Source organism: Providencia sp. PROV150, assembly GCF_028481025.1.
Lineage (GTDB): Bacteria > Pseudomonadota > Gammaproteobacteria > Enterobacterales > Enterobacteriaceae > Providencia > Providencia hangzhouensis.
Genome location: NZ_JAMPPJ010000014.1, coordinates 57,672 through 109,529, shown reverse-complemented (window position 1 = coordinate 109,529; position 51,858 = coordinate 57,672). Strand labels below are relative to the sequence as shown.

Genomic DNA, 51,858 nt, shown 5'->3' with positions numbered 1-51,858 from the left:
CGTACCACCTATCGTGTAACCGCCACCGACGCTGACCTCTTGCTGTTTAGCATCATAGTGGTCGCTGTCTTGCTCACTTTGCAAAGTGAGGTCACGACCGACATTGACAGTGACTTGTTCACCACTGACTTGCGCCCCTTTGAGGGTGGTATCTTGCCCACTGTTTAAGGTGAGTTTATTGCCTGCATCCAATGTGGTTTCGGTGTGAGTGAGGCCATTGCCTTTTTCATGGCCTTTGCCTTGGTTGACGGAGGCTGAAACATTGACCCCGTAGCCGCCTGTACCCACGCCTACGCCAACCCCGACACTGCTGCCTTTGCTGCTGTTTTTACTGGTGGTCTGCTCCGTGTTTTGAGCAGAAACAAGGTTGATATCTTGTGTGGCAGACAGTGACAAGTCTTTGCCGGCTTTGAGTTCACTGCCGACGACCGTGATATTACCGCTGTCAGGGTTGGTATCTTTGTTTTTACCCGTTGTGGTAATCGAGAGGTTTTGGCCTGCGTTTAAGGTGCTGCCTTGGGATTGGCGGCTGTCGGTGTGGGTTTCACTTTTCGACGATTGGCTGCCGTAGGATACGTTGACACCAACTGTATTGGTTGCGCCTTTTTGGTAGTCTTTATCACCCGGCTTGAGGTTGTTTGCCGCATTGTAGTTATTGGCGGCCTCAGTTTTAAGGCCATCTAATTCAACGGCTTGCTGGGCTTGGACCCCTGATAACACTGCCTTAGTGTTTTGCAGGGCATTTAAACGACCGTCACTTTCTTTACGAGCTTGTTGTGCGGTGCTGACGGCAGTATTGAGGGCGCTGCCTGCACTGCCAGAGAGTGAAATACCAAACCCACTTTGCTTGGTTTCAAATGTCTCCGTGCGGGTACGCTCATCATAGCCTGGGTCGATTTGCACGCTGTCGCCTGTGAGGTTTAAGTCTTTTTGAGCAATCAGGTCAGCGCCGCCCACATGCAGTTTGTTGCCTGCGGTGATATTAACATTACCTTGTGTACTGCCAATGGTGCTGACACTTTGGCTTTGGGTGGTGCCTTTTTCATCCACTTCATGGCGAGAGGATTGTTTACCCACACTAAAGCCAATGCCACCGCTGCTCATTAGGCCGCTTTTTTTCTTCTCTTCGAGCAGATAATGCGAGTCGGTTTCCGTCGCGGCAGTAATATCAACATTATTGCCAGCGGTTAAGCTGACATCGTTTTCTGCGACCACGGAGGAGCCTTTGACGGTCAGGTCATTACCTGCGTTGATGGTAACTTTTTCGCCACTGAGCAAGCTGCCTTTTTCTCGCGTGGTTTCATCGTTTTGGGTGGTGTGCTCACTGCTGGCGCTTAAGAAGCCTTTACTGCTACGCTGCTCTTCAACATATTTTTTATTTTCTTCAGTGGCGGTATTGAGCATCACATTTTGTTTAGCATCAAGGGTAATTTCCCCTTTTTCACTGTGAATGGTGCTGCCCGTGACGGTGATGTCTTTATCACGCGCGGTGATATCGACGCCGTTTTGTCCGCTGAATGTGCTGCCGACCACCTCATGAGATGAGGTCTCATCGACACGTGAGCCTTTGCTGCTGCCATTGCGCGTTTGCTCTTGGTCTAGCGCGTGGGTGTCTTGGGTTGCTGCCGTGATGGTGACATCTTGCGCTGAGACGCTGACTTTACCTGCTTGGCTATCGACTTGGGCGCCTTCTGCCACCAAGTTATTGCCTGCATTCAGTGAAACGCCTTTGTCACCACTGAGGGTACTGAGCACTAAACTGTCTTCTTCGCGAGTGTTACTGACGGAAGAACCATTACCTTGTGCATCAAGTTGGCTTTTATTGGTGGTTTTATCCGATAGGATATTGATATCGCCACCCGCGTTGACATCCAACGAGCCGTCAGCTTGCGCTTGGCTGCCCTTGACCGTGATATCTTTTCCGGCATTGAGGCTGAGATTACCACCAGCGCTGAGTTCGCTACTTTGCGCGAGCTGCCATTCACCGCTGATATGGGCAAGGCCACCAGTTGCATCTAGACCTTCATTACCGCGTTCACCCATCGCTCCCGCAATCACATCAATACTGCCGGTATGGGTACTTTTTACCGCTGTAATGGATAAATTGTCACGCGCATTGAGTTTGATATCGCCTGTCGCATCCAGTTTAGCGCCTTGCAATTGCACATCATGGCCACTTAAGGTGATATCGGTGGCACTCATCGTTGCTTGGCGTAGTGCATCTTGTAAGTTGGTGCTCAACGTGAGGCTATCAGCTTGGATATTGATGGTATCCGCTTTAATATCGCCATCACGGTGCATAAATTGTTTCGCATCGACCTCAAGGCCTTTTTCAGCCAACAGGTTTCCTGCATTATCAATGCTGTCAGCGGATAAGTTCAGTGTTTTACCACTGATCATTGCCCCTTGCTGTGTCAGGCTAAGTGTTGTGTTAGCTAAATAGACTTTCGGAACCCACACCGTTTGGGGGCCTTGTGGTGTATCGAGGGTTTCACTGACCAGCCACACAATGTCTTGTTGCAGAGCGGCGATTTGTGCTGGCGTCAAGGCAACACCGGGACGCAAGTTGAACTCTTCCGCGACTTTAACACCATTATTCATCAAGTATTGATACTGCGCCATGGCATCTTCTTCACGCAGAGAAGGGCGACCGGTGAGTTTTAATACTTGTTCGCGGACGAGACGTTGTTCATAGAAGCCATCCCCTAAACGCTTATGCACATCGGCAGGGGAGTAGCCAACCCGCTCAAGTAGGTAGTCGCTACTGATAAATTTATTTCTGTCGGTAAAGCGTGGGTCGGTGACCACTAAGAATGGGCTGTCTGGGGGTAAGTTCGGACGGAATAAGCCATTATCTGGGATTGAGGTTGCTACATCACCAATGTGTTGTTTCTCGGTTAATGCGAGCTCAGCAGGAAGCAGAGGGCGATCGATTGGCGAAGCGCCTTCTGTTTGATTAAGCTCAGATTTTCCCTGCTCCGTGACGGTGGTATTGAGGTCTTGTTTATTCACGCCGTCAATATCAAACGCCAGTGGATTACGTTCCCATTCTGCACGTTCCGCTTTGGCGGCATTCATCGCTGCTTCTAACGCCGTGATTTGTGCGGCATTGACGGTGGTATTGGTGATATTGGCACTGGTGATCGAGACATTGCCATTACCCGAAATAATGCCATCGATGGTGGTGAGTGCCGTGGTTTTGTCACTACTGGACTGTGGATACCAGTGGCTTTTACTGACATCATAATGGTCGGAATAAAATTCTTTACGGCGTTCATTCACGGAATAGCCAGTATTCTCAATGTGCCCTTTACCTTTGATATCCAAATCACCGGTTGAGGTAATGGTGCTGGCATCATTTTTGAGTAAATCCGTGATGTTGAGCGTCATATTGCCGCCCGACAAAATGCGCGCGCCAATGCCTTCGGAGATCAATTTGTCACGGGTGACAGAGCCTGTGACCGAACGTTCGCGTATCCAACTAAAATCATCAATACCGGTTGCGGTCGCCACATCAATGTGTTGATTAGGATCCCACACTTCATAGCGAGATTGGTTGTGCACGCGCCATACCGCACCATGGTAAGGGGTTGGTGGGGTTTTGATACGTCCCGGTACGCCACGCGACTCATAGAAGGTCATGGCATAACTGCCATCACTATTGGGGGTGAGAGCCAAATAATTGACCCACAGGGTGGTGACTTGACCATCCTGCTGTTTCACCTTCATTTGTGCGCGTTTATTTTTGGCATCAATGTCTAAGATGGTGCCATACTTGTTATCCAACGCGGCCTGATCGTTTTGAAAGGTCAACTGCTGCGTGGTTGGTGCCATCGCAGTTGGGTTTTTATGGGCCTGAGTTTCAAATGAACGCCAGTAAAAGTTATACAGTTGCTTTTTATAATTTTCGACCTCAGCCTCGCGCTGAATATCTAACCCTTCACGTAAGTTATTCAGTTGACGCGCGGTAATGGAAACGTCACCTTCCGCTTCAATAAAACTGGCGTTATTTTCAATTAAGTCAGCACTGGTGAGTGTGAGGGTATCACCACTGTAAATCAGCGCTTGGTCGCGGTTGGTGAGTGTTTTTTCTGTTTGTAGGTCAATGTGTTTTGCTGCCGCAATGACGGCCTTTTTCCCATGATTATCAATGGTTTTAGCTTTTACGTGGATCTCATCCCCCATTAAAGTGGCGCTATTGTTTAACGCGTCGACGTTGAGTGTCATTTTATCGGCTTCTAACCGATTCAGGTTATCCAATTTACCGGTGGAGATGGCGAGGTTTTTACTGACCAGTGAGCCTTGGTTGGTGAAGTGTAGGCTCGATAGGGTGAAATCACCCGGTAATAACCAGTCAGTGAGGTTGGTCAACGTGCCTGCAATATTTAGGGTGACCGATTGGTTACTGGTCAGTGTATCGCCTGTGCGGTGCGTGTAGTCCTGCGCTGCGGTCAACGAAAGCGCTTTCTGGCTTTTGATTGTCCCGCCTTGATTGTTAATAGACTGGGTGTTGATGGCGAGCGCCGAACCACTTTGCAGGGTGCCTTGTTGGTTTGAGAGGGCAAGCTGAGCCGAGGTGGACGCTGCATCCGTATTCAGCGCAATATCGCCATTGGCTAACACCTGACCTGATTGGTTATTGAGGGTATTCACCCCTGAAAACGTTAAGTTTTCATTGCTTTGCAGTCGACCTTGGGTATTTTCGATGTTTTTAACGGTCAGCGTGGTTTCTTTACTGCCGTGAACCAGCCCGTTTTCGCGGTTATCTAAGGCATTGAGTAACAGAGTGAGGCGACCTTGGCTGCTTAAAATACCGTTGTGTCGATTATCTAACGTGAGTGCAATCAGTTTCAGTGCGTTGGTGGAAACCAGTTGCCCTTGTTGGTTTTGGATATCGGCAGCCGTTAACGTCAAGGTATCACCGCTGTGAATTTTCCCTTGTGTGTTATTGAGCTGCGCGATGTTGTAGGTGCCCGCGCGTTGGCTAATCAGGGTGCCTTGGGTGTTATCAAGCTCGTTTGCTTTCAGGGCAAGCTCACCAAGGCTACTCACCGTCCCTTGCTGGTTTTTAAGGGTTTTAGTTTCCAGTTGTTGGTTTTGATTACTGAGGATTGACCCTGCCGTATTATCAATCGCCTCAGTGCTGGTGATATTCAGGGCTTGCTGGCTTTCGATTTTGCCAGACGTATTGTCTAACGTTTTACTGGTTAATGTGAGGTTTTCACCACTTTGCAATTTACCGTGAGCGTTATTGAGCGCATTCTCAATCGATAACAACAGTTGTTTTTGGCTGTACAGTAAGCCGCCTTGTGAGTTGTCGACATTCGACGCGCTGAGTTCTAATGTGCCGCCAGAGAGTAATTGCCCTTGCTGGTTTTTGACGGATTGCCCCGTGGTAGTGAGGTTTTGACTGGCACTGATTTTGCCTTGAATATTATTGATTTCGTTGGCAACCAACAGTGAGGCTGAGCCACCCGCTTGCAATGTGCCTTGCTGGTTTTCCAGTGCGTTCGCCGTGAGTTCGACATTTTTCTGGCTTTGGATTTCACCGCGTTGGTTATTGAATAACTGAGCCGTGGCCTGCCATGAATCTAAGCTGCCCATCCAGCCCTGTTGGTTAAGGATATTTTGTGCGTTGAGTGTTTGCGCCTGCTGGCTGAAAATGCGCCCATCGCGGTTATTAATCAGCTGTGCCACTTGAATATCTAAGCGCCCAAGGGCATTGAGTGCCCCTTGCGCGTTATTGACAAGGTTAGCGCTAATCGCGGTATCACCTTGGCTGGTTAAAATACCCGCTTGGTTATTAAAATCGCCACTAAGGGCGAAGGATAGCGCATCTTGGCTAAGGATTTGGCCTTTTTGCTGATTACTCAGTTGGTTACCGGTTAACGCTAATGTGCCACCACTTTGTAGCAAGCCCGCGGTATTATTGAAATGATTACCTTGCCACTGCAATGTTTTACCCGCGCTGACTTTTCCTTGATTATTATTGAGGTCATTTTGCGTGTTTACGATGAGTTGGTTACCCGATAACAACTGGCCTTGGGCATTATCGATGCTTTGTGCACTGAAGTTCGCCTGTTGTCCTGCTTGAATCGTACCTTGCAGGTTAGCGATATCCCTTTGGGCATCGAGGGTTAATTGATTGCCTGCTTCCAATAACCCAGACTGATTATTCACATCGCCTTGGCTGGTGAGATCAAGGTTTTGGGTCGCAATCACTTTACCTATTTGGTTATCCAAGTGAGCAGTATGAATATTGACGTTCTGGCTGCTGATTTCGCCTTTGGCATTATCAATTTGCGCGGTGGTTGTGATATCAAGGGCTTTGCCTGATAGTACTTGTCCGTCACGGTTATCCAATGAAAGGGCAGTGATGAGCGCTTGATTGCCACTTTGCAGTAAACCTGCTTGGTTGGCGAGTTGCTGACCGATAGACGCGGTTAACGACTCATTGGCAATCACTTTACCTTTGGTGTTGTCGAACGCATTTTTTGCTGTGATATCAACACTATTTTCACCAACGACTTGTCCTTGCTGGTTTTTAATATTGCTTGCATTTAGCGTAATCTCTTTGCTGTAAAGTGTTCCGCTCTGGTTATCGAGGTCAGCAGTTGCATTAAGAACCAGTTGCTCACCAGACAGTATTTTCCCTGTTTGGTTATCAATGCGTTGTGCATCAACCGTGAGCTGGGTATCACTTTGTAACGTGCCTTGTTGGTTGTTAACCGCATTTTGAGCGGTTAAGGTTAATTTATCACCTGAGCCAATAAACCCGTTGGTGTTATTCACTTGCTGGCGAGCGACAATATCGAGGGTCGTCTGGCTAATCAGTTTACCCAGTGCATTATTGAGATTGTCCGTGGTGACAGTGACTTGCTGGCTGTTAATCGTCCCGGATTGGTTATTCAGCGATTTGCCTGCTTGCAGGTTGACAGCATTCCCTGCGACAAGGTTACCCGCGCTATTATCAATCTGCTCTTTGGCATTCAAGGCCAGTTTGGTTTGGCTTTTAATCGTACCCGATTGGTTATCAATCGTATTCGCTGTTAGGCTTAAATCGCCATTCGCCCCGATTTCACCTTGCTGATTATTAACGCTATTTTTCACCTGCCAATCTTGTTGGCTCTTGCCTAACGCAACCAGCCGGCCAGCTTGGTTGTTCAATGAGTCGGCATTGAGCATGAGGCGATTGGCTTCAATCGCACCGCCTTGGTTATTCAGTTGCCCAGAAAGCGCAAATTGGCTCTCATGTTGCCCTATTTGTACCCATGTACCTTTCTGGTTAAATAAATTGTTAGCGCTGATGTTCCATTGCGCGGCTTTGACCTGTACTTGCTGTGCGTGAACATCACGCGCACTGTTGAGTTTGACGTTGTTGGCGTCAATTTTGCCTTGGGTCAGAGCGATATCCCCTTGTTTGGCGGTGAGTGCTAAGTTGGACGCTGCAACTTGCGTCTGGCTTAAATCCAGCGATTGACCTGCCACAGTGATATTTTGTTGACTTAATAGGGTGCCTCGGGTATTAATTTTTCCGTCGCTGTTTAAGGTGATATTGGCATCTTTAATAATATTGCTTTTGTTGTCACTGCCCGCGAGTACGTTGCCTTGGCTGTGAATATCGCCTTTCGCATTGATATTGACATCTTTCAGCGCAGCCAGTGTGCCTGTATTGCTCACTGAAGCTGTTTGGCTTTCAATGTTTAAGTTACCGCCGCTGTGCAACTTGCCTTGGTGGTCGATGGTGTCTTTGGCGGTTAGGGTGATATCGCTGCCTGCTTGGGTGGTCGCTTGTTGTGATGCGCTGCCCCAACTGAGTTTACCGTTACTGCTAACGGTTAACGCTTTATCCGCTTGGATGTGCCCGCCTTGGTTGCGAACGCCCACACCTTTTTCGGTGCCCACCATGTGGATATAACCGCTGTACATGCCGCCCATTTGCCCCATGTCGATGGCAAATTCAGGTTGTGCAGTTTGGTTCTCTATCGGGGTGGCTTTATTGTTAGTATCGACCTTATTTTTACCCGCAACGATGGCAATTTTTTCTTTCGCCCACACGCCGGAGTTGATTTCAACGGCACGGGCGAGCAAATCCACATATTGGGTATCGTGGCGGCTATCAGCATTCAAGCCACCGCCTTCAACACGGATAACACCGCGCTCCACTTGATATCCCGCAAGGCTACCGTCTTGATTAAATTGCGGTTTACCTGTGGTGAGGGTCATGCGGCCAGCGTTAATGGTGCCGCAGCCATTACAAATAATTCCCGATGGGTTAGCGACAATCACTTGCGCCTTACCACCAGCCACTTCGAGGAAGCCTTTAATTTGGCTCGGGTTATTGCTGTTGACTTCATTTAGGATAACGCGAGCAGGAGCTTTGTTCGGGTCAAGATTCGGGTTGCCTTGGATCATCCCTGCGGTTTGTGTTGAAGTCATCACCGCCGAGTTATTAAGAATAGCGCCGCGGTTATCGACATCGAATTGTTTATATTGGTTATGGGAAATGCCCGAACCATTCGGTGCCGCAATATTGACTTGTGGAATGCCATTTTGCGTATTGATCACATCAGAGCGCTGGTTTTTAGGCGCATTGTTATCGGCAATGATGCTGCTCGCCATGGCTGAGCCACCCCACAAGGCTAACCACAGCAGCAGCGAGGTGCGGCGCAGAGTGACCCATAGGCGACCGCCATTTGAGCCACGCGTTTGGCCTGACTCCGTGCTACAGCTTTTAGCGAGCTCGGATACAACACGTAATTCCCCGTGAGTGCGGCTGAAAATTAAACGATAACAATGCTTGTTCATGATGGTATTCCTTTAAAAACAGTGCAGACACGGGTAAAACTGAAAATGTCTATCGACTATCAAATCAATAAAATGTGATTAAATTTCAAGGTTGAGGCTAAAGCCTGCACTTGCCCCAGAGGTTTCAAATTTTTTCGGCTTATATAACGGCACGCCGACAAACAGGTCGTAGCTTAAACGCGATGAAATTGAGCCGCGAAGCCCTAATGCGGTCCCCGCTAGCTGGTGCCCCACAAGGTATTTGGTACTTTGGCCTTCAACACGCCCGTAGTCAGCGGCTAAATACAGTTCTTGCCCTTGAGAGAAAGCATTCCATGCCAGTTCGTTGCGCCATAACAGGCCTTTTTCACCCGACAGCACTTGCTCACCGTCAAAACCACGGACGGTATAACGTCCGCCAATAGACATGCGTTCTTGTGGTGTTAAAGCGTGCTGAGTCCATTGACCCCGTAAAGCGGTATTCCAGCGCCAAGGTTGTTCACCCAGCGTGAATGGCTGATTGAAACTGATGTCCCCAAGAAAAATCCCCACGCGAGCGCTGCCGCTGTGGGTATCTTCTTCAGGGGCTCGGCGTGCACCGTAGGCGCCTGTGCCGCGACGCCAGTTAACATTGGCATCGAGTGTGGCATTGCCTAAGAAGCTGCGCTGATTAACACCGACTTCCCACCCCGCGGTACGGCGGCGCTGCTGCTCAATATCAATATCGTTTACTGAGTTACTGGCCGTTTTTCGGTAGGTGCGCAGGTTAAGGGTGGTTTTGTGGGTTTGGTCGCGAAACAGCAACCGTGACACGGTAAATTGTGCGGTATCGCTCTTGCCGCTATAACGCAGCACTTCGTTAGCATTGGGAATATTTTGGTGATAATTATATTCATTGTAATTGGCGGCAAAGCCCCAATTGCCAACGGGAATAAAGTAGTTCAGGGTATAAGAGTGGTTACCGAAAGGGCCTTTATCAAACAAATCTTTACTGATATTGGCGTAAAACATGTCGTTTTGGGCAAACGGCGCATCAATGGCTAGCGTCGCAGAGCCTAAATAGCGTCCGGTACTTTTTGACCCGCTATCGTCTAAACCCAAGCTTAATCGTACAGGGCGTTTTTCTTGCCAACTGACCACTAAGTCGCTGGTGCCGTCAACTGGGCCGGGTTCGATACGAATATCGGCAGTGACATTGGGTACACGTTTAAAGTTTTCCAGCCCTTGCTCAATATCACGTAGATTCAGAATGTCGCCCGAGGAAGCAGGAACGGCATTCCACAAGCGCCCACGCCATGAGGTGCCTTCATCAAAACGAATGGCGTTAATCCGTCCCGGCTGAAGCGTGAGGACTAACTCACCTTGATTCAAGTCTTGCTCTTGTGCCATCACGCGGGTGGTGACATACCCTTTTTCTAAAATGGCATTTTGGACTTTATTGAGGACCAACAAAATCCCTTGGCTACCCAAGCATTGGCCTTTGGCATCGTTAACGGCCTTTAGCGCCCATTGAAAATCGGCAGCGGATTCACCGTCAAGGCGAATAGTGGAAATGGTAAAACAGGGGTGTTCATTTTGTGGGTAATCGGGCAGTGACAAATCAGGCTGTTGAATACGCGTATCCACAACGGGGTTGTTTTGCTGTTGTATCATGCGCTCACGTTCTTGCTGACGTTGCTGCTCACGGGCATCGATAGAGAGTGCTTGGTTGATGGGGTCAGCTAATAAGGGCGCTGACATAAAACATAAGCTTAGCAAACTCCATTTAAAGAAACGGTGTTGCCCGTCAACATGACGACGCATAAGGGGTGATGCTTTTTCCTGCATATTTTTGCCTAATTCATAAATCAATATATGTATTTATCTAACTCAATGAATTAAGGCGGTGCCAGTGATGAAATGTCGGTTCAGGGCATCCTTGCTAATATGCCCACAAATCCGTTGTGACGCTGATTAGGCGTGAGTTTAAAGTACGGAATTTAGGGAATAGCTGACTTTCATTGAGAACGTTATCTTAAGTTAAATTTATTGTTAACATTTACATAAATTGACAAGAAGGACAATAAGATGAAATCGCATTTTTTGGTAAATAAAATTTAATATGGTGAATAAATGCTTGGGAAGATATTCACCGGAGTATTTGGTTTCATTTGTGAGATTTTTAAGCGTTAAATATTGGTTAACTTTGGTGTAAGTTAAGTTGAATTAGATGATTACACTATTTTTTTAACTCTGGTCATGATGTCGGTGTAATTAAATGGGTTAGTGTGATGTTTTGTATTTTCTTATTCTACAAGATTAACGTGTTTAATACCCAACAGGGTAGAGGTTCTTAAATGTTGTTCACTTTAAAAAGCGATGTTCATTAGTGACATTCTCCGCAGGAATGCACCAAATCCCCTCATCACATTTTGGGTAACATTTTTGATTGTTTGTAAAGTATTCACCGACACTGAACTCAAAACCAATCCGTGACCTTCAAAATCGGGGACGCTGACCGAACGTGAGTGTTCAGCCGTTCTTTGTCTTGTAGGCTTTTGCGCTTACTGATGACCAGTGGACAATATTCTGCCGTCCGAGGCTCTGAATGGGTAAGCCATGACTCAGTCGGTGTCTTATGCAATGTGACGGGCTCGCCGCAGTGAGAACAGTAATAGTTTTCTCGTGAATAACTTGGTTCCTGAGTGGCTCCCGCGAATCGATTGTTTTGTGTTAAGGCGAGAGACATTTTGATTTCATGTAATTTAAGTATGGGTGCAACCCTTTTGGACAATTAGTATTAAATATCCTGAGTATCTAAAACTCAGGGTGGTATCGGTTACTCATCTTTAAAATACGAATGGCGCAGAGCATATGCCTGTATTGGTATTAAAGGAGGTTCGTGTTAAGGCGTACTGAGTCTCAAAACGCACTCAATCGTGTCCGGTGCGGTTTAAGGGAAGTAGATGGTCAAAGGTTAGGTGTGATGTATAAGATGTGCAGTAATGCGTACGGGTGGTTTAAGAGCCTAGGGTAACGCTAGGCTCCTCTCGATTCATCAATGCGTACTTGTAGCCATTGTACGACTTCACTTTTTAACCAGCGCGACATACGACCAAACTTGATTGGTTTTGGGAACTCGCCATCTTGGATCAACTTATAGAACCACTTATCCGTTAACCCAGTTAGTGCAGTGATAAATTTCATGTCAATGAATTGGTCATCAAGTAATGCAATATTTTCAGTTTGCGTGCTCATGGTAAAACTCCTGTTTTTAAAGTAGGTAAAAAGCAGGAGCGATATCGAAACGGTTGATGTGGATATCACTCCACATCATTAACCAGATGTGTAAAAAATAATTTGGTGACTCGTTATTGATGTTTTTTGATGGTTTTCTTCGGTTTGATTTCTCCTCGCCAGAAGGTGCGTTTGAGTTCAGGCACAGCAAGGCGAACCCATGCATCAGCTTTACATAAATACCTCACCGCATTGAGCAATCCTTTCTTACTCCCCTCATCAGCACGTTTTAGTAAGCCAATCCCCAGTTCGCGATATCTTTCTTTCTGGTAATTACAGTTAAAGTACAAACCAGCCATGCCTGTAATACGTTCTTGCCAGAGTTCACCAATGAGTTTACCCAGAGTGATGTCTCTCCAAACCTTTTGACCGTTAAAGAAAAATAAGGCGTGATAATGGAATCCTTTTTCCATACCGAATTCTAATTTCAAGATATACCCAACGCAGCATGAAAAGAGTGGGGCGCTATTAATGGCTTTGTACAGGGCTTGACGATGTTGGCGGAGGTGGTGAGCTTTGATTTTATGACTAATTCCACTTTTGTAAGATAGATCTACACGCACAACTAACAGTTTGGAGTAACGTTGATATAACGAATCAACATACTTTTGAGCCCGTCGATAGTTTTTCTGAGCACCTTGCTCGAAAGTACGAATTTGCTTTTTATAGTCAGGGCTTTTTAACGTGCTTTGGAACTCACGGAAGACCTCGTTAAGGCACTGAACGTGTTCTGGGGTATCCACCAGCCAGTATTTATCGCCTTCTATCAGAATGTCGCTTAGGCGGTATTTGTTAAAAAGAGAGACCAACAACTCAAGAGAGGGGTGTAAGTGCTGTATTCGAGATTTTTCCATTGATTGAATGTAATTGATGAACTTGAGCGTTTCTAAAAAGAGTTCACCTTTGGGGGATACCGAGGTGAGCTGCAAGCGTGGGTTATTAGGTGACAAGGGAATGCCTTTGTATAAATCTAATTTATGAGTTAGACGTTTTGAAAGGTGTTTAATATTTCCCATGAGTAGCGAGACCAACTCACGCATTGAGTGGTCTCGAGTGAGCGTTAGACGGTCATTTTCAAAAACAGTAGAGAGAACAACTTGATTTAAGTGAAGTGCGCGATTTGTCATTTTATTTGCCTGTGATCGAATAAAGGTTCGTATAATCAGGCAGAGGAGTTATTTTTAATTTTTTATAGGCCTCGATGTGAATAATGCTGATTTAGGTAAAAATCAGCATGGAGTTGTATTGCTTATGCGTAATGTTTTTCAGTGACAATTGAGCATGGTTTTACATGTTCTCATTCTTCTGTAGTTAACATGATTGTGAATGGGTCAAGATAAACAAGAGATATACTGATTAACTCATTAATAATAAACAATCCTAGAAGCTGAACTCGGGTTTCAATGTTTAATGAATGGTTATGCTTGGGGTTATCATACCTATTTTTTGATTTTAGGTACTTTTCATATGCTTTAAGTTAGTGCTTTTTTGTTTTAATATATTGAAATTAATAATTTTATAATCAATCTGTCTATATGTGTGTAAGACATGAGATATGACATAAAAACAACGTAAATTGTGACGTAATAGAGACTAATTAAAGACAAAATAAGCTACACTATTACTACGTAGTTCTTTAGGGGGTGGTTTATGTCTAATCAAGATAAATACTTAAAAATAAGCAATGACAGAGAACGGTATTTTTATAGTTCTTACATTTCAAAAACGTTGAATCTTCCATTAATGAAGGTCCATTCACAAAGTGAAAAAGAGCTTAATCAAGCGATAAAAAATAAGTTGGAAGATACGACAGAGCGTATGCGATTCATTCGTGAGGCGAAAGACGAATTTAGTTGTAAAGTTATACAAAATGAAGAATTTGATTGGATTAAATCCAATGAGCGATGTACGTTTTTTATTCTCTATTACATCAATCATTATTTAACGAACAAAAAGATTTTTGCTATTAATAACCATCGATATCGAGGCATGCATCGGACATCTGAATATGAGCCTATTGATTACCCAACTCCATTGGGTGAGTATGAGTATCGTAAGCAAGGTTTATCTCAATCACCCAATAATGCAAAAGATGCATTAAATAATATTATGTATTTTTTTGATTTACTGGGTTCTTCAATAGAAAAGAAAAAGGAAGTTCTTACATATTTGAAACGAAAGTGGATGTTAATCAAGGATACAAACTACCTGTCATGGATTGATGAACGTAATCCAATGCAGATGAAATGGGCAAAAAATTATATTGCAAGGTCTCGCTTATTTTCTCGATGGTCTCGTTCAGAAGTTTATACATTTGCTAGTGAACGAGTGCAATTAATGGGGTGTTTTGATGTTAGTTTAGATATATCGGCAGACTCAAAAGAGTTATTAATTATTAAAATGAAAAAGGCGTGGTCACAAGAAAACTATCGAACCCAAATCGTGGAAAAGAAAGTGCTGAACACGTATTTAGATAAAGGTGTGAAAGATAAGCTATCGAGATTAGCTAAACAAAATCGAATGAAAATTAACGAGTACCTGACGTATCTAATTGAAAAAGAAGATGAATAAATAAAATTCATTACGATTCAATTTTTTTTCACATATATATCATTTTATGGGTAATGTAATTATTTGCTATATATCAATATGTTGAGTTGTTTTTGCGACACACCCTGTCATTTCCCTTCATTTCTCTCTCGAAAAAAAGTCAAATAGCCGGACATAACCTGTCCGGTAAGGTTGTTATCGTGGTGTTCTCTTTTTCATACTGGGGAATAACACTGATGGCAACTTACCGATTAGATACCGATTTAGCGTTTTTACGTGAATGCAGCAATGAAGAACTGGGCTTGCTTGTGTCTGTACTGACTCACGACAGCAAAGACGGACAAAAGCGTTGGACTGAAACCTTAACCAGCTCGCCTGAATATCAACTCTACCATCCAGAGCACCAGCAATATTGGATGTCGATTGCGGCAGAGCTGCAAGCTTTTGGGGCCAACAGCTTAATGAGCTTCGTTCGAGGCAATAAGGGCGTGTTGTACCGTGAAATCTTACAGGATGTCTGTGACCACCTTGATGTCAATTATCCGAAGGAGGGAAATACCGAAACCTTAGAATTAAACTTGTTATTGAAAGTATTAGAAAAAAGCTTAAATGAGCTGACGACTGAAGAGTTGCAAGCCTTCTCCCGTGATATGCAACTTAACCTCACTAACCCGACGCCCCAGCTGATTTTGATTGCTGTTCAAGCGGCTATCCGTACCTCAGGCATTGCCGCGCTAGAAGTAGCAACACTCTCAGCCATTGGCGTGATTAATGCGCTAGGTGGGGTTGCCACCCTCGGTACACTCTTTGCCGCACACCGAGCACTTTCCTTGATTGCAGGCCCGATTGGTCTTGCAGTGAGCTCTGCATGGCTTGTCGCTGACTTAGCAGGACCCGTTTATCGCGTCACCGTCCCCGCCTGCATCATTGTGGCGTACTTACGACAAAAAGCCTTATCGCAATAAGGCCACCACTCCCATTCTATCCGCTTGCCGGAGCTATTTTAATAAGGACAACATCATGTCGACATCTGTGTCTCGCCATGACCGGCTTGCGTCTCGGTTGGCGTTTATTATCAGTCAATTATTTCGAGGAGAAACCGTTTATTTATCCGAGTTATCAGAAGAGCTCAATGTCTCGACTCGTACCCTACGGCGTGACTTTAATGAGCGCCTTCAGTATTTGGACTTGGAATATCACCAAGGTGGCTATCGATTGGCGGCATCACAGCGCCCTTTTCGTACCGATAAGGACATACTGCGCTTTGCGGCTATTACGCATATCACCTCACTGTTTCCGGCTTTAGACAGAAAGCTGCTGACGGTTCTGCTCGACCCAACAATTGATTCACCGTTTATTGTTTACCATACCCCACCAGAACAGCGTCCCTCGTTGTTCGGGGGTTTTTATATCTTGACACAAGCCATTGTAAAACGGCGTTTGCTGCAATTTGCCCACCAAGGAAAAAACATCACGAACGTTGCCCCGTATAAGTTGATTTATTACCACGGTCATTGGTATCTCGCTGCCGATATCGCGCAGCACATTCATGTCTTTGATGTGATGGCCTTGCAAGATGTGGTCATGACGGCGCGGGGCTTTCGTTATCGTGAAGACCTCAACCAACGGTTATGTGAAGAGGCGTTTATTCAAGCCTTGCCCCATTACCAATATATCCAATCACTCGTTAAACTATAAGGCATTAAGATGAAAGCTATTTTTTATACTGTTTGCATCAGCAGCGCACTTTTGCTGGGATGTGATGATGCAACTTCAACTCCTGCTAAGGCTGTTTCCCAAGACATTTTGCGTGTTCAAGGATTGATTTATGATTACGACCGCAGTGTTACGCTCGGTGGTGTACTCAACCACCGTAAAGATTGCGTTTCACCAACATGGGAAACCTTAACGGATGAACAAGAAAGACCCTTGGTAGTCTATAAGTGTCAGTTAGCTGAAGGGGCATTACAAACCGCCATTAACCACGATTTAAATAACTGGTATCAAACGGCAATAGACGGTATGACTAAACTCATACCGCGCTTTGCCAATGCGGAAACACCGAAAACAGATTCAACCATTGAGGAGCAGAGGCTTACACAGGTTTTACAGGTCATCACAACACTGTCTCAACAGGACTGGTCACTACTCCGTGGCAATGTTGACCAGCCCTATGCAATGACGACACCGATTGCATTTAATGCCGGTTATACCCCGTCAGAGGAAGCCGAGCGCCAGCTTAAAGCGTGGAATGCATTAACGGAGACATTGAATGACCACGCCCCTGTTGTTGGCTTGTATTTATTGCCGTGGTTAAACCAAACGGAAAATGTCGAGGCAACGCTCCGGAAAAAGGTCTCTGAGCTTCAGCAATACAATACCAATGTACTAACACAATTTAAACACCAGCAAAATGAAGGCGTTCAAATCACGGAGCAATACATCACAGACCTAAAACGCGCACAAAAAAATGCGCAAGACTGGTCAATTACCCAAGTTTTTATTTGGAGCCTCGTTAACTCTGAAAAGCCTGTTCTAACACATGTTCTGTATAACCTAGAGGATAAACAAGGGCAGGAAGATTTTACCCCTATGATGGAAAAAACATTGAGCCGTTCAGCAAGAACGGATGCCGTCGCATGGGCGTACCAAGGTAAACTTGAAACACCTCAAATTATTAAAGGAATAGCAAAAGCGTTATTTTACTACCAAACACAATCCTTTCAAAAACCGGATATCGCCCGATATCAATACTGAGTTTTCACACGCTATTCGGCGTTCACGTCCAGTGAACGCCTGACTAAAGGGTAATCTATGTCCATTTTTAAACTTATCGCCACCTCTGTGAGCGTTGTGACACTGGTGTCTATCACTTACTACACCCAGAAGACGGTCAATAAGCAACTTACGCTTGAAGGTGAGTATACCGACGCGGAAATTCAAGCAGCTCGACTTGGGGCGACGCTTGCTTGCACAACCTTATTGGGTGGAGCCATTGAGCGACTGCTTAACGGATTATTTAGCGACAACTAAAATTCAACTATTTCAATGTAATAACAGCATAACGGCAGGCCAACGGGTCTGCCTTTTTTATTTAATCCTATCCACAAAAGGGCTTTCTTATGACACTTGAACCTATCATCGCAACACCCGTTTCCAACCACCAGCGCATGCATTTTTGGCAAACCTACTTTGGCACCGTTAAAGGCTTCGCCACCTTTGAAGTGGTCATTTTCACTATCATGGGCCAGTTCTGTGAGGAATACACGGGCGGTTATTGGGAATACTGTACCTTAACCAATGGAGGTGCGTTTATTTATCCTGATTTGGGCACCGAAAAATTAACACTGTTTAATATGCATAATGGTAATGAAGCGAAACTCAGCCCTGAAGCTGCTGGTATGGCCGTCTGTTTGATGCTGTATAGCATGTGGTCATTTAGAACTGAAAGTGAATTGCTGGTCGACCGTTTTTATCAGCTTCGTGACTACGCCATTCAACATCCTGAAAGTTCAGCTATTTTTCATCTTATCGATTAACTGCTTCCTTAATTTATTCTCTTAGTCTTACCTCTCTTATTTATTTTCAAGGAAATTTATTATGACTCGTTTAGCTTCCCGTTTTGGTGCAGCGAATAGCATTCGTCGCGACCGCCCGTTAACCACAGAAGAATTATTCCGTACTGTCCCAAGTGTTTTCTCAGAAGAAAAACACGATTCACGTAGTGAACGGTACACTTACATCCCAACCATTACCTTATTGGATAGTCTTCAAAAAGAAGGCTTTTATCCGTTCTTTGCTTGCCAGACTCGTGTGCGTGATATTAGCCGTCGAGAACACACCAAGCACATGTTACGGTTACGTCGCCATGATTAAATCACAGGGATACAAGTACCTGAAATTATCTTGCTAAATAGCCATGATGGATCAAGCAGTTATCAGATGTTGCCGGGGTTATTTAGAGCTGTATGTCAAAATGGTTTAGTTTGTGGAGACACCTTTGGTGAAGTGCGTGTACCGCATAAAGGCGATGTTGTTGGCAAGGTAATTGAAGGGGCTTATGAGGTGTTAAAAACCTTTGATACTGTGGCAGAAAAGCGTGAACAAATGCAATCTCTCATGTTACCTCCAGCAGCACAGCAAGCCTTAGCACAAGCGGCTTTAACCTACCGCTTTGGTGATGAACATCAACCTATTACCGAAGAGCAAGTATTGCAGCCTCGTCGCTGGGAGGATAAGAAAGATGATCTTTGGACGGTATATCAACGTTTGCAGGAAAATTTAATCAAGGGAGGATTATCAGGTAGGAACGCTAAAGGCAAGCGAGCTCGTACTCGTTCTGTGAATGGTATTGATGGCGATATCAAATTGAACAAGGCGCTGTGGGTCATGACAGAAAAGATGCACGAACATTTTAATGGGAGGCAAACTATTTAACAGAAGGGTCATGAGGGGGTATAATTATCTTGTTAACAACCCACTCATTAACCCCTTAACTAGATTATTAGTTTAGGTGTGATTTTTGCTTTGGGGGTGCATTTGGGGGTTAATTATTTATCCATATTAATAATTTCTTTTTAAATCATATTGTTTTTATCTATATGCGACTCCTGTGATCGCCAAACGCAGTTTCTGAATTTCTCCAAAAGTCTATATTTTCCTTTTAAATCAACAAGATTAATCACTTTGAAGTCTGTCTGATTCTCCCCTTGTTTACTGGTTTATACCCCTGTTTGGGGGCAAAATTGGGGGCATAATTTTTCCCTATTTTTTGGATGCCCCCACAATGAAGCTCAAAGCCAGTCAGTTGGATATGGGCTTAACCAGCTATAAATTTGATGAGGTGCGTAAAACCGATGTCACGATCGCGAAGAACTATCTTCGAGAAAATGAACTGAAAGAATTAAACCGTATCGTCAATATGTGGTTAGATTTTGCAGAAGACCAAGCACTGCGTCGTAAGCAAGTTTTTTTACAGGATTGGGATACAAAGCTGGATCAGTTTTTAAGTTTTAATGACCGTGAAGTTTTGCAATGTGCTGGTGGGATTAGTAAAAAAGCCTACTACTAAAAAACCAATCTGGGGGTATTAATGGGGGCACTGCTATTTATCCAACTCACCAAATGCGACTACTTTGTTCGATACCGTATCGCTTCTACAAAAGCCATAAAAGCGGGTGAGGACTGTCGACGGTTTGGGTAATACAGGTGAAAACCTTCAAAGTAAGGGCTATAATCGATTAATACAGCCTGTAACTTCCCCTTGGCAATATAAGGCTCGGCTAAATGTTCTGGAATATAGGCTATTCCCATTCCGTCCAGCGCTGCATTTAACTGGTGCAGTGTACTATTGAAAACGAGTTGCCCATCCACCTTTATACTTGTTGTATGATCATTTTGTTTAAATTCCCACGCATAAATAGCCCCCGCAGCACGATGGCGAATATTGATGCATTGATGTTCAGATAAGTCGTTAGGAAATAAAGGTTTAGGGTGCTGTTTAAAATAGTCCGGTGAAGCGACTGCAATTAAGCGCCAATCTGGCCCAATGCGAACTGCTATCATGTCTTTATTGATATCATCGCCAATTCGAATTCCTGCATCGAAACGTTCTTCAACAATGTTTGTAAAACCATAGTCCACATATATTTCTATTGTGATATCAGGATATTTTTGTAAAAAACTATTCAATATTGGTCGAATATAAATTTCGATTTGGTCATCGGTACAACTTAAGCGAATAGTCCCTCTAGGGCTGTCTCTTAACTCACTTAATGCATTAAGTTCAATATCAATCTGTTCAAATAATGGTCGGATGGCATTCATTAGCTGTGCGCCAGCCTCTGTTACTGAAACATTTCGGGTTGTTCTTGCGAGAAGTCGAATCCCTAAGCGTTCTTCCAAAAGTCGTATTGTATGGCTTAATGCCGAAGGCGTCACACCAAGTCTTGCAGCCGCTTTTGTAAAACTTTGCTCTTGAGCAACGATAAGAAAAGCGTGCAAGTCATTCATTTTACCTTTCATCATTAATGAATTTTTCTCACAAGTTCATGAAGATTATACCCACTAATTAAATTATTACCTGTATGCCATGATGATGTCCATTAAATATCGTAGTTACATAGGCGAATATAATTGATGGATAATGCCATTTTTCAAGAGCGAAATTTTCCTGAAAGAGCGAACTGGAGTGCAGTTTTTGCCATGACGCTATGTGTTTTTGTATTGATAGCCTCAGAATTTATGCCTGTGAGCTTGTTAACACCGTTAGCGCTTGATTTTCAGGTGACAGAAGGAATGGCGGGACAAGGTATTACTATCTCAGGAATATTTGCTGTCATAACGAGCTTATTTATTTCTGCACTTACTCATAATTTAAATCGTAAAACCTTATTGCTAGGGCTTACGGTCTTAATGGGGGCGTCAGGCGCGATGATTGCTTTAGCCACCAATTATTATACTTATATGGTTGGCCGTGCGCTAATCGGTATTGTTGTTGGCGGTTTTTGGTCTATGTCTGCTGCGATAGCAATGCGCCTTGTGCCGATAGATCAAGTTCCTAAGGCACTGGCTATTTTCAATAGCGGCAATGCGCTAGCAACTGTCATTGCTGCACCTTTAGGGGCTTATTTGGGCTCAACTATTGGATGGCGAGGGGCATTTTTAGGCTTGGTGCCTATCGCGATTGCAACTATTGTGTGGTTGTGGGTGAGTTTACCCTCAATGCCAACTGATCCGAACAGTCATCAAAATACGCCTCAGATTTTCAGTATTTTTAGCTTCTTTAAATATCGCGTTATCACACTGGGTATGCTTGCTATCGGGTTATTTTTTATGGGGCAGTTTACCTTATTTACCTATGTGCGTCCTTTCCTTGAGACCGTCGTAAAAGTCGATATCTCGATGGTGACATTTAGTTTGTTACTTATTGGTATTACGGGATTTATCGGAACTCTACTGATTAATCGTGTATTAAAAATAGGGTTCTATCAAACATTAATCGCCATTCCACTATTGATGGCCAGTATTGCGGTATCACTTATTTTCTTTGGCTATTCCAGTCTTACTTCCATCGTATTATTGAGTATTTGGGGTTTTATCGCGACTGCGGCGCCTGTTGGTTGGTGGAGCTGGATACCTCGCATATTTTCAAATAACGCAGAAGCCGGAGGAGGATTGATGGTTGCTGTGATCCAACTTTCCATTGCCTGCGGCGCTTCGGTGGGAGGCATAATATTTGATTTGATGGGCTATGAAAGTACCTTTGCAATCAGTGCGTTATTTCTTGTAGTCGCAGCAATACTTGTTCAATGCACAGCAAAGGCTGAAAAGGAAAAATAATATGTTGAATCTATTATTTAAAAATAGGCTTACCCCATTAAATTTTTATTTTCTGTTGGTATTTGCCTGCATCAGCCAGCCATTATTGGCACGTAGTTTACCAATAGAACCTAAAGTGTATTTAATCGAAATTCGTCTTGATACGCAAATAATCAAGGCAGAATTAAAAGATTCAGAAATGACGCGTGATTTTATCAGTTTATTACCGCTCACTGTTGAGTTAGCAGATTATTCATCCACAGAAAAAATCACTTATCTTCCCCGAAAACTACTAACTCATAATTCATCCAGTGGGATCGTGCCAGAGATTGGGGATATTACTTATTATGCCCCTTGGGGAAATATTGCTATTTTTTATCAACCATTTAGTTACTCCTCAGGGTTATTTAAATTAGGAAAAATAACCGATGGGCTGGAATATTTACAATTTACATCACCAAAACAAGCTGTGATAGAGCTTATCCAAAGAAATAACTAAAAGAGGATGCATATTATGAATCATGAACGTAGAGATTTATTGAAATTAACGGGGGCAAGTATTGCTGTTGCGAGTATGGCATCAATAATGACATCACCAGTATTAGCGCAACCAAATACAAATTTCAGTGAGCTATGGGATAAAACCTTTGTAAAAAGTGATAAGGTTGAACATAGAAAAGTCACATTCAAAAATCGCTATGGTTTAGCCTTAGTCGGAGATTTATATCAACCTAAACATACTAGTGGGTTATTTGCTGCGATTGTATTGAGTGGCCCATTTGGCGCAGTAAAAGAGCAGTCTTCGGGGTTGTATGCGCAAACATTAGCAGAGCGTGGTTTTATTACTCTAGCATTTGATCCCTCTTTTACTGGAGAAAGTGAGGGTGAGCCTCGAAATGTTGCTTCTGCGGATATCAATACGGAAGACTTTAGTGCTGCTGTCGATTTTTTAGGGCTACAGCCAAATGTGGATCGCGAGCGTATTGGTGCGTTAGCTATCTGCGGATTAAGTGGTATGGCTTTAACTGCAGCGAGTAGCGATTCACGTATTAAAGCCGTAGCAGCAGCATCAATGTACGATATGTCTCGCAGTATTAGCCGCGGATACCAAGATAGTTACACCATTGAAGAACGACATAAAGTGATTGATTATCTTAGCCAGCAGCGCTGGAAAGATGCAAAAAACGGACACTATGCTTTAGGTTACCATGAGGTGCCATTCGATGAAGATGGCAATATTATCGAGGGACAACGTGTTTTACCGGAGACTCTGCCAGAGAATGCACCGCCTGTATTAGCCGCATTTTTTGATTATTACCGTACTCCTCGAGGTTTTCATCCCCGTTCAATTAATTCAACAACCGCGTGGACAGCAACAACGCCTATATCTTTTTTTAATTTTCCTATGCATACCAATATTGAAATGATATCACCAAGACCAATTTTGCTGATTGCAGGGGAAAATGCACATTCTCGTTATTATTCTGAAGATGTGTACAAAGTAGCTTCAGATCCTAAAGAACTCTTGATTATTCCAAATGCTGATCATGTTGATTTATATGATAATCTAAGCAAGATCCCTTTCGATAAACTGACAGTTTTCTTTCAACAGAATTTATAAATATAGTTGCACATTATTTTTTAGTAAAATAATGTGCTTGCTGTCAGTTACTGCGTTCCATCTGTTGGTGGCACTCAATTTCGCCAGTAGGCAACGCAAACGCTAGAACGGTATCTGATCAAAGGGTTTGTGATGGATGATGAGCGGCTGAATTACTTACTAGCGGTTCATAACTATAAAAAGTGTATTAAGAACCTCCCAGTATTTGTTGGGCATTACAGATTTTAGTTGGGTTGACTTTCTAACTAGAAATCAGCCTTAGAAAAACCGGTCATAACATCCAGCTCCATTTCGCGGCCTAATGCCGTCATTGGATGGACAATGGTCAAGCCCCGCACGGATTTTTTCAGCTTGCCAAGGTCGGCTTGTTCTTTCTTAGTGATGGGACGCTTGAACGGCATATCTACTAGTTTTTGCGCTTCTTTGCTTAGTTTTTTGTTACGCACCGCCTTCAGACGAGCGATTTCAATTTCCAGTGTCGCTTTTTCTTTCTCTAGTTCTGCGTGTTTTTCTACTTCACTCGTCAGTTGCATACTTGCCATCTGGCGACGAATAAGATCTAAACGGTCGCTAAGAAGCTTAATTTGTGCTTTTTCGATTTCTTTCATTATATTAATTAACCGTGAATAAATTTCTTGCCGGCAAGTATACACTATTCTAGATAAGGGGGGAAAAGGGATACAGGCTAATACCCATGTGAGGCTACCTTTATTGTCCATCATTCATGGAATGAAAACAACATAACTACCTTATAAATCAATTTCCATTCAACTATTCATCATATTTCGTCTTTTGTATCCTAGTAACATCATGATTAAGTTGTTGCATTTCGGTATCATCACTGACCTTTCTGACATATTATATTTAATTTTCTGAAAAATTATTATTTTTAGTTGATTTATCGTTGGTATATAGCGAAATATAATGAGGTATAGATGAGATCATAATGACTAAACGTAAATTTATTACACGTACAGAAGTTAATTCTTTATTGGATGCTACAAAGCAAGGTCGCTATCCTAATCGAGACTATTGCTTGTTATTAATGAGCTTTTTGCATGGATTAAGAGTTAGTGAGCTCACTCATATCACAATGTCTGATATTGATTTGGTGCAGAAAGTGATATTTATTAGGAGACTAAAAGGAGGGCTGTCTACCGTACAGCCTATAATTCCCGAAGAGTTTAATGCGATTGAAAAATGGTTAGTTGAAAGAGATTCTTGGAAAACAGCAGGGTCAGATTGTTTATTTATTTCACAAAAGGGAAGCCAAATTTCTCGTTATCAAATTTATCGCTTATTTGAGCAGTATGGCAAAATAGCAGGGCTTCCTGTAAAGCTTCATCCTCATATGCTAAGGCATGCATGCGGTTATGCTTTAGCTGATTTGGGTAGGGACACTCGATTAATCCAAGACTATTTAGGGCATCGAAATATCGCCCATACTGTAATTTATACTGCTAGTAATGAAAAAAGATTTAGTGGTATTTGGTCGAATCAATAAGTAATTTAATGAGTTGTGTCAATATAAAGCTAGCACTAAACATAATAATATGAACTAAACACCAAGAATACCTCAGTTATTTAGGTAATTGATTTTATAAAACTGAGGTATTCTTATGCATATTAAGGGTAGTAATTATTTTTAAAGCCATAAACAACATACTCAAGTAATTTATTTTCCAGCCTTTAAAAATAAGATTAGTTTATAATTTTATTTATTCTTTTTTTTTGAATCATCATAATTTAATTACTCCAATTGCGAGTATAGGTGGTTCGCTTTCTCAGTTAACTAATTATTATCATATTTCAATCATTTTTTTTACAGTAATAGTCTATTTTTGACTATCAAATAAAGTTATTCTGTGAAAGGTCACCATATAAGTGAAATCATTTAGATGATAAGTTCATATTTTTGGTTTTTGTGAGTTAAAAACATCTTATTGATGATTTAAAACACATTAATTTAATATACAATAAAAAAATTAATTAATTATCAATAATAATCAATCGGATAAAATAAAATATCTATAAAAATCAATTCGTAACGCAACATAATAAATCAAAATGTTCAAATTACCTAATAAGTATAATTATCAGACTAACTAAAATCAAATAGCATAAAACTCTGTTGCGGCAATGCATTTTAGAGGTAATTATCAATTAATGTAAAAATTTGTCATTAACAACAAAAAGTTATCTTTCATGATTTTTTTTGTAATAAAACTCGCCAGTTAAATCATCTGACTTTTCTAGTTTAAGGTATAAATTAAAGATTTTAATTCTGACGATTCTTATATATAAAACAATTTACCTAAAACTCATTTAACGCAACATTTTGATTTATTTTGTTGCGTTTTTTTTGCATTTCAAAAAATAAATTGTTCACTTTATGAGTGGTTCTGATTGTTTTGCCTCATTACACAAGGCTTTAATTGGTGAGATATGAAAAGTAATAAATTAAAGACCAGTATAGATAGCTTTCAGAAAATACTAACTGAACAAATTGGCATGGAATTATCGCATCTTAGAAAAGAGAAAGGACTTAGTGGTAGTGATCTAGCTAAAAAATTAAAGATATCACAACAACAAATATCTCGTTATGAAAGAGGAATATGTAGCATTAACTGTGGAATGCTATTTTCAATTTTATTTTATCTAGAAATTAGCCCGAGTGCATTTTTTGAAAGTGTATCATTGAAAATAAATGAAAAAAATCCTAGTGCTAATTCATTTATTCATAATAGTGAATGTTTATCCGATGAAAAGGATAACTACCATTATATTTTTAATCGACAAACAGAAATTATTTTAAATTCTTTATACAGCAAATAGTTATTTTAAAAATAATAAATTCTAACTATGCCCTACATCATGTTGGGTAATCATCACGTTGTTATATATAAATGAGGTTCAAATGAAAAAAGTATTTTTAGCCGCACTAGTTTCTGCCGCTATTGCATCTCCAGCACTTGCTGATCAAGGGCATGGTAAAGTCACATTTAAAGGTGAAATCATCGATGCACCTTGCTCAATTAGTTCAGATTCTATTGACCAAACAGTATGGTTAGGCCAAATCGCTAACTCTGTTTTAGCGAATGGCGGTACTTCTAGCGCGAAGCAATTCAATATTGAATTGGAAGACTGTGTATTCCCGAAAGATACAAATGATAAAGTGTACAACGATAAAGTGAGTATCACATTCTCTGGTTCTAGCGCTGCTTTCAATTCTAAATTACTCGGTGTAACAGGCTTAGATGCAACAGACCCAACTATTGCTGGCAACGTGGGTATTCAATTAACGGATACTAATGGCGCAGCGTTAGATATGGGAGTTGCAACAGCTCAAGAACATCAATTACAAGCGGGTGATAATACATTACGTTATAGCGCTTATGTACAAGGTGCAAACGTTGCGGTTGATAAAATTCCATTAGGTAAATTCGAAGGCGTAACTAACTTTACCTTAACTTATAACTAATTGATTAGTTTAAGAGGAATACCTTTGTGTTCCTCTATTAATCACCAAATTAAGTCAGAGGTTAAAGTGAAAGGATTTATCTATTTGCGAAGCAAAGTATCTTCCCTATTTCTTCTAACATTATTTCTTTCGCCACAAATGGCTGCATCATCTCATGGATGGGGTAAAGTCACGATGAATGGCGAAATAGTCGATACTGCCTGCGCAATAGATATTGGGTCTAGGGATCAGACCATTAATATGGGGGTACTTCCAACAAGCTATATTCGTGAAGTTGGGAAAGGCCCCATAAAAGAATTCAATATTAAGCTCATTGATTGTCGTTGGGAAAAATATTCGAAAGATAATAACGAATGGAATTCACTCGAAGTCACTTTTGATGGTCCATCAGAAGGTGATTTTTTCACACTCTCGGGTGAAGCAAAAGGAGTGCAATTGGCATTGTATGATATATCGGGATATTCCATTACACCAGGAAAGCCATTACCTGCATTAGGAATTACGCCAGGGACAATGATCCTTAAATATCAAATGCAATTAGTCACCAATTATCATCCTGTTAAAGCGGGTAATTACCAAACCTTATTAAGGTTCAAGGTCGATTATTATTAATTCTAAGAAATTATATTGGTGTTTTAGGGATGTTTTTTATGTTTTTTAAACAACACAAAATAAATATAATAACGACAACGATAATGATTACATTTGGGTCATTATCCGCTCAGTTATACGCTGCCGATACCATACAATTTAATACGGCATTATTTGATTTAGAAGACAAAAAAAACATTGATGTTAAGCAATTCTCACGTGCAGGCTATATTATGCCTGGTATTTATCCCCTCAAAGTACAAGTAAATAAAGAAACTTTACCCGAGCAACGTTTTTCATTCTATGCGCCAGAAAACGACCCTGAAGATAGCCTCGTTTGTATCACACCAGAACAAGTCCAGCAGCTAGGACTAACAGCCAGTTCGTTGAAGCAAATTACGTGGTGGCATAATAATGAGTGTCTTGATTTACGCAGTTTGCCCGGCTTTCAAGCACGGGGGGATTTATCTGACTCAACGTTGTATCTGAGTATACCTCAAGCCTACCTTGAATATAGAACAGCTAACTGGGATCCGCCTTCTCTGTGGGATGAAGGAATTTCAGGGGTTATTTTAGACTACAATATAAACGCAAGAGCGAATAAGCCTCATGATAATAATAGCAACTATAATGTGACAGCAAATGGTGTCGCAGGTGTGAACCTTGGTGCATGGCGCTTTAGGGGAGATTGGCAGGGGCGTGCTCAACGAGAAACTGGCTCGGATAGTAAAAATGAGCATGACTTTCAATGGAGCCGACTATACGCCTATAAAGCGTTAACCAGCATTAAAGCGAAATTGACCTTGGGCGAGGACTATTTTAACACTGATTTATTCGATAGTTTTCGATTTACAGGTGTTGGCTTACGCTCTGATATCTTAATGTTACCACCTAATTTACGTGGGTATGCACCTGAAATAACGGGTGTTGCGACGACAAATGCGACGGTGATTGTTAGCCAACAAGGGCGGATTATTTATCAAGAACAAGTCGCTGCGGGTCCTTTCCGTATCCAAAATTTAAGTGATGCGACGACGGGAAAACTGGATGTCCGAATCGAAGAGCAGGATGGTTCAGTTCAAGAATATCAGGTTGAAACAGCCAATATCCCTTATTTAACTCGACCAGGTAGTATTCGATATAAATTAGCGATGGGTCGCCCAACGGATATGGATCATCATGTTAATGGAGATACATTTGCGAGTGGTGAAATGTCGTGGGGTGTCACTAATGGTTGGTCATTGCTTGCAGGCTCATTAAATAGTCAAGACTATAATGCATTCAACGTGGGTGTCGGTCGTGACTTATTGGCATTTGGTGCCTTATCTTTCGATATTACGCATTCTATTGCAAATATTCCTAATGATAAAAAACTCACAGGTAATTCTTATCGAATAAACTATTCAAAACGTTTTGATGACTATGATAGCCAAGTACAGTTCGCAGGTTACCGATTCTCAGAACGCAGTTTTATGACTGTAACCGATTTTTTAACGGCTAAAGACTCAGGTGAGCGTCAAGGTAGTAATAAAGAAATGTATGTGATTTCTTTAAATAAAAACTTTAGGGAATCGAGAATTACAGCTTATTTAAACTACTCGCACCAAACCTATTGGGATAAGCCAGAAAGTAATCGCTACAATTTAATGGTGACAAAAACCTTAGATTGGGGAAGCCTGAAGAATATTAATATTTCGTTATCGGCCTATCGCAATAAATATAACGAAACAAATGATGATGGCCTGTATATTTCAGCTTCAATGCCTTGGGGAAATGGTGCAAATATTGGCTATTCATTACAAGCAACACGGGATGATACCGTTAATCGAGCAACCTATTATGACAAATTGTCAGATAGAACCAATTATCAAGTCAGTGCAGGCTCGACCAACAAAGGTGGAACCGCAAGTACCTATATTACCCATTATGGTGATAATACTAAGTTAACTGCGAATGCCAGCTATATTCATAATAATTACACGTCATTTGGGGTAGGGGCACAAGGCGGATTTACCATGACTTTAAATGGTGCGGATGCTCATCGAGTTTCAAATATTGGCGGAACTCGTTTGCTGATCGACACTGATGGTGTGGCTAAAATTCCCGTATCAGACCGAGGGATCCCTATTGCATCAAATGCATTTGGTAAAGTGATTGTCCCTGACTTAAATAGCTACTACCGCAGTAAAGTTAAAGTCGATTTAAATGCATTACCGAATAATGCCGAAGTAACGGATTCTATTGTTCAAGCGACATTAACAGAAGGCGCGATTGGCTATCGCAAATTTAATGTACTGTCTGGTGAAAAGATGATGCTTTCAATGCGTATGTCTGACGGTTCTGCACCGCCATTTGGTGCCCAGATCACGAATCTGAAAGGAAAAGAAACGGGAATAGTTACTGATAATGGATATGCCTATGTTAGTGGTATCAACCCAAATGAAGTCATGATTATTCATTGGGGTGGGGAAGCACAATGTGAAATTAATTTTCCTGAAAACTTAGAAACAATTAACCAAGGATTATTCATTCCTTGTAAACCATTATCAAATAAACGTAATGAAGCAGATAATAATCTGTAAATGAGTGATTGCTATGAAAAAATTAACTAATTTATATATCAGTACTATTTTATTAAGCAGTTTAGTTAGCGGAAGCGCATTCTCGGCAATTGCTTTAGATAGAACCCGAGTTATTTTTAATGGTGATCAAAAAAGCGTTTCAATTACTATTACTAATAAAAATAACCAGCTACCTTATTTGGCCCAAGGGTGGGTTGAAAATATTCAAGGGGTAAAAATTACTTCACCGTTTGCTGTATTACCTCCGGTGCAGAGAGTTGAACCCGAAAAATCAAGCCAAGTCCGTATTGAGGCGCTTCCTGAAATTAGTCAGTTACCTCAGGATAGAGAAAGTGTTTATTACTTTAATTTAAGGGAGATCCCGCCAAAAAGTGATAAACCGAATGTTTTGCAATTAGCGTTACAGAGCAAAATTAAATTATTTTATCGTCCTAAAAGTATCATGCTAAGCGAAACAGAAATGCTGAATAACCCTTGGCAAGAAAAAACACAGCTTATTAAGCAAGGTGACCAATATATCATTAAAAACCCAACTCCCTTTTATATCACGATTATTGGTGCGGCTGAGCGAAAAAATTCACCCGTAAATCAGAATTTTAAGGCAGTTATGGTTGCACCATTTAGTGAAGAAAAATTAGGAGTTCCAAGTTCTACTGTGGGGGCAAATCCGGTATTGACCTATATAAATGACTATGGTGGCCGGCCAAAACTTCAATTTAAATGTCAAGCAAATACATGTCAGGTTGTTCCTGAAAGTAAATAGAGAGGAAAATGATGATTAATCAAAAAAGCTTTTCCTTACTCTTTGGATTATCTCTCATATTTCATTCAGCTGTGATATATGCGGCATCAAATAATGCCTTTTATAACACAACAGGTAATTGGGATGTTGAAGGTGCAAATGGTAAAATTTTCGTTTATGGCTCATTAACGGAGAGTGCATGCCATTTATCGATGGATTCTGCATTTCAATCCGTTGATTTAGGAAATATTGAAACTGCATCATTAAAAACAATTGGCGCCCAAGGCCACAAGACGCCGGTAAACATCGAGTTATTGGATTGTATCGAAACCCCAACGGTTTTGAGAAACAATAAATCCGGTAATGTCACATGGAGTCTTTCTCAGCCAGGTATGAAAATTAGGTTTATCACGCCAGTTGTCCCTTTTAGGCCGAACATAGCGAGAGTTGAAGGTGTGAATGGGCTTGGATTGCAGATAACTAATCCTAAAGGAAAAGAAATTGCTTTTGGTGAGTATAGTGAACCTGAGCTTATTTCTACGGGGCAAAATATTTTAACTTATTATGTAGCTCCCGTAAGAATTGCAGAGAAGTTACAGGCTGGAGCTTATCGAAGTGTTATTTCTTTTCAAATAACGTATGAATAATCTTAATAGATTGTCTGATATAGCATTGAAGGTATTTATATGAATAACTTAAATTTCAATTTTTATAAATTTAAAAAAATAATACTCTCCATGCTATTAAGTTTGTTATTTTTTTCGTTACAGAGTCATGCAAAAAATGGTCAAATTGGTGAAATTAAGATACGAGGCCAACTTGTCGCTGAAGCTTGTACAGTAAGGCCCGGTGATGAAAATATCATTGTGGACTTTGGTACTATCGTTAATAAGTACCTCTATATTAATCAAAAAACGCCAATTGAAAATTTTAATATTCATTTAGATGACTGTGATAATAGTATCTTTAGAACGGTGACCGTTAAGTTTACAGGAAACGAAAATATCAATTTACCAGGCCTTCTTGCATTAGATTCTGGCAGCATGGCTTCGGGCATCGGAATTGAAATCTTAGAATATAGCGGTAAAAAAATTCCCATTAATAGTACGACGCCTGCATACAATTTAGAGAATGGTACAAATATTTTAAGTTTTAATGCGAATGTGCAAGGGGAACCCGATGCAATAAAAAATAAAAGTATTGCGTTTGGCCATTTTACTGCAACCGCTATTTTTAGTTTAATTTATGATTAAGGTATCAGTAACAATGAAGATATTAATATTACTTCTCTCAACCTTATTATTTTCCCCAACTATTTTTGCGTTCCAGTGTAAAACTAATGGAGGGCAGGAAGTTGGCGGGGGAACACAAAGTATTTATGATGTTCCTCTCGATAATGATATTTTTGCTGTACCAAATCGTATAAATGAATTTGCGGATGTGAGTGATTTTATGACCTGCCGTAATGAAGCCCCCAGTGCTTATGTTGATTATTTAAATGTGACTGGTGCTGACCTTGGTCCAACATTTAAGAATAACCCAGAATTAAAAGCGGGTGTGGTCGTGCGTGGCGCTTATTATTTAGCACCATTTAGTGGTAAAGAAATTCAAGTATTTCGTTTAACTACAGCTAGTGAACCTTTACAAATTAAATTATATTTGCAGGTAAATGTTAAACCAACGCCATCAGTCTTGGTAAGAAAAGGCGATTTGCTGATGACATTAGATCTCCATAAATATGCGACATTTGTAAATAGTAATCAGCATATTGACCATGCTTATTTTAAATGGAATTTCTATGCAGGTAATGACGTAGTTGTTGGAACGGGTACGTGTGATATCAATGATAACCAAATCATCATTGTTGATTTTGAAACAGTAAATGCATCGGGTATTTCAACGGTGGGAAGTGCAAGCCGTTTTCAACGTAACGCAGAAATCACTTATAGTTGTGAAGATAATAACCTGACGGCGCCAATAAAGATGATTATTAGCGGAGAAACTTCGACTTTCTCATCTGATGCTTTACTTGTTAGAACAGGAGATATTGGTAGTCAAGGTTCTATTATGTCTGGATTAGGTGTTGAGGTTTATCATCAAGGGCAAAGAATTTCCCCTATGAATGGGCATTTCGATTCAAAAATAGAAAATGGGCATGGTAGAGATACATTAATGTTCACGCTAGTTAAAAAACCTAATTTATCGCCAAATGAATTGATAGAAGGCCAGTTTAGTTCAGCAGCTACCATTATTATGTCCACTCCGTAGCTATTGAAATAGAGAGGTTTTTATATGGATGAAAGCCTCCATTTTTTTCTCGTCAGCTCTCTATGGTTACTGAGCAAATCGTGTTTATAACAAAATCACAATATATCGATGATTTTTTATAAACATATTTTGGATTAGACAAAATAAGTTAAACACACCAAATTTTGAATTATCATCGGTATCATCTTTTCTTAAATAACATCACATAATTTCTACATCTATAAAGCTCAAAGCCTATCAGGTCTCAGTAGCTACAGGTATAATCACATAATTATCCGATAGATTTAGAGGCGAAGATGGCGAAACTCACCTTACAAGAGCAAATGCTAAAAGCAGGATTAGTTACTAGTAAGAAAATGGCAAAAGTGCAAAGAACGGCTAAAAAATCACGTGTTCAGGCGCGTGAAGCAAGGGAAGCCGTAGAAGAAAATAAAAAAGCACAGCTTGAGCGTGACAAACAATTGAGTGAGCAGCATAAACAAATGGTGCAATCCAAAGAGTTTAAAGCGCAAGTTAAACAACTTATTGAAATGAATAAAGTTGATATTTCAAAGGGAGATATTAGTTTTAATTTCACAGATAACAACGTTATCAAGCAAGTTGTTGTAGACAAAATAACACAAACGCAACTGATCAGTGGGCGTCTGGCGATTGCACGTTTAACGATTGATAACAGTGATGTTAACGAGTATGTGATTATTCCAGCAAGCGTAGCGGATAAAATAACGCAAAGAGATGCGGATAGTATCGTACTCAACAATGCACTTAGCCAAGAAGAACAGGATGAAGATGACCCGTATGCGGACTTTAAGATCCCTGACGACCTGATGTGGTAATACTCGTCAAATTTTAAGTCGTAGCTTTGGCGTTAAAACGGGCTGGCGCTAAACATTTTAAAGTTCTTCTGACTCGCAGGGTGAACAAAATGCAATTCGCTAGCGTGCAAAAGTAAACGTGGAGTCTGCTCAGTCCCTTGTAATAATCGCCCACCATATAGATCGCAACCTAAGATTGGGTGGCCTAATTTTTGGCAGTGGATGCGTAACTGGTGGGTGCGCCCTGTCTCAGGGGTTAATTGGACACGGGTTACAGGTAACGATATCCCATTTTCTACAGGGTGATACAGACGCTCTATTACTTGATAGTGGGAGCGGGCAGGTTTGCCATTCACCTCGCAAAGCGACATGCGGGGAAACTGTGCAGGGTCTTTTGCTATTGCCGCATCAATGACCCCCTCATCATTAGCTAAGTGGCCACAAAGTAGAGCTTGGTATATTTTAATGATGGAGCGTTGGCTAAATTGCTGGCTTAGAGCTGCATTGATGGCTTTATTGCGAGCAACCACCATTAACCCAGATGTGCCAAAATCGAGACGGTGAACAAGAGTACAGTCTGGGAATATTTGTACTAATCGGTGATGGACGGAGTCTAAGTTTTGTGGGTTTTTTCCAGAAAGGCTGAGTAGGCCACTTGGCTTATTAATAAGAACTAGATGCTCATCCTGATAGATAATTTCTATCTCATCGTGACAGGGCGGGGCAATAAAGGTGTCGATGATTTCAGTCATTAGCCTTTCCAGCAAAAAATGGTGGTTGATAATAACCAATTTTTAGTAGGTAGGCGAACGCTGTCACTTGCATCACGTAAATTTATCACTCAGACTAAAAGCAAAGCCGTAGTCTGCACACGCATTGTGCTCTATACTGCGTGTTGTAAAAACTGAGTCAATAAAAGATTAATTAGGCGGTAATGGCAATGAATGGAACGATCACAACATGGTTCGAAGATAAAGGTTTTGGATTTATCAAAGATGAGAATGGCGATAACCGTTATTTTCATGTGGTTAAGGTTGCCAACCCAGATTTGATTAAAAAAAATGCTGCAGTCACTTTCGAACCGACGACAAATAATAAAGGGTTATCTGCTTTTGCGGTCAAAGTCATACCTGAAAGTAAATATATTTATATCGCAGGAGAACGGATTAAGATTACATCAATTAAATCCTATCGTGTTTATTCAGTAGAAGTACCTGCAGATACGCGTATCGATAAAGAAAATACCGTGTTATCAATTGGCGCATTAATGAATAGTATCAAACCAAAACCAGATAAACCTGGCCAAATGCGTTCATTGAAAAAATTAGAAATTAGTACGTTACATGGGACATCATTAACATTTTCGGAAGATGAAATTGATATCGATGAAGCTGTGAAACAACTTAAGTTTAAGTGATTTCTTGTCCAGTAAACAGCGCCACTCTTGAGTGCTGTTTACTTGTTTATTACTTTATTCTTATACAATAGAGTCACTTGAAAGCTAGCTAGGCTCATCGGGGAGGGGATATGTTAGATTTCTTAAAAAATTACGATAATTTAACCATTAGCGAAAAAAAAGTCTTAAAATACCTGACTGATAATATTACAGATATCCCTTACTTAAATATTAATGAACTAGTTGCTAAAACCTTTGTTTCTAAAACAGTTATTATTAATTTGTCGCAAAAATTAGGGTTTAGTGGATTTAAAGAACTTAAGTTTCAGATTAATAATTATATTTTAACAAAAAATAAAACTGAAAAAATCACACCTTCGTCTTATAAAAAACAACTTGAAAAAAATATTAATAAAAGTTTTACATTAATTAACGAAGAGCAAATTAGCGATTGCGCTAAAATACTACATAAATCGAGAAATATTTTTATTGTTGCCAGAGGGACAAGTAAGGCTGTTGGCTATTATCTTGAACACTTACTATTTGCGTTAGGTTTACACTGTTTTTTCATTAATGACTACAATTTATCTGATTCTTTCACTCGATTAGTCAGCAAAGATGACACCGTCATTTTTATCTCACTATCAGGGGGAACCAAAAAAATTATTGAAACAGCAAAAATTGTGCAATTAAAAGGGGCAAATATCATTAGTATGACCGCCTTTAATACTAATGAACTAACTACTTATACTGATAACACTCTGTTTTGTTTTGCCGATAACTTTGATACTAAAAGAGATGACACAAAATCCAGAATTGGCTTTTTTATTTTAGTTGATTTACTTATCAATGAATTAGAAAATCTACTTTAAATTTTCTTTTTTATTTTCTAAGAAAACTTCACTCGTCTTTCATTCTTGTCTTTGGTAGATAGTTTTTATTAATATGACCTAGGTCATTAGTTATGACCTAAGATAACTTTTAAAACCGTGACATCATTTCTTTTATAACTCCCCCAAGCTAGTATGCCTTTAATTCTAATAATAGAAGTCATAAGGAAACAGTATGGCCAGAAAAAAGTTTGGTGAATCTATTCAACGCTTTGGGAGAACATTACTCCTTCCAATAGGTGTTTTAGCACCTATTGGTATGATATTGGGTATCAGTGGTGCATTAGTGCAAACTTATATGATTGCACGTTTTCCTTTTCTCGGAAATGAAACGGTTAATGCATTACTTGTCAGCATTCGTTCAATCGCGGGTGTTATTTTTGATAATATTCCCCTACTGTTTGCTATGGGGGTGGCCTATGGTATGAGCCATCGAGATAAGGGGATCGCCGTCTTTGCATCGGTTGTCGGCTACTTATCGCTGATCATCACCATGAATATTTGGCTAGTGCTTACTGGTAAGCTTGCAGACCCTGCAATGATGGGGCAAGTAGGGCAAATTAAAGTTCTTGGTATACAAACTTTAAATATCAGTGCCGCAGGAGGGATTATTACTGGTTTGATTGCCGCTTGGGCGACTGATAAGTTCTATAACCTTGAATTGCCAACCGCATTTGCTTTCTTTTCTGGTAAAAAATCCGTTTCTATTATTATGATCGGTTTAATGATTGGAGTGGGTGCGTTATTACCGTTTATTTGGGAAGTATTAGTCCAAGGTTTGATGAAACTCTCTGCGGTATTTTTAAGTCCTGTAGGGCCATTTTTTACCGCGGGTGGTGAACGTTTATTTATTCCATTTGGTTTACACCATGTATGGAACGTTTTATTTAGATTTACTGAGGCGGGTGGTACTTATGTTATTGACGGACAAACCTTTGTTGGTGTTGTTCCTGCATTAACTGAGGTGCTATTTAACCAAGGCCCAGATAGTGAATATTGGTCGATGATGCCAAGTTTGACTCGCTTTATGGCGCAGCAACAAATGCTAGTCACACTATTCCTATTCCCTGCAATTGCTCTTGCTATTTACAAAACATCGAAGAAAGAAAACCGCGCAGAAGTGAAATCCATGCTGGTTACCATGGTATTAACAGCCATGCTTGGTAACGTCACGGAGCCACTCGAATTTACCTTCGTATTTATTGCGCCATTATTGTACTTAATTTACGCCATTATTGTCGGTATCGGTGCGGTGTTGCTTTCATTGGCTGAGGTCGGTATCGGTTATATTCGTGGAACCGTCTTTGATTTTACTATTTTTGGTCTACTGTACGAACACACTAACTGGATCTTCTTGGTTATTATCGGTAGCTGTTTAGCCGTCGTCACTTACTTTATTTTCTACTGGGCAATTATTAAATTTGATATTAAAACTCCTGGTCGTGAAGAATCGAGTAATCTGAAAAATACCTTAATTAAAGAAAAACGATATGGCGAAATCGCAGAAATTTTAATCCAAGCATTAGGTGGAAAACAAAATATTCGTAACGTAGATAACTGTATTACTCGTATGCGTATTGATGTTGGAGAAGTTAACCAAATTGATAAAGATTTAATGTTGGAATCAGGATGTACCGCATTCTTCTTTCCATCGGCAAACCACGTCCATGTTGTATATGGACCTAAGGTTGAGTTTGTTCGCAATGCTGTTGATGAAGCAATGAAGAAATAAAGAAAGGATACGAAATGAGAGCATTATACGATTCTAAAAGTAAAACTATTGATGACCGTGGAATTAAAGACTTATTGTCTGATGAAGCAAAATATTCTACTTGGTTAATGTTTGAATCCATGCTGGCCCAAGCCCAAGCGGAACTGGGATTTATTCCACAATCAGCGGCAGATGAAATTAAAGAAAAGGCTGTTATCGAAAATATCGATTTTGAAGAAATGAGCCGTATTTACCAAAAAATAGGCCATGGCTTTGTACCTTTCTTGAAAGTTTTATTGAATGCTTGCTCTGAGGAAAGTGGTAAATATATCCATTATGGAATTACCACGCAAAATATTCAGCAAAGTTCACAGCTCTATATGATGAAAACCGTACATCATAAATTTATGTTGTTACTCGGTGAAATCATCGAAAACTTAGCAGATTTGGCCGAAAGAACCAAACATATGGTGATGCCGGGAAGAACTCATGGACGTCATGCGATCCCTATCACCTATGGCTATAAAGTTTCGGTATGGATCAGCGATTTTATTGATTGCTACCAACGTATGAAAGAGTGTGAAAAACGGGTTTTCACTATCATGATGGGTGGTGCTGTTGGTGCATTTAACTCAATGCCTGATGTTGGTATGGCGGTACAAAAACGTGTCGCTGAGTTGGTGGGTATGGAAGCCATGGAAGTACCATCCAGAAACTTAAGTACGCATAAGCTTGAATATATGGCAAATTTAGCGTTAATGGCCAATATTTGTCATAAAATCGGTGAAGAAGTTTATAGCACAACGTTAGAAGAAATTGCAGAGGTTTCTGAAGGGTTTACTAAAGGAACAGTGGGCAGTAGTACTATGCCGCATAAAATAAACCCAAAACTTGCTAAGGGAATTATTGCTAACTCACAGAAATTATATTCTTTACCAAGTGTTGGTATGTATTCTGCGGTAAGGCCTTATGAAGGTGATAGTAGTTCTTATATGTTATTTGATGGGTTAATCGAAGAAGCTTTGGAATTGACCACGGAAATTTTACTAAGAACTGAAGAGCTTTCTAGGACGATTGTGCCACATGAAGAGAGAATGCTTCATAATGTTTTGAGAAACAAAGGGCTGGATAATACTGAGTATGTCATGATGAAGATGGCGGAAAAATTAGGCAAAGATAAAGCTCACTCCCTTCTGTATGAAGAAGCAATTAAAACTGCGGCGGATGGGGAAGATTTCTATACTAATTTAACCAAAAATAGTGTGATATCAGCAGCATTCAGTAATGAAGAAATTAAAGCAATGCTTGACCCGAGATCTTATATCGGGTTATCCGTTGAAATTGCAGAAAAAGAAGCAAAACGTGGATTAGTCGTTTCACAAGAAATTAAACAACAGTACAAATAGTATTTTTAGTATTTACTAAAAATTATTTTAAATAAGGGGCTGTCTATTATATAGATAGCCCCTTACTTATTTATTCGCCAGCGAGTGCTCTTGGGAATAATAAGTTATTTTCTAGGTTAATGTGATTCATTAAATCATCAATCAGTTCATTGATGCCATTATACAACACACGCCAGGTAGTACAGGCTTCTGGTGGCGGTGTGACATTATTGGTAATATCTTTAATTGCTTCTAAGATATCACTAGCATCATCATGTTCTTGTTCCATGACACTAATTGGACCTGCTGCGTTTCTGCCCATTCCGTTTTTTATCATAGGGAATAAAACGCGTTCTTCTTTCATCATATGGCTAGCTAGTTCTTCCAGTAATGCTTCTAAGTATTTTGATAAACCTTTTGGCACGCTTGGCTTATTTATATGAACGCGTTCAACTTTTTGTGCCTGTAGTATTAGTTCAGGTAATTGTTCTCTGTGCCTATCATGATAGCGAACAATGATAAAATCGATAATCTCACTGAGTGGGGCTTTGCGCCAATCCTGTTCTAACGTTTCTGTGGCTAATTTAGCTAATTGGCTTTCTAATAGGTCAATATCTAACTTTAATTTTTCTGCGCTGCGACTCAGCGTCTGTTTGCCACCACAACAGTAATCCATATTATATTGGCGAAATAAAGAAGAAGCTCTAGGAATGGATAATGCGAGCTGTCCGAGTGTTTTATCTCTAAATTGCATATGAGGTATCCTTTAAAAAATCATAAAATTCTGATGCTACTTTGTTATTTAATTTATGCAGGTAATGCCCATTGGCGAGCAATATTACGCCCATACTCACGGCAGTCATCTAATGTTTTTGTGTCTGGTTTCCATTTTGCTTTTAAAGATAATGCGGTATCAAAACCGGCATCCATCAAACGTGTTTGAACACGGTCAACGGCGCCGCCATTCCAACCAAAACTACCGAAAGCAGCGGCTTTTTTATTTAAAAAACGTAAGCCTGTAATTTCTTCAAGCATACCTGCTATTTTAGGCATCATGACATTATTCATGGTTGAGGTACCGACCAGTGCCGCTTTGGAGCGAAAAACATGAGTAATAATGTCGTTTTTATCACTGCGTGCAACGTTAAATATTTTAACCGCGACATTAGGGTCGGCTTCATTGATGCCTTGAGCGATTGCATCCGCCATTAAACGAGTATTATTTGACATGGTATCGTAGAAAATAGTGATACGATCTTCTTGATAATCTGCTGCCCATTTCAAATACAATTCAATGATTTGATTTGGATTATCACGCCATACTACTCCGTGAGATGTCGCTATCATATCGACAGGTAGATTAAAGCCTAAAATTTCATTTATTTTTGGCGTCACTAAGCGGCTAAATGGGGTAAGAATATTGGCGTAGTAACGCTGGCACTGTTCGAATAATTCATTTTGGTCGACTTCATCATTAAATAATCGCTCATCACAATAGTGCTGCCCGAAAGCATCATTACTAAAAAGTACGGCATCTTCAGTAAAATAAGTCATCATGCTGTCAGGCCAATGTAGCATTGGAGTCTCAATGAAAATCAATTGTTTATTGTTACCTATATCGAGCGTGTCACCTGTTTTAACGATTTTGAAATTCCATTCAGGATGATGGTGATGACCATTTATTGAATCAATGGCATTGGCTGTGCAATAGATCGGGGTATTAGGAATAAAGCTCATTAATTCGGTTAATGCACCTGCGTGATCTTCTTCTGCATGGTTAATGACGATGTAGTCAATATCATTTAAATCAATTTGCGAGCGCAAATTTTGAACAAACTCACGGCTAAATTTATGATCGACAGTATCAATAAGAACATTTTTTTCTTCGCGGATTAAATAGCTATTATAACTACTTCCTTTTAATGTTTTGTATTCGGTTCCATGAAAATCACGTACTTCCCAATCACGCTGACCTACCCAATGGATGTTATTTTTTACATGAATCGCCATATTAATTTTGTCCTGTAGCTTTTAGAGTATAAGAAGACATAATCAATATTCATGCCAATATTTAACATTTTGATTTTTAACTAGATTAAAATGATTTGTTTTAGTTTATAGTCAAAATGACTATGTTAATTGTTGTCATTATGACTATAATTGTTGTCAAATTGACAATGGGGAATGAATCATGGGTTTTTCTGTCGAGGCACTGGCAAAGATTGCAATCGAATTACAAAGTGGTATGGAGCATTCAGATCGATTTCAGCGTTTGATTACCACGTTAAGGCAATCATTAAAGTGTGATGCATGTGCGTTATTACGTTATGAATCAGGCCAATTTATTCCTTTAGCAATCGATGGGTTAATGGCTGATGTTTTAGGTCGTCGATTCTTTTTGTCAGGGCACCCTCGGCTAGAAGCAATTGCAAGAGCCGGTGATGTAGTGCGTTTTCCTGCTGATAGCCAGCTCCCTGACCCATATGATGGGTTAATTCCTCATCATCAACACCTAAAAGTTCATGCTTGTGTCGGCTTACCCTTGTATGCGGGGCAAAATCTTATTGGTGCATTAACATTAGATGGTATGGAACCTGATCAATTCGATGCATTTAGCAATGAGTCACTGAGGTTAATTGCCGCGTTAGCTGCGGGAGCACTAAATAATGCATTACTTATTGAACAGCTTGAAAAGCAAAATATATTACCGAATAAACCCATAATATTTAAACCTTCTGGAGAAACCGAGATTATTGGTTTATCTCTTCGTATGCAACAATTAAAAAAGGAAATTGATATTGTTGCAGCGTCTGAATTAAATGTTCTGGTCGGCGGAGAAACGGGAACAGGAAAAGAGCTAGTCGTTAAATCTATCCATGAAAAATCCCTTCGAGCAGATCACCCTCTTATTTATTTAAACTGTGCTGCGCTGCCTGAGAGTGTGGCGGAAAGTGAATTATTCGGTCATGTTAAAGGTGCCTTTACTGGGGCAATTAGCCACCGTAGTGGTAAATTCGAAATGGCGGATAATGGTACCTTATTTTTAGATGAAATAGGGGAGCTTTCATTAGCGTTACAGGCTAAATTACTGCGAGTATTGCAATATGGCGATATTCAACGTGTTGGTGATGACCGTAGTTTACGCGTTAATGTTCGTATATTGGCGGCAACTAACCGTGATCTACGCGAAGAAGTGTTAGAAGGTCGGTTTAGGGCCGATTTATTTCATCGTTTAAGTGTATTTCCGCTATTTGTTCCCCCATTAAAGGAACGTGGCGAAGATATTATTTTATTAGCGGGGTTCTTCTGTGAACAATATCGTCAGCGTTTTGGCTTATCCAGTGTGGTACTGAGTCCTTCATTACAACGGTATTTACTCAATTATTCATGGCCAGGTAATGTACGTGAATTGGAACATGCGATTCATCGTGCCGTTGTTCTTGCTCGAGCTTCAAGTGATACTGATGAAATTATCTTACAGCCTCAATATTTTACCTTTGATAATAATAAGTATGAGTTTACAGAAACATCACAGAAAGTCTTACCACTAACTAAAAATTTACGTGAGGTAACGGATGATTTTCAGCGTAAAGTCATTTCACAAGTATTAGAACAAAGCCATTATAATTGGTCTGCATGTGCCAGAGAATTGTCTGTCGATATCGCTAATTTACATCGATTAGCTAAACGACTAGGTCTGAAATAAAGTATTAATGCCTGTTTTAGTCGGGGTACTTATAAGAACTTATTTTATTATTAGCAATATTCTTTTTCCATATAGTGTTTTACATATTTCTTAAGCTGTTCAAGTTCTTTATTATCATTTTCGTTACGCTGTAAATGCTGAAATAGTGTGGAAATTTTCTTTAAGTCAAAGCGATTTTGTTGAATGCGTTTTTCAAGCGCAATAAGGGCTCTTTTCTTTGATGCGTGGTGCGCAAATTGCTTATGCAAAATAAGTAGATACAACCAAATACTTTGTCGAGTTATAAAAAAATCAAATATAGGCGGGTGAGGAAGATTTGCTTTTTTTGCTAGCAATAATCCACTAAATAAACGGTGCATGAATTGGGATGTGGAAGGCTTATTGCCCTGAATTAGAGCCGTTACTCCTTGTTTAAATTGCTGCTCAGAGAGATAGATTAATTGCTGGTAACGCTTGGTCGGGTTGGTTGGATAAATCCATGCGAAAGCAGCCATTGCAACTAATGGGCCTGAAACTATCGCAATGGCATTACCGATACTTTGAGGGAGTGAAAGAGAAAAAGGATAGCTCGGTTGGAGCAAAATTAAAGAAACCATAATGTAATCAAAAGCAATTAAAATTAGGCGGTTATGGGAAAAAATGATAACGCCACTAATAATCACTGGAATAATGAAAAAGGTCATCTGCCATGATGAAGAGGCAAAAGGCCATAAGTACCATGTGCAGATTAACGCTGTAATAGCGCCAAACAATTGCCCAGTAAAAATATTTTTCATAAACCTAGCGGGGTAATCGAGGGATGCGAATAGAGCCAACATCACTGAAAGACCGAGAGTAAGATAAGCCAGTACTTGCCACTGTGTCCACAACCATAACAAACCAACTGCAGCGATAGTCATAAAAGAACGAGCAAAGGCGTGCCACGCTGAAATTTTATCTTGATGAAGCTTCAGTTTATCCACTTTTTCAAAGTGTTTCGCTGATTTACCAAAAATAGCATAGTAAAGTGGGATCAATAGTGTTTTCAGTACTCCAGCGGGGCATAATGATAAAATATGTTTCCATTGAGTCTCAGTTGGCTCTAGTGCAGGAAAATAAAAAGGTGCAATAGATTGATATTTATCTAAGTGTAATAATATTTGGCTTTGAAACATGAGTTTTTGACGTGCTTTAGCAACTTGTTTGCGGTGATAACGCCAGCCAATACGATGAGTCTCTAAAATTTCGTCATAGCTAGCCATGGTTTGCCAAAGATAGTCGATATCGTGTTGCTTAATTGGGTGCTTTTTCTCAAGTGAGTCATGTAGTATTTGGAAGAATAGTGTATCAATTTGATTTTTAAGGGTAATGATATTATCTTGTTCACGCTTAGGGGTAAAAAGGAAATTGAATACTACCGCTGAAAGCACGCCAACCAAAATGGTCCATAGCCGATCCCAAGCGACTATAAATAAGTTATCAGTAATATGAACGCTCAACATACTCACCATCACGGCGGAGTAACCTGCTAAAAATGTGCCATAAGCGACAAAGCCCTTTTGTAATTGGCCGATACCACTGCAAATGCCTAACCAACTCGCTAGCCCAATAATGAAAAGTAACGGGTGAATAAGGTGAAGCTGAATTAAGACGACACCGGCAAGCACACCACAAACTGTTCCAGCAAAACGCCACCAACTTTTTTCCAGTAAATTTTCGCGCCAAGGTTGCGCTGAAGCCCAGACGGTCATGGCTGCCCATTGGGGGTGAACTAACTCTAAATATTGAGCAATAAAGAGCGCAGCAATTGATGCACAAGCGGTAATGGCGGCAAAACGAAAGCGTGCTGGGTTGAATCCCAATGAATTCAGTAAAGTTATTATTTTTGACATAGAATATGAGTAAATTTGGGGTGTTAAAAAAGTATTTAGTTGATAATATCAACTAAAATCAGCGTGATTATTAACTAATTGGTTGATAAAATCAACTAAAGAGGGATTATGCGTACAGAACAGGCTCGAGTATTTGGAGTGATTAGTCGAGCAGCTCACCATTATATGAAATGGATGGGAGAGCCTTATGGTATCAATGCAATTGAGTGTTTGATGATTTTACATATTCATCAATATGATGCATCAACCCTAGAGCAGATTACGAAAGCGATGGTTGTGGATAAATCAGTGACGACTCGAGGTGTGAGCAAATTTTTAGCTAAGGGGTGGGTTGCTAAAACGAATAGCTTAGTCGATAAACGGGTTTACCATGTTTCGTTGACAGCGCTCGGCAAAACGATTGTGAATGAGTTAAATTTTAAACTAGATAAATGGAATGATTATTTAGCGGCGGATTTGCCAGAACAAGAGGCTGATCAGCTATTTAGTGCACTAGAAAGCTTAGCGAAACGAGCTATTGAAAGCTCGGCGGCAGATTTTCCGAGTTTATTAGAAAAACCAAATGAGTGAGGCTCAATAACCAACCTAGCAATGTTATGTATTTAGGGCTGGTTTGAGAGCGGGTTATGTAATTCTTCATTAAGAGGAGGAGAATTCTTTAAATTTATTTTGGCGAAATGAACGTTGTTATTGCGAAATAGCGGTCATAGGAAGTAATACTACTTCAGACATATTCTCAGGTATTGGGCTTAGTTTATTACTCATCATGATTAATTCGCCATCTTTTTCAATTCTTGCACTCATTCCTAAGGTATACCGTTTGGATTGAAATTCTTCAGGAAGAGCGACTGTAAATGCGATACTACGTCCTGCACTTTTTGTTTTTAAACTGTAATCCAGATTAGACTTTGCGTTGTTTTCATTTTGTTGTATTGAGGTCAATGACAGTGTAATTGTGGAATTTTCGGGAATATCATAAGAGTGGGAATAAATATTACCATTAATATTATAAGCGGGAGTATGAGTAAAATAACTCATTAAAGTACTATTACAAGCAGATAGCATGAAGGTTATAAAAAGTATAAATAATAAAAAAAAGTATTTCTTTGAAAAATTTGGGTTAATATTTAGCATTAAATTTTCTCTTTGATGAAATCTGGTTATAGTGATGAACGAATAAACATTCTCTGCAGAAAATATCGTATATAGGTGTAAAGGCTTTTTTTTGTGTCATATTTTGAGAGTGTTGGCATTTCTGATTTCTCTCCTGTATATAAAATACCAATTCGAGGTAAGGTCATAATTAAATTTTCATCGAGATCGACTTTTTTAAAGGATTGTCGTAATTGCCTGACTAGCTTGTAATAACTACTTTCAGTTACGATAGTGCCTCTTTTTTCCCAAATTTCATACATAACTTCTCTTTTACTATTTGTTTTTATTAATAATAATTTAAGTAGACATGATTCATTTTCGGAAAGATTAACGACATTTTTTTCACGGGAAAGAGTGCGTTTGAGTGGGTCATAGACGACATTCCCAGATAAGAGGATCATTGATTCTTTTTCATTATAGTCAATGTTATCCATAAGGTTTTGTGCTGTAGGTAAATCGGTCATAATTTATATCTGTCCTGATCATTTATGAATATATTTCAATACAAAAAACGAGACTAGATAAGATGTTATAAAAAATAAAATCGCTTTTTGATATTGAGCTAATGTGTTTTGATAAAGTGAATTTAAACGATATTCAGAGGTTGTATATATCAATTTTTATTTAAATTTTTTATGTTTTTTATATTTTTATAAATAAATAGGCTTAGGGTATTAAAAAAATACACTAAACCTATAAATATTAGTCGATAGATAATAAATTCAATATGAGGGTAATAGAGGCAATTAATGCTAGATTACTAGTTCATCATCCTCATCGTCGCTACCCTCTAAATTAATATTAGTCATATTATGACGAAGTTGGTTGCTAAGAGGGGCGTTCATCAAACTGATAGACATATAATGGTTGAGTGAGCGATTAAATTTTTTATTTAGTGATACTAGCTCTGGGTCATTTGATGATTGTAATGCTTGGCTAACGCCGGCGATAAAGTTTTGTTTTTCATCTTTACCCAATGCAATCATAGTTTTAAATACATGAGAGAAGAATATTTTGTCATCTCCCTTTGATTTAAGCTCATCAATAAAGTTGTTAACTTTATTTTTTTCTATAGGGGATAAATCTATTTTTTCGCTGTATTGATACTTATTTGTGGTCTCCATATTTTTCTCCTGCCATATTGAGGTCTTTTTACTTTGAATATTTTCTGTATGAATTTGAGAACCGTTATATTGAGGATTGATAACCTTATTTTGTAGATTAGTCTGCATATTTGTGTTCTTCCGGTATTGAATTTATTGTTGTTATCAAGTTTTGATAGGCATTTTTATGCATTTTTACAATTTGGCATTGTGTCGGAACAGAAAATACATGAGGAAAAATATTTTTAGAGGCAATGACAGGGGAAAAGTAGGTGATTCTATTATCGACTTCTAAGGCAATTGTATTATCAGCTGTGGTTGAAAACTTCATATCTGAACCACCTATCGTAATACGAGTTTGCATTTTTTCAGGTAAGTGTAATGTTGTATTGGTTGTTTTTGCACATTGCCTCTCAAAATAGGTTGCAACCGTCTCTTGTAGATGGTTATCACCAAAAATGTCATTCAATATTTTCATCAGCTGTTCTTTGCTTTGACTGATATTTTCTTGGTATTGAATTTCACTGGTTTCTACCGCATGAATAAAATCAGTTAATAATTGTTTAATTCCATCGTTATAGCCTTGTTGATAAGCAGTTTGGTAGATAGTTTCTTGCTGTTGTTTTGCTTGTTTGTATAGCTCACTCGCCTTTTTTTGAGCTTGTTGAGTGATAATTGTGTGGTATCTATCGGCACTCAATGCTTGGTATTTGATCAAAACTTTTTCAGACATCGTCTGTTTAACATTTGGGGGGGTTTTCTCTGACATATCGACATGTTTCTTCAATAGTATTCCAAGGTAGCATCGTTTTTACGGATGACGGTATAAGTTGCTGAGTTTCAAGACTAAACATATATTTAGCTCGAAGAGTGTAAGCGGTGCCAAAAGGGGTTAAACACATCAATAATTGTTGTGCTCCAAGGGCAGTTAATACCTGTGGTGAAGTAGTGGGTTGATTTTCTGACTGCCAAAGTGGGCGACTTAGGCGTGTATGTAATACACGGTATTTGGAAAGTTCAACCCACCAAGGGAGCGGTTTGGCGTGTAACAAAACCCCTAAGCCTAACGCTACCTCCGGTAGTAAAGCCCAATGTTCAGATAATACTTTTGGCAATAAGGGAGTTTTCTCATTGGGTAAAGGCAATGAGTATTGATGAATCAATTGCTGATTGTGTTTACGTTGCAGTAAAGGTGGAAAGTCGTTATATCCGACCCCATTAAATTCACTATGGAAATAGCAACCTGGCGCGAGTAAAATATTCCCTTGTTCAATTAGTAGGTTAGCCAGCGTTGCCATCAACAGGTTTCTCCATCAGATGAGTTGCTGATTTTTTGTTACTTAGCTGGCGCCACAGTAATAGTAAAATAGTAAATAGAATGATAATTGCTGCGATAATTGAGCTGATTATAATTGGATTGAATGTATTTTCTGGTTCAGATTTAATTTGGTATTGTAATGGTGGCCGGTTGACGACGACGACTGAGACATTATCGTAATTTGCTTCAGCAAAACTGTTCGTTAGAAACAGTTTAATTTTATGCATCATCATCTGAGGATCTTCACTTCCGGAATAAGTAACTAAGCTAGACACATTTTGTATTTGCTTGGTCGGATTATTGCCATTTAATGGGTAGCTGACATGCACTCGAGCATTAATAATGTCGGGGATGGTGAGCAGTGATTGTTCAAGCCGTTGTTCGATTAAAGAAAGTAAACGGGTACGTTCTGCTTGTGGTGATGCGACCAAAGAATCTCCAGGGAATGCTTGAATAATTTCTATTGGCTCTTTTGATGGTAAGTTATATTGGCGCAATAAATCTACCGCGATAACAAAATCACTAGGTTGAACACGAATGGAATCCCCGTTTTTATTATCTTGTTTACGCGTAGCCTCAACACCATGCTCTTGCAGTATGGCCAACACTTCATTACTTTGCCTTTGGCTTAACTGACTGAGTAATAATTGGTTATCACAGGCCGCTAAGAAGCTAATAAATCCAATCAAGATAAACTTCTTTAAAATATTCATGGTTTACTGTGCTTTTAAGACGGCATCAATTGCAGAGACGCTTTTATGTGTCAATGTGCTAATCATATTCATTGTCAGGCTATAATTGCCGACACGATTTTGAAATTGCAGTAGTTGGGTTGGGTTACTTGGGTCAATATTATTGACATTCTCAGTTAAGGCTTTCCGTTCTTGACTGACAGTTGCTGTGTATTCAGCAAATAGCTTTTTGACCTTGTCTTCAATCGGAAGAGATGGTGAGAGAACTGATGTGGTCTCTGTTGGGGCAGTGAGTAGTAAATGTGGTGTAATAGCTAACATAAATAATTATCCTAAATAAAATAGAGCATTATAATTAATAATGCTCTTTAAAATTAAACGTTACGAATAATGGCTTGGTCAGTATCTTTAATGGATTTCATAAAATTACTCTGCAATTGGCGTGCCATATTATAGTTACCACTCATAGCGGTGATTTTTGCCAACACTAGTGGGTTATCGACTTCTAAATTGGTGCTAGCAAGTAAGGTGTTTAATTCATCGCCAAATTTTGTAGCTTTAGCACTAATACTTGCCGAGGTACGATAGATCATACCCAGATCATTTTTACCTGTTCCTTCGGTTTCTAATTTAGAGCTGCCCCAACGGCCACTAGTATCTAAACCTGATATAACATCTGTACTTGAGTCTGCCATTTTTTTTCCTCTTTATTTAAAATCATATTAATTAAATTTTTTAAGTTAAAAACTGATTGAATTAAAAAACCAATGGTTATTACCTAATAGAATATAACCATTTGCATTGGTGACAAATGATTTTCCTTCGAGCTTGTTATTTGCAAGGGAAATAGAAAATTGAATGTGATTTTCCCCCCATTGTTTGTAAAATGAATTTGTGAAATTAATTAGTGAAGCCGTCTGGTCGTCATTTAAGCTGTCTTTTATTATAAATATGACTTTATTACCTTTAGTAATTTTACGCCATTGAACATTACTTTCTGTCAATCCTAGCTCTGCTTTTTGTAATAACTCACCAAAATTAACTTTTTTTATTTCACTCGAAATATAACAACTGAAATAGCTAGATAATATTTTATCTATTTTGTTTTTTACATTAATGGATGTTTTGTCATCTATCGCTGTTATTTTTGGGTTACATGTGTTGCTAAGCTCTATCTTTAATGTATCTGGAAATACGTCAATAATCTTATTTTCAATTTCATTTTCGAGTTTATTTATTATTTTAATTGAAAATTTTTCATTATATTTAGCTTTGACTAGGCGTTGCATACTCCAGTCGGCATCTCTTTGGGTTTTAACTAAAATGAGGCTTTCGTCATTTGCACTTTGAGTTACAGTAATAGGGTCGTGGTTGCCTTGAAGTATGTGTTCTAGTGTTTTTACTTTTTTCTCAGCACTTTGTTCTGGAATATACTGGAAAGTAACGTAAGTAATAAATATTGAAAATAAAGTAAAGAAAAAGACCAGCATAGTTTGTTTATTAAAAATACTTGGTTTTTCCTTGGTTGACTTTTTTATTTTAGCTTTAAAGGCAGGTAACGGGTTTTCCATTTCCGAGCTCAATGCGTCTTCAAACGTTTGGGCGCTTTGCCAATCAGTATCTTGCATTTTTATTGCGATAGGAAATATATCAGCCAAAAGCAATTGCTGAAGAACGATAGGAATTTCAGTACTTAGTCCACTATCATTTAGTCGAATTGCCAAACCACTTTCAGTTGATTGACTTGCCGTAACAATTGAAAACTCACATGCAATACCATTACTAGGGATCTGGTAAGTTGTAAACCCATCATCATTGATGTCAGTTTTGTAATCTAAGCCGTTACCAATGATAATAAGATTATTATCTGTATTAACCATTAATTCTTGGCCAGTCATTGGGCCACTAGCAATTTTTATTATGCATGTTTGGCTATTTGTGTTACTCATAAAAATAATCTCATGGAATTAATTTCATTTTAGTTATGTATTATTGGGGCTCGTTATTGGCTGAAAGTAAAACAAGAAATATTTTTTTTGTCAGTTGAATTGTTCTTATTCATTTTTACTTTTAATTTGGAATGGAAAGTGTGAAGGATTCCAGAGTATTCCCTTGAGGATTTTTCATCTATCGCTCATTCTGTATACACGTAAATTACGTTAATAAGGCCTATAAAATGTCAAACAAAGATATTGCTACATTATTAGAAAGTAGGGGCTGTTGCTTTTCTTTGCAGGATAAATTGGTCTTGGCTATACCTAATAAGAATTTAACGCCTTTTTCTTATAAATCTCTATATTCAAATTTAAATATTTCGATAGAAAGTCAGGCTATATTTATTTGCCAAGAAAATGAATGGGAGTCGATAGATAAATCAAACTGGAATTTATATTCAATGGATTTATCAGAATTAGTTGAAATTTTAGCAGTTATTGACACCGCGACAGGGCAAGCATTTCTCGCTAAAAAAGAGAAAAAAATATCGATGAAAATAGTCAAAGCGAATTTATTGTATTGGTTGAAAAATTCCCATTAACTATTTCGATTAAAAATATAGTGATTGATTTAATTATTAGAAATCATCCTATATTTGATAGT

The 51,858-nt window shown here is 39.7% G+C and carries 46 protein-coding genes and 4 pseudogenes (1 of these 50 cut by a window edge); 30 read left to right on the top strand and 20 right to left on the bottom strand.

The window, feature by feature from the left end:
- The 5 genes from PSE83_RS11840 to PSE83_RS11820 all read right to left on the bottom strand — a co-directional run.
- The coding region (locus tag PSE83_RS11840; protein WP_272660866.1) for a hemagglutinin repeat-containing protein at positions 1–8,808 on the bottom strand (8,808 nt) is incomplete at its 3' end.
- 78 nt (positions 8,809–8,886) lie between these two features.
- Positions 8,887–10,527 carry a ShlB/FhaC/HecB family hemolysin secretion/activation protein gene (locus PSE83_RS11835; RefSeq protein WP_272660869.1) on the bottom strand — a complete coding sequence of 547 codons (1,641 nt, stop codon included), beginning with the start codon at positions 10,525–10,527 and terminating at the stop codon, positions 8,887–8,889.
- 718 nt (positions 10,528–11,245) lie between these two features.
- The gene (locus PSE83_RS11830) at positions 11,246–11,515 is read right to left on the bottom strand and encodes a DUF7828 domain-containing protein (RefSeq protein WP_172766719.1); all 270 of its coding nucleotides are present in this window, start codon (positions 11,513–11,515) and stop codon (positions 11,246–11,248) included.
- Between the two features lie 290 nt (positions 11,516–11,805).
- The gene (locus PSE83_RS11825; RefSeq protein ID WP_172766720.1) at positions 11,806–12,024 is read right to left on the bottom strand and encodes a helix-turn-helix transcriptional regulator; all 219 of its coding nucleotides are present in this window, start codon (positions 12,022–12,024) and stop codon (positions 11,806–11,808) included.
- A 113-nt stretch (positions 12,025–12,137) separates the two neighbouring features.
- Positions 12,138–13,190: a YagK/YfjJ domain-containing protein gene (locus PSE83_RS11820; protein ID WP_272660865.1), complete on the bottom strand. Its 1,053-nt coding sequence runs from the start codon at positions 13,188–13,190 to the stop codon at positions 12,138–12,140.
- 523 nt (positions 13,191–13,713) lie between these two features.
- Between PSE83_RS11820 and PSE83_RS11815 the strand changes: the two genes are divergently transcribed.
- From PSE83_RS11815 to rhuM (PSE83_RS11780), 8 genes and pseudogenes are all read left to right on the top strand, one after another.
- Entirely contained in the window at positions 13,714–14,634 is a 921-nt protein-coding gene (locus PSE83_RS11815) for a hypothetical protein (protein WP_172766722.1), read from the top strand.
- Positions 14,635–14,849: 215 nt separating this feature from the next.
- Positions 14,850–15,578, top strand: coding sequence for a DUF3944 domain-containing protein (locus PSE83_RS11810; protein WP_172766723.1), 729 nt, complete (start codon positions 14,850–14,852; stop codon positions 15,576–15,578).
- 55 nt (positions 15,579–15,633) lie between these two features.
- Positions 15,634–16,311, top strand: a complete 678-nt coding sequence (locus PSE83_RS11805) for a helix-turn-helix transcriptional regulator (RefSeq protein ID WP_172766724.1) — start codon at positions 15,634–15,636, stop codon at positions 16,309–16,311.
- A 9-nt stretch (positions 16,312–16,320) separates the two neighbouring features.
- Complete coding sequence (locus PSE83_RS11800; RefSeq protein WP_172766725.1) at positions 16,321–17,370, top strand: hypothetical protein; 1,050 nt, start codon at positions 16,321–16,323, stop codon at positions 17,368–17,370.
- Between the two features lie 96 nt (positions 17,371–17,466).
- Positions 17,467–17,646, top strand: a complete 180-nt coding sequence (locus PSE83_RS11795) for a hypothetical protein (RefSeq protein ID WP_272660864.1) — start codon at positions 17,467–17,469, stop codon at positions 17,644–17,646.
- 89 nt (positions 17,647–17,735) lie between these two features.
- Positions 17,736–18,152 carry an antirestriction protein gene (locus PSE83_RS11790; protein ID WP_172766727.1) on the top strand — a complete coding sequence of 139 codons (417 nt, stop codon included), beginning with the start codon at positions 17,736–17,738 and terminating at the stop codon, positions 18,150–18,152.
- A 61-nt stretch (positions 18,153–18,213) separates the two neighbouring features.
- Positions 18,214–19,050, top strand: a pseudogene (locus PSE83_RS11785) (DUF932 domain-containing protein).
- A gap of 361 nt (positions 19,051–19,411) precedes the next feature.
- Positions 19,412–19,675: pseudogene (gene rhuM, locus PSE83_RS11780) on the top strand (RhuM family protein); the annotation flags it as partial.
- A 68-nt stretch (positions 19,676–19,743) separates the two neighbouring features.
- Here the strand turns inward: rhuM (PSE83_RS11780) and PSE83_RS11775 are convergent.
- Positions 19,744–20,640 carry a LysR family transcriptional regulator gene (locus PSE83_RS11775; protein WP_172766728.1) on the bottom strand — a complete coding sequence of 299 codons (897 nt, stop codon included), beginning with the start codon at positions 20,638–20,640 and terminating at the stop codon, positions 19,744–19,746.
- A gap of 111 nt (positions 20,641–20,751) precedes the next feature.
- On the opposite strand from PSE83_RS11775, the gene PSE83_RS11770 reads away from it, so the two are divergent.
- From PSE83_RS11770 to rhuM (PSE83_RS11755), 4 genes and pseudogenes are all read left to right on the top strand, one after another.
- Positions 20,752–21,954: an MFS transporter gene (locus PSE83_RS11770; RefSeq protein WP_004263135.1), complete on the top strand. Its 1,203-nt coding sequence runs from the start codon at positions 20,752–20,754 to the stop codon at positions 21,952–21,954.
- Between the two features lies 1 nt (position 21,955).
- Complete coding sequence (locus PSE83_RS11765; RefSeq protein WP_004263133.1) at positions 21,956–22,432, top strand: cyclophilin-like fold protein; 477 nt, start codon at positions 21,956–21,958, stop codon at positions 22,430–22,432.
- Positions 22,433–22,438: 6 nt separating this feature from the next.
- A complete protein-coding gene (locus PSE83_RS11760) occupies positions 22,439–23,554 on the top strand; it encodes an alpha/beta hydrolase (RefSeq protein ID WP_442960078.1) in 1,116 nt (371 codons plus the stop codon).
- A gap of 33 nt (positions 23,555–23,587) precedes the next feature.
- Positions 23,588–23,704: pseudogene (gene rhuM, locus PSE83_RS11755) on the top strand (RhuM family protein); the annotation flags it as partial.
- A 95-nt stretch (positions 23,705–23,799) separates the two neighbouring features.
- On the opposite strand, the gene PSE83_RS11750 reads toward rhuM (PSE83_RS11755), so the two are convergent.
- Positions 23,800–24,162, bottom strand: coding sequence for a YibL family ribosome-associated protein (locus PSE83_RS11750; protein ID WP_036958636.1), 363 nt, complete (start codon positions 24,160–24,162; stop codon positions 23,800–23,802).
- A gap of 338 nt (positions 24,163–24,500) precedes the next feature.
- On the opposite strand from PSE83_RS11750, the gene PSE83_RS11745 reads away from it, so the two are divergent.
- From PSE83_RS11745 to PSE83_RS11700, 10 genes are all read left to right on the top strand, one after another.
- Positions 24,501–25,058 carry a tyrosine-type DNA invertase gene (locus PSE83_RS11745; protein WP_004263124.1) on the top strand — a complete coding sequence of 186 codons (558 nt, stop codon included), beginning with the start codon at positions 24,501–24,503 and terminating at the stop codon, positions 25,056–25,058.
- A 941-nt stretch (positions 25,059–25,999) separates the two neighbouring features.
- Entirely contained in the window at positions 26,000–26,389 is a 390-nt protein-coding gene (locus PSE83_RS11740; protein WP_004263121.1) for a helix-turn-helix domain-containing protein, read from the top strand.
- Positions 26,390–26,471: 82 nt separating this feature from the next.
- Positions 26,472–27,035 carry a fimbrial protein gene (locus tag PSE83_RS11735; RefSeq protein ID WP_004263117.1) on the top strand — a complete coding sequence of 188 codons (564 nt, stop codon included), beginning with the start codon at positions 26,472–26,474 and terminating at the stop codon, positions 27,033–27,035.
- Positions 27,036–27,101: 66 nt separating this feature from the next.
- Entirely contained in the window at positions 27,102–27,647 is a 546-nt protein-coding gene (locus PSE83_RS11730) for a fimbrial protein (protein WP_232062754.1), read from the top strand.
- 29 nt (positions 27,648–27,676) lie between these two features.
- Entirely contained in the window at positions 27,677–30,208 is a 2,532-nt protein-coding gene (locus PSE83_RS11725; RefSeq protein WP_136134154.1) for an outer membrane usher protein, read from the top strand.
- 13 nt (positions 30,209–30,221) lie between these two features.
- Entirely contained in the window at positions 30,222–30,971 is a 750-nt protein-coding gene (locus tag PSE83_RS11720; protein WP_004263108.1) for a fimbria/pilus periplasmic chaperone, read from the top strand.
- A gap of 8 nt (positions 30,972–30,979) precedes the next feature.
- Positions 30,980–31,597 carry a fimbrial protein gene (locus PSE83_RS11715; protein ID WP_096863487.1) on the top strand — a complete coding sequence of 206 codons (618 nt, stop codon included), beginning with the start codon at positions 30,980–30,982 and terminating at the stop codon, positions 31,595–31,597.
- A gap of 39 nt (positions 31,598–31,636) precedes the next feature.
- Positions 31,637–32,203 carry a fimbrial protein gene (locus tag PSE83_RS11710; RefSeq protein WP_094960885.1) on the top strand — a complete coding sequence of 189 codons (567 nt, stop codon included), beginning with the start codon at positions 31,637–31,639 and terminating at the stop codon, positions 32,201–32,203.
- 13 nt (positions 32,204–32,216) lie between these two features.
- On the top strand, positions 32,217–33,218 hold the full coding sequence (locus PSE83_RS11705) for a fimbrial protein (RefSeq protein ID WP_232062755.1): 1,002 nt from the start codon (positions 32,217–32,219) through the stop codon (positions 33,216–33,218).
- 296 nt (positions 33,219–33,514) lie between these two features.
- The gene (locus PSE83_RS11700; RefSeq protein WP_096863489.1) at positions 33,515–34,054 is read left to right on the top strand and encodes a DUF2058 domain-containing protein; all 540 of its coding nucleotides are present in this window, start codon (positions 33,515–33,517) and stop codon (positions 34,052–34,054) included.
- A gap of 32 nt (positions 34,055–34,086) precedes the next feature.
- On the opposite strand, the gene PSE83_RS11695 is transcribed toward PSE83_RS11700, so the two are convergent.
- Entirely contained in the window at positions 34,087–34,785 is a 699-nt protein-coding gene (locus PSE83_RS11695; protein WP_164564256.1) for an RluA family pseudouridine synthase, read from the bottom strand.
- Between the two features lie 182 nt (positions 34,786–34,967).
- Between PSE83_RS11695 and PSE83_RS11690 the strand changes: the two genes are divergently transcribed.
- The 4 genes from PSE83_RS11690 to PSE83_RS11675 all read left to right on the top strand — a co-directional run bounded on the left by PSE83_RS11690 (position 34,968) and on the right by PSE83_RS11675 (position 39,436).
- On the top strand, positions 34,968–35,450 hold the full coding sequence (locus PSE83_RS11690; protein WP_164564258.1) for a cold-shock protein: 483 nt from the start codon (positions 34,968–34,970) through the stop codon (positions 35,448–35,450).
- Positions 35,451–35,560: 110 nt separating this feature from the next.
- The gene (locus PSE83_RS11685; RefSeq protein ID WP_094960882.1) at positions 35,561–36,301 is read left to right on the top strand and encodes a MurR/RpiR family transcriptional regulator; all 741 of its coding nucleotides are present in this window, start codon (positions 35,561–35,563) and stop codon (positions 36,299–36,301) included.
- 193 nt (positions 36,302–36,494) lie between these two features.
- On the top strand, positions 36,495–38,051 hold the full coding sequence (locus tag PSE83_RS11680) for a PTS transporter subunit EIIC (RefSeq protein WP_004263090.1): 1,557 nt from the start codon (positions 36,495–36,497) through the stop codon (positions 38,049–38,051).
- Between the two features lie 14 nt (positions 38,052–38,065).
- Entirely contained in the window at positions 38,066–39,436 is a 1,371-nt protein-coding gene (locus PSE83_RS11675; protein WP_164564261.1) for a class-II fumarase/aspartase family protein, read from the top strand.
- A gap of 70 nt (positions 39,437–39,506) precedes the next feature.
- Here the strand turns inward: PSE83_RS11675 and ytfE are convergent, their stop codons facing one another.
- Positions 39,507–40,169, bottom strand: coding sequence for an iron-sulfur cluster repair protein YtfE (ytfE, locus tag PSE83_RS11670; RefSeq protein ID WP_004263084.1), 663 nt, complete (start codon positions 40,167–40,169; stop codon positions 39,507–39,509).
- Between the two features lie 62 nt (positions 40,170–40,231).
- Positions 40,232–41,425 (bottom strand): annotated as a pseudogene (gene norV, locus PSE83_RS11665) (anaerobic nitric oxide reductase flavorubredoxin); the annotation flags it as partial.
- A gap of 181 nt (positions 41,426–41,606) precedes the next feature.
- Between norV and norR the strand changes: the two are divergent.
- Positions 41,607–43,121, top strand: a complete 1,515-nt coding sequence (gene norR, locus PSE83_RS11660; protein WP_004263079.1) for a nitric oxide reductase transcriptional regulator NorR — start codon at positions 41,607–41,609, stop codon at positions 43,119–43,121.
- A gap of 50 nt (positions 43,122–43,171) precedes the next feature.
- Here the strand turns inward: norR and PSE83_RS11655 are convergent, their stop codons facing one another.
- Positions 43,172–44,992 (bottom strand): FUSC family protein, encoded by a 1,821-nt coding sequence (locus PSE83_RS11655; protein ID WP_004263075.1) that lies wholly within the window; start codon positions 44,990–44,992, stop codon positions 43,172–43,174.
- Positions 44,993–45,100: 108 nt separating this feature from the next.
- On the opposite strand from PSE83_RS11655, the gene PSE83_RS11650 reads away from it, so the two are divergent.
- Positions 45,101–45,562 carry a MarR family winged helix-turn-helix transcriptional regulator gene (locus PSE83_RS11650; RefSeq protein WP_004263073.1) on the top strand — a complete coding sequence of 154 codons (462 nt, stop codon included), beginning with the start codon at positions 45,101–45,103 and terminating at the stop codon, positions 45,560–45,562.
- A gap of 117 nt (positions 45,563–45,679) precedes the next feature.
- On the opposite strand, the gene PSE83_RS11645 is transcribed toward PSE83_RS11650, so the two are convergent.
- The 9 genes from PSE83_RS11645 to PSE83_RS11605 form a co-directional block, all read right to left on the bottom strand.
- Positions 45,680–46,126: a YbaY family lipoprotein gene (locus PSE83_RS11645; RefSeq protein ID WP_004263072.1), complete on the bottom strand. Its 447-nt coding sequence runs from the start codon at positions 46,124–46,126 to the stop codon at positions 45,680–45,682.
- 26 nt (positions 46,127–46,152) lie between these two features.
- Positions 46,153–46,581 (bottom strand): winged helix-turn-helix domain-containing protein, encoded by a 429-nt coding sequence (locus PSE83_RS11640; RefSeq protein WP_036958633.1) that lies wholly within the window; start codon positions 46,579–46,581, stop codon positions 46,153–46,155.
- 318 nt (positions 46,582–46,899) lie between these two features.
- Positions 46,900–47,379: a hypothetical protein gene (locus tag PSE83_RS11635; protein WP_272660863.1), complete on the bottom strand. Its 480-nt coding sequence runs from the start codon at positions 47,377–47,379 to the stop codon at positions 46,900–46,902.
- Positions 47,369–48,019: a hypothetical protein gene (locus PSE83_RS11630; protein WP_272660862.1), complete on the bottom strand. Its 651-nt coding sequence runs from the start codon at positions 48,017–48,019 to the stop codon at positions 47,369–47,371. The genes PSE83_RS11635 and PSE83_RS11630 overlap by 11 nt, the downstream gene beginning before the upstream one ends.
- Positions 47,991–48,548 (bottom strand): hypothetical protein, encoded by a 558-nt coding sequence (locus PSE83_RS11625; protein WP_004263060.1) that lies wholly within the window; start codon positions 48,546–48,548, stop codon positions 47,991–47,993. The genes PSE83_RS11630 and PSE83_RS11625 overlap by 29 nt, the downstream gene beginning before the upstream one ends.
- The gene (sctJ, locus tag PSE83_RS11620; protein ID WP_004263055.1) at positions 48,532–49,281 is read right to left on the bottom strand and encodes a type III secretion system inner membrane ring lipoprotein SctJ; all 750 of its coding nucleotides are present in this window, start codon (positions 49,279–49,281) and stop codon (positions 48,532–48,534) included. Before sctJ ends, PSE83_RS11625 begins: the two co-directional genes overlap by 17 nt.
- Before the next feature lie 3 nt (positions 49,282–49,284).
- Entirely contained in the window at positions 49,285–49,581 is a 297-nt protein-coding gene (gene sctI, locus PSE83_RS11615; protein WP_004263051.1) for a type III secretion system inner rod subunit SctI, read from the bottom strand.
- Between the two features lie 53 nt (positions 49,582–49,634).
- On the bottom strand, positions 49,635–49,955 hold the full coding sequence (locus PSE83_RS11610; RefSeq protein ID WP_004263047.1) for an EscF/YscF/HrpA family type III secretion system needle major subunit: 321 nt from the start codon (positions 49,953–49,955) through the stop codon (positions 49,635–49,637).
- Between the two features lie 45 nt (positions 49,956–50,000).
- Entirely contained in the window at positions 50,001–51,209 is a 1,209-nt protein-coding gene (locus PSE83_RS11605; protein WP_004263044.1) for a PrgH/EprH family type III secretion apparatus protein, read from the bottom strand.
- Positions 51,210–51,436: 227 nt separating this feature from the next.
- Between PSE83_RS11605 and PSE83_RS11600 the strand changes: the two genes are divergently transcribed.
- Both PSE83_RS11600 and PSE83_RS11595 read left to right on the top strand, forming a co-directional pair.
- Positions 51,437–51,796, top strand: coding sequence for a hypothetical protein (locus PSE83_RS11600; protein ID WP_272660861.1), 360 nt, complete (start codon positions 51,437–51,439; stop codon positions 51,794–51,796).
- Positions 51,775–51,858: the beginning of a helix-turn-helix domain-containing protein gene (locus PSE83_RS11595; protein ID WP_239982535.1), read on the top strand. The gene runs 357 nt beyond the window's last position; 84 of the gene's 441 nt are visible here — the first part of the coding sequence; it begins with the start codon at positions 51,775–51,777; its stop codon lies off the right edge, out of view. The genes PSE83_RS11600 and PSE83_RS11595 overlap by 22 nt, the downstream gene beginning before the upstream one ends.

Bases quoted from the DNA above. Each gene is read 5' to 3' on its own strand.
- PSE83_RS11835 (WP_272660869.1), bottom strand. From the start codon at position 10,527: ATGTCAGCGCCCTTATTAGCTGACCCCATCAACCAAGCACTCTCTATC.
- PSE83_RS11830 (WP_172766719.1), bottom strand. From the start codon at position 11,515: ATGTCTCTCGCCTTAACACAAAACAATCGATTCGCGGGAGCCACTCAG.
- PSE83_RS11825 (WP_172766720.1), bottom strand. From the start codon at position 12,024: ATGAGCACGCAAACTGAAAATATTGCATTACTTGATGACCAATTCATT.
- PSE83_RS11820 (WP_272660865.1), bottom strand. From the start codon at position 13,190: ATGACAAATCGCGCACTTCACTTAAATCAAGTTGTTCTCTCTACTGTT.
- PSE83_RS11815 (WP_172766722.1), top strand. From the start codon at position 13,714: ATGTCTAATCAAGATAAATACTTAAAAATAAGCAATGACAGAGAACGG.
- PSE83_RS11810 (WP_172766723.1), top strand. From the start codon at position 14,850: ATGGCAACTTACCGATTAGATACCGATTTAGCGTTTTTACGTGAATGC.
- PSE83_RS11805 (WP_172766724.1), top strand. From the start codon at position 15,634: ATGTCGACATCTGTGTCTCGCCATGACCGGCTTGCGTCTCGGTTGGCG.
- PSE83_RS11800 (WP_172766725.1), top strand. From the start codon at position 16,321: ATGAAAGCTATTTTTTATACTGTTTGCATCAGCAGCGCACTTTTGCTG.
- PSE83_RS11790 (WP_172766727.1), top strand. From the start codon at position 17,736: ATGACACTTGAACCTATCATCGCAACACCCGTTTCCAACCACCAGCGC.
- PSE83_RS11775 (WP_172766728.1), bottom strand. From the start codon at position 20,640: ATGATGAAAGGTAAAATGAATGACTTGCACGCTTTTCTTATCGTTGCT.
- PSE83_RS11770 (WP_004263135.1), top strand. From the start codon at position 20,752: ATGGATAATGCCATTTTTCAAGAGCGAAATTTTCCTGAAAGAGCGAAC.
- PSE83_RS11765 (WP_004263133.1), top strand. From the start codon at position 21,956: ATGTTGAATCTATTATTTAAAAATAGGCTTACCCCATTAAATTTTTAT.
- PSE83_RS11760 (WP_442960078.1), top strand. From the start codon at position 22,439: ATGCATATTATGAATCATGAACGTAGAGATTTATTGAAATTAACGGGG.
- PSE83_RS11750 (WP_036958636.1), bottom strand. From the start codon at position 24,162: ATGAAAGAAATCGAAAAAGCACAAATTAAGCTTCTTAGCGACCGTTTA.
- PSE83_RS11745 (WP_004263124.1), top strand. From the start codon at position 24,501: ATGACTAAACGTAAATTTATTACACGTACAGAAGTTAATTCTTTATTG.
- PSE83_RS11740 (WP_004263121.1), top strand. From the start codon at position 26,000: ATGAAAAGTAATAAATTAAAGACCAGTATAGATAGCTTTCAGAAAATA.
- PSE83_RS11735 (WP_004263117.1), top strand. From the start codon at position 26,472: ATGAAAAAAGTATTTTTAGCCGCACTAGTTTCTGCCGCTATTGCATCT.
- PSE83_RS11725 (WP_136134154.1), top strand. From the start codon at position 27,677: ATGTTTTTTATGTTTTTTAAACAACACAAAATAAATATAATAACGACA.
- PSE83_RS11720 (WP_004263108.1), top strand. From the start codon at position 30,222: ATGAAAAAATTAACTAATTTATATATCAGTACTATTTTATTAAGCAGT.
- PSE83_RS11715 (WP_096863487.1), top strand. From the start codon at position 30,980: ATGATGATTAATCAAAAAAGCTTTTCCTTACTCTTTGGATTATCTCTC.
- PSE83_RS11710 (WP_094960885.1), top strand. From the start codon at position 31,637: ATGAATAACTTAAATTTCAATTTTTATAAATTTAAAAAAATAATACTC.
- PSE83_RS11705 (WP_232062755.1), top strand. From the start codon at position 32,217: ATGAAGATATTAATATTACTTCTCTCAACCTTATTATTTTCCCCAACT.
- PSE83_RS11700 (WP_096863489.1), top strand. From the start codon at position 33,515: ATGGCGAAACTCACCTTACAAGAGCAAATGCTAAAAGCAGGATTAGTT.
- PSE83_RS11695 (WP_164564256.1), bottom strand. From the start codon at position 34,785: ATGACTGAAATCATCGACACCTTTATTGCCCCGCCCTGTCACGATGAG.
- PSE83_RS11690 (WP_164564258.1), top strand. From the start codon at position 34,968: ATGGCAATGAATGGAACGATCACAACATGGTTCGAAGATAAAGGTTTT.
- PSE83_RS11685 (WP_094960882.1), top strand. From the start codon at position 35,561: ATGTTAGATTTCTTAAAAAATTACGATAATTTAACCATTAGCGAAAAA.
- PSE83_RS11680 (WP_004263090.1), top strand. From the start codon at position 36,495: ATGGCCAGAAAAAAGTTTGGTGAATCTATTCAACGCTTTGGGAGAACA.
- PSE83_RS11675 (WP_164564261.1), top strand. From the start codon at position 38,066: ATGAGAGCATTATACGATTCTAAAAGTAAAACTATTGATGACCGTGGA.
- ytfE (WP_004263084.1), bottom strand. From the start codon at position 40,169: ATGCAATTTAGAGATAAAACACTCGGACAGCTCGCATTATCCATTCCT.
- norR (WP_004263079.1), top strand. From the start codon at position 41,607: ATGGGTTTTTCTGTCGAGGCACTGGCAAAGATTGCAATCGAATTACAA.
- PSE83_RS11655 (WP_004263075.1), bottom strand. From the start codon at position 44,992: ATGTCAAAAATAATAACTTTACTGAATTCATTGGGATTCAACCCAGCA.
- PSE83_RS11650 (WP_004263073.1), top strand. From the start codon at position 45,101: ATGCGTACAGAACAGGCTCGAGTATTTGGAGTGATTAGTCGAGCAGCT.
- PSE83_RS11645 (WP_004263072.1), bottom strand. From the start codon at position 46,126: ATGCTAAATATTAACCCAAATTTTTCAAAGAAATACTTTTTTTTATTA.
- PSE83_RS11640 (WP_036958633.1), bottom strand. From the start codon at position 46,581: ATGGATAACATTGACTATAATGAAAAAGAATCAATGATCCTCTTATCT.
- PSE83_RS11635 (WP_272660863.1), bottom strand. From the start codon at position 47,379: ATGCAGACTAATCTACAAAATAAGGTTATCAATCCTCAATATAACGGT.
- PSE83_RS11630 (WP_272660862.1), bottom strand. From the start codon at position 48,019: ATGTCAGAGAAAACCCCCCCAAATGTTAAACAGACGATGTCTGAAAAA.
- PSE83_RS11625 (WP_004263060.1), bottom strand. From the start codon at position 48,548: ATGGCAACGCTGGCTAACCTACTAATTGAACAAGGGAATATTTTACTC.
- sctJ (WP_004263055.1), bottom strand. From the start codon at position 49,281: ATGAATATTTTAAAGAAGTTTATCTTGATTGGATTTATTAGCTTCTTA.
- sctI (WP_004263051.1), bottom strand. From the start codon at position 49,581: ATGTTAGCTATTACACCACATTTACTACTCACTGCCCCAACAGAGACC.
- PSE83_RS11610 (WP_004263047.1), bottom strand. From the start codon at position 49,955: ATGGCAGACTCAAGTACAGATGTTATATCAGGTTTAGATACTAGTGGC.
- PSE83_RS11605 (WP_004263044.1), bottom strand. From the start codon at position 51,209: ATGAGTAACACAAATAGCCAAACATGCATAATAAAAATTGCTAGTGGC.
- PSE83_RS11600 (WP_272660861.1), top strand. From the start codon at position 51,437: ATGTCAAACAAAGATATTGCTACATTATTAGAAAGTAGGGGCTGTTGC.